Origin of the sequence: Streptomyces sp. NPDC093795, from assembly GCF_044764665.1 — a bacterium.
Classification (GTDB): domain Bacteria; phylum Actinomycetota; class Actinomycetes; order Streptomycetales; family Streptomycetaceae; genus Streptomyces.
This window is the reverse complement of record NZ_JBIWIO010000007.1, coordinates 1-57,671: the sequence shown is the minus strand read 5'-3', so window position 1 is coordinate 57,671 and position 57,671 is coordinate 1. Positions and strand designations below refer to the sequence as shown.

Annotated in this window: 46 protein-coding genes (1 of these 46 running past the window's edge); 29 read left to right on the top strand and 17 right to left on the bottom strand. The window is 73.7% G+C overall.

Features of this window, described 5'->3' with window-relative positions; all coding sequences use genetic code 11:
* The 6 genes from ACIRB7_RS19870 to ACIRB7_RS19845 all read left to right on the top strand — a co-directional run.
* A protein-coding gene (locus tag ACIRB7_RS19870) for a DEAD/DEAH box helicase (RefSeq protein WP_403600110.1) crosses the window boundary here: on the top strand, positions 1-698 show its 3' end. 2,485 nt of this gene lie to the left of the window's left edge; the window shows 698 of its 3,183 coding nt (coding positions 2,486-3,183); the start codon falls outside the window, past its left edge; its stop codon occupies positions 696-698.
* A 173-nt stretch (positions 699-871) separates the two neighbouring features.
* Positions 872-1,654: an SAM-dependent methyltransferase gene (locus ACIRB7_RS19865; protein ID WP_403600108.1), complete on the top strand. Its 783-nt coding sequence runs from the start codon at positions 872-874 to the stop codon at positions 1,652-1,654.
* 270 nt (positions 1,655-1,924) lie between these two features.
* Positions 1,925-2,074: an SCO1431 family membrane protein gene (locus ACIRB7_RS19860; RefSeq protein ID WP_351216065.1), complete on the top strand. Its 150-nt coding sequence runs from the start codon at positions 1,925-1,927 to the stop codon at positions 2,072-2,074.
* Positions 2,075-2,286: 212 nt separating this feature from the next.
* Entirely contained in the window at positions 2,287-3,468 is a 1,182-nt protein-coding gene (locus tag ACIRB7_RS19855) for an acyl-CoA dehydrogenase family protein (protein WP_403600106.1), read from the top strand.
* A gap of 600 nt (positions 3,469-4,068) precedes the next feature.
* Positions 4,069-5,205, top strand: a complete 1,137-nt coding sequence (locus tag ACIRB7_RS19850; protein ID WP_403600103.1) for a hypothetical protein — start codon at positions 4,069-4,071, stop codon at positions 5,203-5,205.
* 11 nt (positions 5,206-5,216) lie between these two features.
* The gene (locus ACIRB7_RS19845) at positions 5,217-6,308 is read left to right on the top strand and encodes a phosphotransferase family protein (RefSeq protein WP_403600100.1); all 1,092 of its coding nucleotides are present in this window, start codon (positions 5,217-5,219) and stop codon (positions 6,306-6,308) included.
* Positions 6,309-6,342: 34 nt separating this feature from the next.
* Here the strand turns inward: ACIRB7_RS19845 and ACIRB7_RS19840 are convergent, their stop codons facing one another.
* Positions 6,343-6,711, bottom strand: a complete 369-nt coding sequence (locus ACIRB7_RS19840; protein WP_403600097.1) for a hypothetical protein — start codon at positions 6,709-6,711, stop codon at positions 6,343-6,345.
* Between the two features lie 225 nt (positions 6,712-6,936).
* On the opposite strand from ACIRB7_RS19840, the gene ACIRB7_RS19835 reads away from it, so the two are divergent.
* From ACIRB7_RS19835 to fxsA, 4 genes are all read left to right on the top strand, one after another.
* A complete protein-coding gene (locus ACIRB7_RS19835) occupies positions 6,937-7,377 on the top strand; it encodes an Lrp/AsnC family transcriptional regulator (RefSeq protein ID WP_073818744.1) in 441 nt (146 codons plus the stop codon).
* 77 nt (positions 7,378-7,454) lie between these two features.
* Complete coding sequence (locus ACIRB7_RS19830; RefSeq protein ID WP_403600094.1) at positions 7,455-9,098, top strand: amidohydrolase; 1,644 nt, start codon at positions 7,455-7,457, stop codon at positions 9,096-9,098.
* Between the two features lie 514 nt (positions 9,099-9,612).
* Positions 9,613-10,389 (top strand): polyprenol monophosphomannose synthase, encoded by a 777-nt coding sequence (locus tag ACIRB7_RS19825; protein ID WP_403600091.1) that lies wholly within the window; start codon positions 9,613-9,615, stop codon positions 10,387-10,389.
* A gap of 140 nt (positions 10,390-10,529) precedes the next feature.
* On the top strand, positions 10,530-11,123 hold the full coding sequence (gene fxsA, locus ACIRB7_RS19820; RefSeq protein ID WP_403600089.1) for an FxsA family membrane protein: 594 nt from the start codon (positions 10,530-10,532) through the stop codon (positions 11,121-11,123).
* Between the two features lie 141 nt (positions 11,124-11,264).
* On the opposite strand, the gene ACIRB7_RS19815 is transcribed toward fxsA, so the two are convergent.
* The 4 genes from ACIRB7_RS19815 to ACIRB7_RS19800 all read right to left on the bottom strand — a co-directional run bounded on the left by ACIRB7_RS19815 (position 11,265) and on the right by ACIRB7_RS19800 (position 14,765).
* Positions 11,265-11,639: an RNA polymerase-binding protein RbpA gene (locus ACIRB7_RS19815; protein ID WP_015032218.1), complete on the bottom strand. Its 375-nt coding sequence runs from the start codon at positions 11,637-11,639 to the stop codon at positions 11,265-11,267.
* Positions 11,640-11,894: 255 nt separating this feature from the next.
* Complete coding sequence (locus tag ACIRB7_RS19810) at positions 11,895-13,265, bottom strand: MFS transporter (protein WP_403600086.1); 1,371 nt, start codon at positions 13,263-13,265, stop codon at positions 11,895-11,897.
* A 70-nt stretch (positions 13,266-13,335) separates the two neighbouring features.
* Complete coding sequence (locus ACIRB7_RS19805) at positions 13,336-14,100, bottom strand: glycerophosphodiester phosphodiesterase (protein ID WP_403600084.1); 765 nt, start codon at positions 14,098-14,100, stop codon at positions 13,336-13,338.
* Complete coding sequence (locus tag ACIRB7_RS19800) at positions 14,097-14,765, bottom strand: YitT family protein (RefSeq protein WP_403600082.1); 669 nt, start codon at positions 14,763-14,765, stop codon at positions 14,097-14,099. Before ACIRB7_RS19800 ends, ACIRB7_RS19805 begins: the two co-directional genes overlap by 4 nt.
* Before the next feature lie 104 nt (positions 14,766-14,869).
* Here ACIRB7_RS19800 and ACIRB7_RS19795 point away from each other — a divergent pair, with 104 nt between their 5' ends.
* A complete protein-coding gene (locus ACIRB7_RS19795; RefSeq protein ID WP_403600079.1) occupies positions 14,870-16,372 on the top strand; it encodes a PLP-dependent aminotransferase family protein in 1,503 nt (500 codons plus the stop codon).
* A gap of 103 nt (positions 16,373-16,475) precedes the next feature.
* On the opposite strand, the gene ACIRB7_RS19790 is transcribed toward ACIRB7_RS19795, so the two are convergent.
* On the bottom strand, positions 16,476-18,110 hold the full coding sequence (locus ACIRB7_RS19790) for a hypothetical protein (protein ID WP_403600077.1): 1,635 nt from the start codon (positions 18,108-18,110) through the stop codon (positions 16,476-16,478).
* Between the two features lie 37 nt (positions 18,111-18,147).
* A complete protein-coding gene (locus ACIRB7_RS19785; RefSeq protein ID WP_015032212.1) occupies positions 18,148-18,342 on the bottom strand; it encodes a hypothetical protein in 195 nt (64 codons plus the stop codon).
* Positions 18,343-18,651: 309 nt separating this feature from the next.
* Here ACIRB7_RS19785 and ACIRB7_RS19780 point away from each other — a divergent pair, with 309 nt between their 5' ends.
* From ACIRB7_RS19780 to ACIRB7_RS19755, 6 genes are all read left to right on the top strand, one after another.
* The gene (locus tag ACIRB7_RS19780) at positions 18,652-19,044 is read left to right on the top strand and encodes an ankyrin repeat domain-containing protein (protein ID WP_403600074.1); all 393 of its coding nucleotides are present in this window, start codon (positions 18,652-18,654) and stop codon (positions 19,042-19,044) included.
* A gap of 255 nt (positions 19,045-19,299) precedes the next feature.
* On the top strand, positions 19,300-20,715 hold the full coding sequence (locus tag ACIRB7_RS19775; protein ID WP_403600072.1) for a HEAT repeat domain-containing protein: 1,416 nt from the start codon (positions 19,300-19,302) through the stop codon (positions 20,713-20,715).
* Positions 20,716-20,939: 224 nt separating this feature from the next.
* Complete coding sequence (locus tag ACIRB7_RS19770) at positions 20,940-22,061, top strand: glycosyltransferase family 4 protein (RefSeq protein WP_403600069.1); 1,122 nt, start codon at positions 20,940-20,942, stop codon at positions 22,059-22,061.
* Positions 22,058-23,248, top strand: a complete 1,191-nt coding sequence (locus ACIRB7_RS19765; protein ID WP_403600066.1) for a glycosyltransferase — start codon at positions 22,058-22,060, stop codon at positions 23,246-23,248. The genes ACIRB7_RS19770 and ACIRB7_RS19765 overlap by 4 nt, the downstream gene beginning before the upstream one ends.
* A 167-nt stretch (positions 23,249-23,415) precedes the next feature.
* Positions 23,416-24,234, top strand: coding sequence for an SGNH/GDSL hydrolase family protein (locus tag ACIRB7_RS19760; RefSeq protein WP_403601019.1), 819 nt, complete (start codon positions 23,416-23,418; stop codon positions 24,232-24,234).
* Positions 24,231-27,905: a hydantoinase B/oxoprolinase family protein gene (locus tag ACIRB7_RS19755; protein ID WP_403600063.1), complete on the top strand. Its 3,675-nt coding sequence runs from the start codon at positions 24,231-24,233 to the stop codon at positions 27,903-27,905. Before ACIRB7_RS19760 ends, ACIRB7_RS19755 begins: the two co-directional genes overlap by 4 nt.
* Here ACIRB7_RS19755 and ACIRB7_RS19750 read toward each other — a convergent pair.
* The 3 genes from ACIRB7_RS19750 to ACIRB7_RS19740 are packed head-to-tail and all read right to left on the bottom strand — an operon-like array spanning position 27,889 to position 30,151.
* Positions 27,889-28,752: a biotin-dependent carboxyltransferase family protein gene (locus tag ACIRB7_RS19750; RefSeq protein WP_403600060.1), complete on the bottom strand. Its 864-nt coding sequence runs from the start codon at positions 28,750-28,752 to the stop codon at positions 27,889-27,891. The two genes, ACIRB7_RS19755 and ACIRB7_RS19750, sit on opposite strands and share 17 nt — an antisense overlap.
* A complete protein-coding gene (locus ACIRB7_RS19745; RefSeq protein WP_403600057.1) occupies positions 28,749-29,384 on the bottom strand; it encodes an allophanate hydrolase subunit 1 in 636 nt (211 codons plus the stop codon). Before ACIRB7_RS19745 ends, ACIRB7_RS19750 begins: the two co-directional genes overlap by 4 nt.
* Positions 29,381-30,151, bottom strand: a complete 771-nt coding sequence (locus ACIRB7_RS19740; protein ID WP_403600054.1) for a LamB/YcsF family protein — start codon at positions 30,149-30,151, stop codon at positions 29,381-29,383. The genes ACIRB7_RS19745 and ACIRB7_RS19740 overlap by 4 nt, the downstream gene beginning before the upstream one ends.
* Before the next feature lie 174 nt (positions 30,152-30,325).
* Here ACIRB7_RS19740 and ACIRB7_RS19735 point away from each other — a divergent pair, with 174 nt between their 5' ends.
* The 4 genes from ACIRB7_RS19735 to ACIRB7_RS19720 all read left to right on the top strand — a co-directional run bounded on the left by ACIRB7_RS19735 (position 30,326) and on the right by ACIRB7_RS19720 (position 39,198).
* Positions 30,326-31,051, top strand: a complete 726-nt coding sequence (locus ACIRB7_RS19735; RefSeq protein ID WP_403600051.1) for a GntR family transcriptional regulator — start codon at positions 30,326-30,328, stop codon at positions 31,049-31,051.
* An 88-nt stretch (positions 31,052-31,139) separates the two neighbouring features.
* A complete protein-coding gene (locus tag ACIRB7_RS19730; protein ID WP_403600048.1) occupies positions 31,140-32,684 on the top strand; it encodes a hypothetical protein in 1,545 nt (514 codons plus the stop codon).
* Positions 32,685-33,507: 823 nt separating this feature from the next.
* On the top strand, positions 33,508-34,428 hold the full coding sequence (locus ACIRB7_RS19725) for a hypothetical protein (protein WP_403600045.1): 921 nt from the start codon (positions 33,508-33,510) through the stop codon (positions 34,426-34,428).
* A gap of 51 nt (positions 34,429-34,479) precedes the next feature.
* Complete coding sequence (locus ACIRB7_RS19720; protein ID WP_403600042.1) at positions 34,480-39,198, top strand: hypothetical protein; 4,719 nt, start codon at positions 34,480-34,482, stop codon at positions 39,196-39,198.
* A gap of 101 nt (positions 39,199-39,299) precedes the next feature.
* Here ACIRB7_RS19720 and ACIRB7_RS19715 read toward each other — a convergent pair whose 3' ends face one another.
* A complete protein-coding gene (locus ACIRB7_RS19715; RefSeq protein WP_403600039.1) occupies positions 39,300-39,596 on the bottom strand; it encodes a hypothetical protein in 297 nt (98 codons plus the stop codon).
* A 537-nt stretch (positions 39,597-40,133) separates the two neighbouring features.
* Here ACIRB7_RS19715 and ACIRB7_RS19710 point away from each other — a divergent pair.
* From ACIRB7_RS19710 to ACIRB7_RS19695, 4 genes are read left to right on the top strand one after another with little or no spacing between them, the layout of a single operon-like run.
* A complete protein-coding gene (locus tag ACIRB7_RS19710; RefSeq protein WP_403601016.1) occupies positions 40,134-43,283 on the top strand; it encodes a nitrate- and nitrite sensing domain-containing protein in 3,150 nt (1,049 codons plus the stop codon).
* The gene (locus ACIRB7_RS19705) at positions 43,280-43,729 is read left to right on the top strand and encodes a roadblock/LC7 domain-containing protein (protein WP_403600036.1); all 450 of its coding nucleotides are present in this window, start codon (positions 43,280-43,282) and stop codon (positions 43,727-43,729) included. Before ACIRB7_RS19710 ends, ACIRB7_RS19705 begins: the two co-directional genes overlap by 4 nt.
* 10 nt (positions 43,730-43,739) lie before the next feature.
* On the top strand, positions 43,740-44,159 hold the full coding sequence (locus ACIRB7_RS19700) for a DUF742 domain-containing protein (protein WP_403600033.1): 420 nt from the start codon (positions 43,740-43,742) through the stop codon (positions 44,157-44,159).
* Positions 44,140-44,745 carry an ATP/GTP-binding protein gene (locus tag ACIRB7_RS19695; protein WP_351220645.1) on the top strand — a complete coding sequence of 202 codons (606 nt, stop codon included), beginning with the start codon at positions 44,140-44,142 and terminating at the stop codon, positions 44,743-44,745. Before ACIRB7_RS19700 ends, ACIRB7_RS19695 begins: the two co-directional genes overlap by 20 nt.
* Positions 44,746-44,810: 65 nt before the next feature.
* Here ACIRB7_RS19695 and ACIRB7_RS19690 read toward each other — a convergent pair whose 3' ends face one another.
* Positions 44,811-45,632 (bottom strand): M15 family metallopeptidase, encoded by an 822-nt coding sequence (locus tag ACIRB7_RS19690; protein WP_403600031.1) that lies wholly within the window; start codon positions 45,630-45,632, stop codon positions 44,811-44,813.
* A 61-nt stretch (positions 45,633-45,693) separates the two neighbouring features.
* On the opposite strand from ACIRB7_RS19690, the gene ACIRB7_RS19685 reads away from it, so the two are divergent.
* Positions 45,694-46,191 (top strand): NUDIX domain-containing protein, encoded by a 498-nt coding sequence (locus ACIRB7_RS19685; RefSeq protein WP_403601013.1) that lies wholly within the window; start codon positions 45,694-45,696, stop codon positions 46,189-46,191.
* Positions 46,192-46,336: 145 nt separating this feature from the next.
* Here the strand turns inward: ACIRB7_RS19685 and ACIRB7_RS19680 are convergent, their stop codons facing one another.
* On the bottom strand, positions 46,337-48,823 hold the full coding sequence (locus ACIRB7_RS19680; RefSeq protein WP_403600029.1) for a glycoside hydrolase family 31 protein: 2,487 nt from the start codon (positions 48,821-48,823) through the stop codon (positions 46,337-46,339).
* 215 nt (positions 48,824-49,038) lie between these two features.
* Here ACIRB7_RS19680 and ACIRB7_RS19675 point away from each other — a divergent pair, with 215 nt between their 5' ends.
* Positions 49,039-51,009, top strand: a complete 1,971-nt coding sequence (locus tag ACIRB7_RS19675) for an acetoacetate--CoA ligase (protein ID WP_403600026.1) — start codon at positions 49,039-49,041, stop codon at positions 51,007-51,009.
* A gap of 275 nt (positions 51,010-51,284) precedes the next feature.
* Here the strand turns inward: ACIRB7_RS19675 and ACIRB7_RS19670 are convergent, their stop codons facing one another.
* On the bottom strand, positions 51,285-52,604 hold the full coding sequence (locus tag ACIRB7_RS19670; RefSeq protein ID WP_403600024.1) for an aminotransferase class I/II-fold pyridoxal phosphate-dependent enzyme: 1,320 nt from the start codon (positions 52,602-52,604) through the stop codon (positions 51,285-51,287).
* A gap of 45 nt (positions 52,605-52,649) precedes the next feature.
* Here ACIRB7_RS19670 and ACIRB7_RS19665 point away from each other — a divergent pair, with 45 nt between their 5' ends.
* Together ACIRB7_RS19665 and ACIRB7_RS19660 are read left to right on the top strand one after the other, a co-directional pair.
* The gene (locus ACIRB7_RS19665; RefSeq protein ID WP_403600021.1) at positions 52,650-53,957 is read left to right on the top strand and encodes an MFS transporter; all 1,308 of its coding nucleotides are present in this window, start codon (positions 52,650-52,652) and stop codon (positions 53,955-53,957) included.
* A 23-nt stretch (positions 53,958-53,980) separates the two neighbouring features.
* Positions 53,981-54,883, top strand: a complete 903-nt coding sequence (locus ACIRB7_RS19660) for a hypothetical protein (RefSeq protein WP_403600019.1) — start codon at positions 53,981-53,983, stop codon at positions 54,881-54,883.
* Positions 54,884-54,957: 74 nt separating this feature from the next.
* Here ACIRB7_RS19660 and ptsP read toward each other — a convergent pair whose 3' ends face one another.
* The 3 genes from ptsP to ACIRB7_RS19645 all read right to left on the bottom strand — a co-directional run.
* Positions 54,958-56,628, bottom strand: coding sequence for a phosphoenolpyruvate--protein phosphotransferase (gene ptsP / locus ACIRB7_RS19655; protein ID WP_403600016.1), 1,671 nt, complete (start codon positions 56,626-56,628; stop codon positions 54,958-54,960).
* 80 nt (positions 56,629-56,708) lie between these two features.
* The gene (locus ACIRB7_RS19650; RefSeq protein ID WP_403600013.1) at positions 56,709-57,158 is read right to left on the bottom strand and encodes a PTS glucose transporter subunit IIA; all 450 of its coding nucleotides are present in this window, start codon (positions 57,156-57,158) and stop codon (positions 56,709-56,711) included.
* Between the two features lie 252 nt (positions 57,159-57,410).
* Positions 57,411-57,671 (bottom strand): hypothetical protein (locus ACIRB7_RS19645; protein ID WP_403600010.1); only part of this gene is annotated, 261 nt, incomplete at its 5' end.

Genomic DNA, 57,671 nt, shown 5'->3' with positions numbered 1-57,671 from the left:
AAGACGAGCAGCGGCCACAGGCCGGAGATCTCGCCCGCGCGGTCCTGCTCCTCGCGGCGACCCGTCCGCGCCTCTTCCGCGGCCGCCCCACTTATGTCCTCGGTATCCCCATGGACTCCATGATCGGCATCCTGGAGGAGGCCCAGCGCTATCTGGCCTGGCTCGGCGCCCAGGGCCCCCTCGGCACTGTCCACCCCTGGGTGGCCGTCGTCGCCGCCGACCTTTCGCTTCGCATCCGTTGGCGCACGCTGGGGGCCGGCCGAGGGGCCGGACGCCTCCTCTGGATGTGCGAGCGCATGGCCACGGCCCCGCTCGCGCCCGGCCTCGTCCCGCGCATGTGGAACGCGGCCCGGGCCCGCGGCATCGACGCGCCCGACTGGAACGGCACGACTCCGCCGAGCGACTGCGCACTCTCCCCGGACCGCTACCACGCCCTCCTCGCGGAGCGCGCCACCGGCACGCGCCTCACCCTCCAGGACGACACGGTCCGGGTATGGGCCCCGCCCGGATCGGTGATCCGTCTGTGGAACGGTGCGACCACCACTCTGCACCTCGCCGACGGTGAGGAGACCACGCTGCTCGTTCCACCGGCCGACCCGGCCGACTCGTCGGCAGGGTGCTGCGGCGCGGCCGTCTTCACCCGCGGTGACCGGCTGGCGGCAGGATGGCTCGGAGCGTACGCGGCGATACGCGCCTGACCGGGACAGCCGCGTGAGGGTGGGGCGGGCGCGATGTACTCGCCGACCCTGCACGTCCAGCCGGACGGCTCGGTCCGGACGCCAGAACCGCACTGACCAGGGGGCATTGTCGCCGGCGTCCAAGGGTGCGTACGCGTAAGGGAGTTGCCCAGGCGCTGCGATACGTTGAGGACGTGACCGACATCGAATCGCGCATTGACACGTCCCGGCCGCACACCGCCCGGATATGGAACTACTGGACCGGCGGCAAGGACAACTACCCGGTCGACCGGGAGGCCGGCGACCAGATCAGGAAGCTGCATCCCGGCATCGGGGATTACGCGAAGGCGGACCGGCTGTTCCTGGGAAGGGCGGTGCGGTACCTGGCCGAGAAGGAGGGCATCCGGCAGTTCCTGGACATCGGGACGGGCCTGCCGAGTGCCGACAACACGCACGAGGTCGCCCAGCGCGTCGCCCCCGACACGCGTGTCGTGTACGTGGACAACGATCCGCTCGTACTGGCGCACGCCCGTGCCCTGCTGGTGGGGACGCCCGAGGGCCGCACCGACTACCTGGACGCCGACCTGCGGGACGTCGACACGATCCTCGCCGCCGCGGCCAAGACGCTGGACCTCTCGCAGCCGGTCGCGCTGATGCTGCTCGGCGTCGTCATCTTCGTCGAGGACGACGAGGAGTCGTACGCGATCGTCCGCCGGCTCATGGACGCGCTCGCACCCGGCAGCCACCTCGCCCTCTCCCACACGGTCACCCACCCCGACATGCCGGACGTCGACTCGGCGGTGGCGTTCTGGAACGAGCACGGCACGCCGAAGCTCACGCAGCGGACCCCTGCCGCCGTCGCGCGCTACTTCGACGGCCTGGAGCTGCTCGCGCCCGGGGTGGTGTCCTGCTCCGCGTGGCGGCCGGAGACGCCGACACCGGACGTCGCGATGTACGCGGGCGTCGGTCGCAAGTGACGGTGGGCGTGTGCCGTAAGTGATGGCGGGCGCGGGCCGTCCCTGCGTCCGCACGCCTGGGAAAGCGGCTCCGCGCCCAGCGCTGCCGCGCGAGCGGCAAAGTGGTCTCCGGCACAGGAGGGGTCTGTTCCTCTCCTTCCCGGAGTGGCCCTCGCCCGTGCGGCACAAGGCTCTCGTGGCACTCGGCATTGTCCGACGCGGTGGCGCGAGCCCCGGGGACGTGACCGACGTCCTACCCCGGGGCCGCCCCCGTACCGCAAGGTGGTCGCCATGACCTCCACGACCCACTCCCGCCTCTTGTTCCGCGCCCGGACGGGCGGCCCGAAGGACGATCAGGGCCCCAAGGTCCTCGAGCACGTCCTCGGCTGGACCCTCGTCGTCCTCCTCGCCATGCTCGTCACCCGGGCCGGACTCATGTGAGCCGGGGCTGCGGCCGAGGCCGTGGCTGGGGCGTGTCCGTGCCCGTAACCGTGCCCGTGCCCGTAACCCTGCCCGTGGCCCCGCCCCCGGGTCCTCCCCAGGCGTCCGTGTGAGCGGTCGGCGGCCCACGTGATCCCCGGGCCTCGAACGGGCATACTCCCGGCGATCCCGCGCGCGGCACGCCCGCGCCCGGCAGGGAGGAGTGCCCGGCCATGGCAGCCGAGAGGAACGCGGACGGTGTGGAACGCCGACTGCCCACCGACGAGGCCCGCGAGCTGCTCGCCCTGACGCGTGACATCGCCCGCCGCGAGATCGCGCCGCGCGCCGCCGAGGAGGAGGCCGCAGGACGCTTCCCGCGCGAGCTGTTCACGCTGCTGTCCCGCTCCGGACTGCTCGGGCTGCCCTACGACCCCGAGTACGGCGGGGGCGGCCAGCCGTACGAGGTCTACCTCCAGGTACTCGAAGAGCTCGCCGCCGCCCGGCTCACCGTCGGGCTCGGGGTCAGCGTCCACACCCTCTCCTGCCACGCGCTCGCCCGCTTCGGCACCGAGGAGCAGCGGGCCGCCCATCTGCCCGCCATGCTGGGCGGCGGCCTCCTCGGCGCCTACTGCCTCTCCGAGCCCTCCGCCGGATCCGACGCGGCCGCGCTGCGCACCCGGGCCGTCCGCGAGGGCGACGGCGGCGACTGGGTGATCGACGGCACGAAGGCCTGGATCACCCACGGCGGTATCGCCGACTTCTACACGGTCATGGCCCGTACCGGCGGCGCCGGGGCGCGGGGGATCACCGCCTTCCTGGTGCCGGGGGACGCGCCGGGACTGAGCGCTGCCCCGCCCGAGCGGAAGATGGGCATGACCGGCTCGCCCACCGCGCAGCTCCACCTCGACGGTGTACGGGTGTCCGACGCGCGGCGCCTCGGCGCGGAGGGGCAGGGTTTCGCCCTCGCCCTCGACGCGCTGGACTCGGGGCGGCTCGGCATCGCCGCCTGCGCGGTCGGGCTCGGCCAGGCGGCCCTGGACGAGGCCGTGGCGTACGCCAGGGAGCGCCGCCAGTTCGGTCGGCCGATCGCCGACTTCCAGGGGCTCCGCTTCCTCCTCGCGGACATGGCGACCCGGGTCGAGGCGGGCAGGGCGCTGTACCTGGAGGCGGCGCGGCTCCGCGACGAGGGGCGGCCCTTCGGCCGGTGCGCGGCGATGGCCAAGCTGTTCTGCACGGACGCCGCCATGCAGGTCACGACGGACGCGGTGCAGGTGCTTGGCGGGTACGGCTACACGGCGGACTTCCCCGTGGAGCGGTATCTGCGGGAGGCGAAGATGCTCCAGATCGTCGAGGGGACCAATCAGATCCAGCGGGTGGTCATCGCCCGTCACCTGGTCGGACCAGAATCCCGCTGACGCGCACGGTGCGGTCGGCCCAGACGGGGCCGGCGGCGAGCCGGGCCCACTCCTGGTCGCGGTGGCCCGGGAGGGTACGGCCCTGGCTCGCCCAGAGGGAGAGCACGGCCCGGTAGATGGGCGGATCGGCGGGCAGGCGGGGCGGAGCCGCCGCCTGTGCCGGTACGGGGACGGGCGGCGGCCCCGATGCCGGCGGCGGGACGGTCGGTGTCCGTGCGGGCGCGGGTGAAGGCGCCGGATGAGGAACCGATTCTTCAAGGCGCGGCGCGGCCTGTCGGTGGCGACCGACACCGCTGGGAGTGGTGTACAGCGTGGTCATGCCCGGACCAACGCGCCCCGGCGGCCGTGGTCACCCCTGTACGGATTCGAGCGGAAGTTCGCCCGGTGCCCGGTGCCCGGTGCCCGGTGCCCGGTGCCCGGTGCCCGGTGCCCGGTGCCCATGCCCGGAGCATCCGGTAGCCAATATCCAATATCCAATATCCGATAGCCAGTAGTCGCGTCCGGGTCCGTCCCCCCTGCACGACCCTGGCCCCCCGCCCCAAACCTGACGTACCGTCAGTTCCCCCGCCGCAAAGCCATCAGTCGCCCAGGAGGTCCGCCATGTCCGTGCACCGGCACGTCGACGACCGGCCCGTACCGCTCGACGAATACCCCGTGCACCAGGCCCCGCTCTCGATGAAGCACCACATCAGCGGTGACCGCAACGCCTACGACCGGTGCATCTTCCACGTCTTCGACCACACCGGCCGTGCCCTGCTCATCGCCGGTCTCGGCGTCTACCCCAACACCGGGGTCATCGACGCCTACGCCACCCTCCGCGTCGGCGACCGGCTGCACGCCGTCCGCGCCTCCGACGCCCTCGGCGACGACCGAACGAACCTCTCCGTCGGTCCGTTCACCCTCACCGTCGACGAACCCCTCAAGCGGCTCTCCCTGCGCTGCGCGGCCGATCCCGACGACGCCGACGGCCTCTCGTACGACCTCGCCTGGACCGGTGATTTCCCCGCCGTCTGGGAGCCCCACCACACCCAGCGCCACGGCGGCCGGCTCACCCTCGAAGGCCGCCGCTTCGTCCAGGCCGGGCGCTGCGCGGGCGCCATCAGGGCCGGTGGCGAGGAGTTCACGGTCACCCCGGGGGAGTGGACCGGCACCCGCGACCGCAGCTGGGGAGTCCGCCCGATCCCCGGCGAAGAGCCCGGCCGCGCCGCCGAGTTCCGCCCCGAGGGCTTCCACTGGCTCTGGATCCCGATGCGCTTCGAGGACCGCTTCCTCATGGTCGTCACCCAGGAGGACGCCGACGGCTACCGCACCCTCAACGAGGCCCTGCTCGTACGGAACGGCCACCGCGACACCCAACTCGGCTGGCCCCGCACCGAGATCACCTACCGCCCCGGCACCCGCCACCCGGAACGGGCCACCGTCCACCTCACCGACCCGACCGGCAAACCCCTGGAGATCGGCGTCGAGATCCTCGCCTCCTCCCCGCTCGCCGTCGGCGCGGGCTACCCGCCCGCCACCGACTGGCAGCACGGCACCTGGCAGGGCCGCGGCTGGATCGACCGGCGGGTGTACGACCTCTCGGACCCGGCGGCGCATCCCATGGCCGCGTACGGCGTCACCGACCACGCCGCCCGCTTCACCCTCGACGGCCACACCGGCCACGGCGTCTTCGAGCACGGCTCCTTCGGCCGCCACGACCCCAGCGGCTTCACCGACCACACCTCGACCGCCCCGTAGGGAGCTGCCCGATGGCCACCGCGCCCCGCCCCCGCACCACCACCCGGGACCCCGAGGAACTCGGTCGGCGGCTCACCGCCTGGCTGGACCGGCGTCTGCCCGGGGCCCGCGTCACCGGTCTCGCCGCCCCCGACTCCAACGGCATGTCCAGTGAGACCCTGCTCTTCGACCTCGACCACCCCGAGGCCCCGGTACGCGGCTGCGCCCTGCGGCTGGCCGCCGACCCCGCCGCGTACACCGTGTTCCCCGTCTACGACATGGCCCGGCAGCACCGGGTCATGCGCCTGGTCGGCGAGCACACCGACGTCCCCGTACCGCGCGTGCTCTGGCTGGAGGAGGACCCGGGGCCGCTCGGCGCCCCCTTCTTCGTGATGGCCCGCGCCGAGGGCCGTGTCCCGCCGGACGTCATGCCCTACACGTACGAGGGGAACTGGCTGCACTCCGCCACCGACGCCGAACGCGCCCGGCTCGAAGCCGAGTCCGTCTCCGTACTGGCCAGGCTCCACGACCAGTTCCCGGTGAAGGAGGCCGAGTTCCTGCTGCCGGACGGCGCCGGAACCCCTTTGCGCCGCCATGTCGACGCCCAACGCGCCTACTACGCCTGGGTGGTGGACGGCCTCGCGCCCTCACCGCTCATCGAGTCGGCCTTCGACTGGCTGGAGGCGCACTGGCCGGCCGACGAGGGCCCCGCCGTCCTGGGCTGGGGCGACGCGCGGATCGGGAACATCGTCTACGACGGATTCACCCCCGCCGCCGTCCTCGACTGGGAGATGGCGGCCTGCGTCCCGCGCGAGGTGGACCTCGGCTGGACGGTCTACCTCCACCGCTTCTTCCAGGACCTGACCGTCGGCTTCGGCAAACCCGGCCTGCCCGGCTTCCTGCGGCGCGACGCGGTCGAGCGGCGTTACGCCGAGCTCACCGGCCACACCCCGCGCCACATGGAGTTCCACACCCTCTACGCGGCGCTGCGGCACGCGATCGTCATGCTCAGGATCGCGTACCGGCAGGCCCACTTCGGCGAGGTCGAGGTACCCGCGGACCCCGACGGCCTGATCCTGCACCACGCCACCCTGGCGGCGATGGTGCGGGGAAGCTACTGGTGAGCGGAGGGGCGCGGAGGCCCCGTCCGGACGGGATCTAGGCCGCGCGCCGCATCTGCGGCACCCGCATCGGACGCGAGCCCGGACCGCCGACGTGCGAGAAGGGCTGCGTACGCCAGTCGAGGCCCTGGGGGAGCGTCAGGAGCAGCGCGGTGTCCTGCTCCTGGACCTCCAGGGTGTCGTCGGCCGGACGGGCCTCGGTCGCGGACAGGCCCGTGCCCGGGCAGACCGTCAGGACGAACGGGTTCCACGCCGTGGGGCACAGCGCGTGCTCCGGCAGCGCGTCCTCGTCCGCGAGCAGCGCGATGGGCTGCACGCACTCCGGGCAGATGACCCGGAACATCTCAAAGGTGTCGTACGCGTCGAGCTCGTCGGACGTGTCGACCGAATCAACAGGCTCCTGCATGGAGAATCTCCCCCTCGGGTGGGTCGGCCGGATCTGTGCGGCCTCGACCACAGCAAGCACTTCCCATACGGCCGTCCGCATAATCGTGTGGCAGTACCCGAGGGCGGACGCAAACCTGTGGCGTTCGTCACATGCATGTCGCAGGTGCCCCGTGGCCGCCCATACCGCCCGATAGCGGCCGCCCCCGGCGGTGCCCCTTCCTGCCGGGCGCAATAGGGTCACCGCATGGAGGAGCTGGATCGTCAGATCGTCGAGTTGCTCGTCAAGGACGGGCGCATGAGCTACACCGATCTGGGCAAGGCCACGGGCCTGTCCACGTCGGCGGTGCATCAGCGCGTCCGCCGTCTGGAGCAGCGCGGAGTCATCCGCGGCTACGCGGCCGTGGTCGACCCGGAGGCCGTGGGCCTTCCGCTGACCGCCTTCATCTCGGTCAAACCCTTCGACCCCAGCTCCCCCGACGACACCCCCGACCGGCTCGCCGACATCCCGGAGATCGAGGCCTGCCACAGCGTCGCCGGCGACGAGAACTACATCCTCAAGGTCCGCGTCGCCACCCCGCTGGAGCTCGAGCACCTGCTCAGCCGCATCCGCTCCCAGGCCGGCGTCTCCAGCCGTACGACCGTGGTCCTCTCCACGCCGTACGAGGCCAGGCCGCCGCGTATCTGACATGCCCTGGGGGTCCCCCGGGTGTTCCGGGGGACCTGGCGGACAAACCGGGTCCGGCCAGGTCATAGCCTGGTCGCATGAGTGAGTCCATGCCTGCTGCGTCTCCCGCCGAACACCGCACCGTGCTGCTGCGCGGTGGCGAAGTCCACAGCCCCGCCGACCCCTTCGCCACCGCCATGGTGGTGGAGCGCGGGCACATCGCCTGGGTCGGCTCGGAGGGCGCGGCCGACGCCTTCGCCTCCGGCGTGGACGACGTGGTCGACCTGGAGGGCGCGCTCGTCACCCCGGCGTTCGTCGACGCCCATGTGCACACCACGGCCACCGGGTTCGCCCTCACCGGCCTCGACCTCTCCACCGCCACCTCGCTCGCGGAGGCGGCGGCGGAGATCCGCGCCCACGCCGCCGCCCGCCCCGAGGACCGCATCCTCATCGGTCACGGCTGGGACGCCTCCCGCTGGCCCGAGCGCCGGCCGCTCACCCGCGCCGAACTCGACGAGCTCACCGGCGGCCGCCCGCTCTACCTCACGCGTATCGACGTCCACTCGGCCGTCGTCACCACCGCGCTCCTCGACCTCGTCCCCGGCGTCCGTGACCTGGACGGCTTCCACGACGGGCAACGGCCGCTCACCGGTGACGCCCATCACGCCGTGCGCGCCGCCGCCTTCGCCGCCGTCTCCGCGCGCCAGCGCACCGAGGCCCAGCGCGCCGCACGCGCGCGTGCCGCCTCCCTCGGCATCGGCACCGTGCACGAGTGCGGCGGCCCGCGGATCTCCTCCGAGGAGGACTTCACCGGCCTCCTGGACCTGGCCCGCGACGAGGCCGGGCCCCGCGTCGTCGGCTACTGGGCCGACCTGGACGTCGAGCGGGCCCGCGCACTCGGTGCCCTCGGTGCGGCCGGTGACCTCTTCGCCGACGGCTCCCTCGGCTCCCACACGGCCTGCCTCCACGAGCCGTACGCGGACCACGCCGACGCCGGCCACACGGGCGCCGCCCACCTGGACGCGGCCACCGTCGCCCTCCATGTCGTGGCCTGCACCGAGGCGGGCCTCCAGGCGGGCTTCCATGCCATCGGGGACGCCGCCGTGACCGCCGTCGTCGAGGGCGTCAGGGCGGCCGCGGAGAAGCTCGGCCTGGCCAGGATCCGGGCCGCCCGGCACCGCGTCGAGCACGTCGAGATGCTCACCCCCGAGACCATCGCCGCCTTCGCCGAGCTCGGCCTCACCGCCTCGGTCCAGCCCGCCTTCGACGCGTTCTGGGGCGGCGAGGAGGGCATGTACGCCGACCGGCTCGGCGTCGAGCGGGCCCGCACCCTCAACCCGTACGCGGCGCTCCTGCGCGCCGGTGTGCCGCTGGTCTTCGGCTCCGACAGCCCGGTCACCCCGCTCGACCCCTGGGGCGCCGTCCGGGCCGCCGCCTTCCACCGCACCCCGGAGCACCGGATCTCGGTCCGGGCCGCCTTCACCGCGCACACCAGGGGCGGCTGGAGGGCCGTGGGCAGGGACGACGCCGGGACGCTCGTCCCCGGCGCCCCCGCCGACTACGCCCTCTGGCGCACCGAGGAACTCGTCGTCCAGGCCCCCGACGACCGGGTGGCCCGCTGGTCCACCGACCCGCGATCCGGGACGCCCGGTCTGCCCGATCTGTCCCCCGGTGTCGATCTTCCCGTCTGTCTCCGTACGGTCGTGCACGGCCGGACGGTGTTCGTACGGCCGAACGAGTGATGTAGGGATATGTCCTACCTGTGACCCTCGTCCGTACGGCTGTCCCCGACCTGGGGATCTTCCCCTCCGGCCTGGCCTTTTGGTACGTCTCCGCAGGTCAAGCCGGTATTGACAGCCGACCGCCAGGGGCGGGTAGGTTCTCCGCGTCCACCACAGGACGTCCGACCGGACCGCCGCCCCCTCGCCATCGCCGAACGCCGCCCGCGCCTCGGCCGCGAGGGAAGGTTTCTCCGGCGGAAGGTGCGACCCGGGTGGGGCCCGGACGTTCAGTAGACAACGGCTCTCGGTCGACCCGCAGCCAGCGGATCCCAGGTCGGACCGAAGGACGTCGGGCCCCGCACCGCACCGCGGCCGTGCGGATCGCGAGGGCCCGCCCCCCAGGTCACCTGCCCCGCCGTCGCCCCAGCCGCCCCCCCCGTACCCCCTGTATCCCCCGTCCAGTCACCCGCCGCGCCGGAGCACTCCGAGGACCTCGCTATGGTGGGGGCCAGCGTTTGTATCCGAAGGGGCAGTAGTGAACGACGGTGGCCAGAGGCGTTACGGCCCGCTCGGCAAGGCCTTGGTGATCATTCCGACCTACAACGAGGCGGAGAACATCAAGCCGATCGTCGCGCGGGTGCGGGAAGCCGTACCCGAGGCGCACGTTCTCGTCGCCGACGACAACAGCCCTGACGGCACGGGCAAGTTCGCGGACGAGATCGCGTCCGACGACGACCATGTGCACGTCCTGCACCGCAAGGGCAAGGAGGGGCTCGGCGCCGCCTACCTCGCCGGCTTCCGGTGGGGCATCGAGCACGGGTACGGCGTCCTCGTCGAGATGGACGCCGACGGCTCCCACCAGCCCGAGGAGCTCCCGCGGCTGCTCACCGCCCTCAAGGGCGCGGACCTGGTCCTCGGCTCCCGCTGGGTGCCGGGCGGCCGCATCGTGAACTGGCCGAAGTCCCGCGAGTTCATCTCCCGCGGCGGCAGCCTCTACTCGCGCGTGATGCTGGACGTACCGATCCGCGACGTCACCGGCGGCTACCGGGCCTTCCGCAAGGAGACCCTGGAGGGCCTGGGCCTTGAGGACGTGGCCTCCGCGGGCTACTGCTTCCAGGTCGACCTGGCCCGCCGCGCGGTCGCCGCAGGCTTCCATGTCGTCGAGGTGCCCATCACCTTCGTGGAGCGCGAGATCGGCGACTCGAAGATGAGCCGGAACATCGTCGTCGAGGCGCTGTGGCGGGTCACCGGCTGGGGTCTGTCGGCGCGGGCCGAGAAGGTCGGCAAGCTGCTCGGCCGCAAGCCTTCCTGAGCCTTCCGCACTCTTCCGGCACCCCGTTCCGCGCCCCTCCCGCACCCTCCTCTCCGCTCCCTTCCCGCCCCTCTCCGCTCCCGGACGTCCTGATCCGTTCTTTACGACGTTCCGGCGCGGCCCCAGGCACACTGGGGACCATGACGACCGGCGCAACGCCTCCTCTCGCCCCGAAGCGCTCACGCGCGCGTACGTTCCTCCCGCTCGGCGTCGCCGCCTGGCTGGTCCTGGAGATCTGGCTGCTCTCGTTGGTGGCCGGCGCGGCGGGCGGTCTGACCGTCTTCGCCCTGCTCGTGGGCGGCGCCGTGCTCGGCGCGGCCGTCATGAAGCGGGCGGGGCGGCGCGCCTTCCGTAACCTCACCTCCACCTTCCAGCAGGCCCAGGCGGCGGCTCAGACCGGGGCCATGCCCCAGGCGCCCGACCGGACCGGCTCGGAGGACCGCAACGGCTTCCTGATGCTCGGCGGCCTCCTTCTCATGCTCCCCGGCCTGGTCTCGGACGCGGCGGGCCTGCTCCTCCTCATCCCGCCGGTCCGCTCCTTCCTCGGGCGGTACGCGGACAGGGCCGCCGAGCGCCGGATCAGCGCCGCGCCTCCCGGCAGCCTCCAGGACGCCTTCCAGCAGGCCCGTATCCGCCGCCCGGACGGCAAGGTCGTGCAGGGTGAGGTCATCCGCGAGGACGCCGCCAGGGGCCCGTACGGGGCCGACGAGCCGCGCCCGCCCCTGACGCGCTGATGCCCTGATCACACTTCCGTGCCCTGCCTCCTACGGGGGCAGGGCACGGAAGATGCAGGGGCAGGGCACGGAAAACGCCGCGGGGCCCGGTACACAGTGCGTGTACCGGGCCCCGCGGCGTTCGTTCGTCCGATGGGTCCGCTAGGCGGACTTGCGGCTGTCGCGCGGATGCACGGCAATGTTCATGGCGCCGGAGCGAAGGACGGCCAGCCTTTCGGCGAGGACCTCCTCCAACTCCTCGCGGGTGCGTCGCTCCATGAGCATGTCCCAGTGCGTACGCGCAGGCTTGCCCTTCTTCTCCTCAGGTCCGTCCCCGTCCACCAGGAGTGCCTGGATTCCGCAGACCTTGCATTCCCACTCCGGCGGAATTTCCGCTTCCACCGAGAAGGGCATCTCAAAACGATGGCCCTTCTCGCATGCGTACTCCACGGCCTGGCGCGGGGCCAGATCGATGCCGCGGTCGGTCTCGTAGCTCGTCACCACGAGGCGCGTGCCGCGAAGAGCTCGCTCACTCATGAATCGTGCCTCCCGGGCTTGTCGCCCACAGGACAGGTGTCGCTGTCGTCGTTATCCGGTCAACGTCCGGTCGGCGGTAAAGATTCCCGTGCCGGGTCATGCGTCGCCCGTCGTGCCGCCCCTTGTTGTACCCACCAGTGCCCGTTTTGTCACATCTGGCGGCAGAAGTGACCCGGCGTCTTCACCAAAGCAGCACGCAGTAACGGTCCGCCTGGCAGGCCAAACGCGTACACTACCGCTCTTTCATCGCCACGTCTAAATCCGGTCCGGAACGGCGTTGCCCGCGGCTTCCACCGCGCGCCGCACCGGAACCCGGGCGAGCAGGGCGAACCCGACCACGAAGAAGATCACCAGGGAGATGATGGCATCCCGGTAGCTTCCGGTCAGCTGATACGCGAGACCGAACACGAGCGGACCCAGCCAGCTGAGCCCCCGATCGCTCATCTCGTACGCCGAGAAGTACTCCGCCTCCTTGCCGCGTGGCACCAGATGCGAGAACAGAGAGCGCGACAGAGCCTGGCTTCCGCCGAGCACCAGGCCGATCGCGGCCGCCAGACTGTAGAAGAACACCGGCGCGTCGGCCGGCAGGAAATAGGCCGCCGCCAGGATCAGCGTCCAGACCGCGAGCGAGCCCAGAATCGTCCGCTTGGCGCCGTACGACCGGGCGAGTCGCCCCATCCCGAGCGCGCCCGCCACCGCGAGCACCTGCACGAGCAGGACCGCGGTGATCAGCGTCGTCTGGTCGAGCCCCAGCTCCTCGGAGCCGTACAGGGAGGCCTGCGAGATCACCGTCTGCACGCCGTCGTTGTAGACCAGGTAGGCGAGCAGGAAGGAGAGCGTCAGCGGATGCCGGCGCATGTCCTTGAGGGTCGCCCGCAGCTGCCGCCAGCCACTGCCGACCGCGCCCTCGCCCGCCCCTCCCCGCCCCTCAGGGCGGATCCGTCGGTCGCGCAGCCGCCGCAGCGGTACGAGGGCGAAGGCGCCCCACCAGACACCCGCCGAGGCCAGACAGATCCGGACCGCCTCGCCCTCGGTCAGGCCGAAGGAGTCGTGGCCCGAGTAGAGGATCAGGTTCAGGACGAGGACCAGCGCGCCGGACGCGTAGCCGAAGGCCCAGCCGCGCGAGGAGACCGCGTCCCGCTCGTCCGGCTCCGCGATCTGCGGCAGATAGGCGTTGTACAGCATCATCGACACCGCGAGTGAGGCATTCGCCACGATCAGCAGGAACGCCCCGAGCAGATACCGCTCACCCGCCAGGAAGAACATCCCCGCGGTGGCCGTCGCCCCCAGGTACGCCGCCGCGGCGAGCAGCGGCTTCTTCCGGCCCGTACGGTCGGCCGCCGCGCCCACCAGCGGCATCGCCAGGACCGCGACCACGATCGACGCGGACACGGCGTACGCGAAGAGCGAGCCGGCCCGCACCGGTATCCCCAGCGGGTGCACGAAGCCCTCGGCGTCGGCCGCCGCCCGCGCCACCGAGGTCAGGTACGGGCCGAGGAACACGGTGAGGACGCTCGTCGAGTACACCGAGCACGCGAAGTCGTAGAAGTACCAGCCCCGCTGTTCCCGCCGGCGCTCGGCGGCACCGGTGGCGTACTCCTCCGGTTCGGTGGTTCCAGCGGTCAAGGCCGCGCCCCCTCGTTCGTCCCCGTGATCCGCCCGGCTGATCCGGGCGCGGTGCCACCGGGACGCGCGCTCAGACCCACACACCCCGCTCGGTCAGCACCGAGCGCAGCGTCTCCAGTTGATCGGTCATGATGCCATCGACCCCGAGGTCGAGGAGAGCGTTCATCCGGGCCGGATCGTTCACGGTCCACACATGGACCTGGAGCCCGCGCGCGTGCGCCTCCCGAACGAAGCGGCGGTCCACGACGGGGACGCCGCCCTGGCGCTCCGGGACCTGCGCGGCGATCGCCCCGGCGCGTACCGCCGCCGGGATACCGAGCGAGCGCAGTCGCAACCCGATCACCCCGCGCACCCCGTACGAGGTGGCCAGCCGGGGACCGGCCAGGTGCTGCGCCCTCGCCACCCGGGCCTCGGTGAAGGAGCCCACGCAGACCCGGTCCCAGACGCGCTTCCTGCGGATCAGGTTCACCAGCGGGTACAGCGCCGACTCGGCCTTGAGGTCCACGTTCCAGCGGGCTTCGGGGAACTCGTCCAGGAGGTCGGCGAAGAGCGGCAGCGGCTCCTTGCCCGCGACCCGGGCCTCGCGCACCGCCGCCCACGGCAGGTCACGGATCCGGCCCGTGGCGTCCGTGACCCGGTCGAGGGTCGCGTCGTGGAAGGCGACGAGCGCCCCGTCCGCCGTCGTGTGCACATCGGTCTCGAAGTAGCGGTAGCCCGCCGCGGCGGCCCGGCGGAAGGCGGCCGCGGTGTTCTCCAGGCCGTTCGCCGTGCCGCCGCGATGGGCGAACGGGAGGGGCGAGGGATGGTCGAGATAGGGGTGGCGTACGCGAGTCACCGCCGCAGTATGGCCTGTGCGGGTGTCGCGGGGGCGACCGCGGTGCTGCCGGAGTCCGGCTCGGGCACGGCGAACCAGCGAAGGAAGAACTGGGCGAGCGGCCCGATGGCCACGGCGTACAGGACCGTGCCGACGCCGACCGAACCGCCGAGCAGGAACCCGGTGGCGACGACCCCCACCTCGATCGCCGTCCGCACGAGCCGGATGGAGCGGCCGGTGAGCCGGTGCAGACCGGTCATCAGGCCGTCGCGGGGGCCGGGACCGAAGCGCGCCGCGATGTACAGGCCCGTCGCGACCCCATTGAGGACGATCCCGGCGGCGAGCAGCGGGATCCGCGCGGCCAGGCCGTGGACGTCGGGGAGGAGCGCCAGGGCGCCGTCCATCGCCAGACCGATCACGAGCACGTTGGAGACGGTGCCGAGGCCGGGCCGCTGCCGGATCGGGATCCACAGCAGCAGCACCGCGGCCCCGAGGACGGTCGTCACCACGCCCATGGTCAGGCCCGTCTTCTCGGCGAGACCCTGGTGGAGAACGTTCCAGGGCTCGAGCCCGAGGCCGGTGCGGACCAGGAGCGCCGAACTGGCCCCGTACAGCGTCAGTCCCACGTAGAGCTGGACGAGCCGGCGGGTCAGGTACCGGCCGTGGAGGCCGGAGGCGATGGACAAGGTTTTCCCCCCAGGGTGTGGTGATAGTGGACTGGCTCATGACACTCTGTGGCAGGGGAAAGGATGCCAACCATGGCCAATTCGAGGAAGGTGGACTGATTTCGATGGCCCAGTGGACTTCGGCGGTAGGACCTGCTCAGCTCGCGCGGCAGCTCCAGGCGCAGCAGCCGCGGCCCGCCGGAACCGGCGCCCGCAAGCCGCCCGCCTACCGCGCGCTGGCCGACGGCATCCGCCTGCTCGTCCTGGAGGGCCGCGTCCCGGTCGCCGCCCGGCTGCCCGCCGAGCGGGAGCTCGCCCTCGCCCTCACCGTCAGCCGTACGACCGTGGCCGCGGCCTACGAGGCGCTGCGCGCCGAGGGCTTCCTGGAGTCGCGGCGGGGCGCCGGCAGCTGGACCGCCGTACCGGCCGGGAACCCGCTGCCGGCGCGCGGCCTCGAACCGCTGCCCCCCGAGGCCCTCGGCTCGATGATCGACCTCGGCTGCGCGGCGCTGCCCGCGCCCGAGCCCTGGCTCACCCGGGGCGTCCAGGGCGCCCTGGAGGAACTTCCCCCCTACGCCCACACGCACGGGGACTACCCGGCCGGACTGCCCACGCTGCGGCAGATGCTCGCCGACCGCTACACCGCGCGGGGCATCCCCACGATGCCCGAACAGATCATGGTCACCACCGGCGCCATGGGCGCCATGGACGCCATCTGCCACCTCTTCGCGGGCCGGGGCGAGCGCATCGCCGTCGAGTCCCCCTCGTACGCCAACATCCTCCAGCTGATGCGGGAGGCCGGTGCCCGGCTCGTGCCCGTCGCCATGTCCGAGGGCCTCGGAAGCTGGGACCTGAGCCGCTGGCGCCAGGTGCTGCGGGACGCGGCGCCCCGCCTCGCGTACGTGGTGGCCGACTTCCACAACCCCACCGGAGCGCTGGCCGACGAGGACCAGCGCCGGCAGCTCGTGGACGCGGCCCGCTCGGCCGGCACGGTCCTCGTCGTCGACGAGACCATGACGGAACTGCGCCTGGACGACGACCTGGAGATGCCCCGGCCGGTCTGCGCCTTCGACCCGGCCGGCTCCACCGTCCTGACGGTCGGCTCGGCCAGCAAGGCCTTCTGGGCGGGCATGCGCATCGGCTGGGTCCGGGCGGCTCCTGACGTCATCCGTTCCCTGGTGGCCGCGCGCGCGTACGCCGACCTCGGCACCCCCGTCCTCGAACAGCTCGGCGTGAACTGGCTCATGGGTACGGGCGGCTGGGAGGAGGCCGTGAAGCTGCGGCGCGACCAGGCCCGGGAGAACAGGGACGCGCTCGTCGCCGCCGTCCGCAGGGAGCTCCCGGAGTGGGAGTTCGCGGTGCCGAAGGGCGGCCTGACCCTCTGGGTCCGTACCGGCGGCCTCTCCGGCTCCCGGCTCGCCGAGGCGGGCGAGCGGGTCGGCGTCCGCGTCCCCTCCGGCCCGCGTTTCGGCGTCGACGGGGCCTTCGAGGGCTTCGTCCGGCTGCCCTTCACGGTCGGGGGCGCGGTCGCCGACGAGGCGGCCGCCCGGCTGGCCGCGGCGGCCCGCCTGGTCGAGTCGGGCGCGGGCGGAGGAGGGGCGGAGCCGCCGCGGTCGTTCGTGGCGTAGCCGCGCCACCGATGGAGAGGCCGCACGTGCGGAGAGGCCGGTACGGGCCTGGGGTCCGTACCGGCCTCCACGCGTGCGCGTGCGTGCTGCTCTGCTTCTCCGCTCAGCCCTCGGCCGGAACGGGCGCGTGCAGCGGTGCCGGTCCGGGGTCCGGTTCGGCGCGGGGCGCCGGGGCCGGTTCGGGGGCCGAGCCGATGACGGTCGCGACCGCCGCGGCCGTCGCGACCGTCGCCGGGCGGCGCTCGGGGAGGAGGTCCAGGACCGCCTTCCGGTGCGTCTCGCTCGTCGCGTCGTCGTACGGGTCGGGCGTCGCCGGCACCTGGAGGCGCAGGACCGGGCCGTTGCCCAGGCGCGCGTAGCCGCGGCCCGCCGGGACCTGGGGCGTCGGGGTGGTGTGCGGCCCGGCACCGAGGACGGCGGCGATCTGCTCCGGCTCGGCGGGCCCGAGCACGATCCGGGCGCGGGTGTGGGCCCGTACCGCCTCGCTCAGCGTCTCCGCGCTGTCGAACTGTTCCGCGACCACCACCGTGACCTGGGCGGCCCGCCCGTGCCGCAACGGCACCTGGAGCAGCTCCTGCGGGTCGGTGCGGCCGTCGGCGGCGGCGAGGTGGCCCAGGATGCTCGGCCGGTCGAGCAGGATCCACAGCGGCCGACGGGTGTCCTCGGGGGCCGGGTGGCCCGCCTGTCGGGCCCGGTTGGCGGCGATCAGACGCCGTTCCGTCTCGTGCGCCGCCCACTCGAGGCCGGCCAGGGAGCCGGAGAGCCCGCACTCGACGGCGAGGACTCCGTCGCGGCCGGTCAGGCAGGCGTACTCGCCGGTGCCACCGCCCTCGATGATCATCACGTCGCCGTGGGGGAGGGCCTGGAGGGCGATGGAGCGCAGCAGGGACGTGGTCCCGCTGCCCGGCTGACCGACGACGAGCAGATGCGGCTCGGTGGAGCGGGGTCCGGTGCGCCAGACCACGGCCGGCGCGTCCTCCGTACCGTCCGCGGCGACCACGGGGACGGTCCGCTGCACGGCGTCCGCGTCGGTGAAACCCAGGACGGTCTCGCCCGGCACGGTGACGAAGCGCTGGGCGGCGATGGTGGTGGGCAGGGCGGGCAGCACGCTCATGACGAGCCGGTTGCCCTCCTCGTCCCAGTCGAAGCGGTACTCGCGGCCGCGTCCCGACTTGGCGTGCAGAAGGTGCTCGATACGCGCGCGTGCGTCGGGCTCGCCGTCGGTGAAGTACGGGGGGTACGCGATCCTCAGCCGGGTCGGCCGCCCGTCCCCGTCGAAGGCGTACTCCGTGAAGGCGCCGCTCCAGTCGCCTCCGTGGGTGAAGAGCGGGGCGGGGTCGTCGGGGACCGAGAAGTAGGGCACGAGGGCCTCGTACAGGCCCTTCAGCCGGGCGATCTCCGCGTCGTCGGGCCCGGTCCTGACGACCCGACGCTCGCGTCCCTTCCACGCGGCCGCGCCCATGAGCGTGACGAGCGCGAGGAGCGGCCCGTACGGCATGAGGGCGATGACCAGGACGCAGGCCGCGACCAGGAACAGCGTGGGACCACGCCGCTCCTTGGGGGTCGCGGCCCACTTGGCGCGCGCGGTCGCGGCCAGCTTCCGCAGACCACGGGAGACCGTGATCAGCGGATGGAGCACGTCGGTGGCGCTGTCGGCGGCCGTGCGCGCGATCTCTCGACTGCGAGCGATCTGCACGCTGCCGCTGCTCAGAATGCGGGGGAGTGGTCGCCGGGCCACGAAGAACTCCTGAGGTGGTGGAAGGGACGGATGGGCGTCAGAACTTGATCCCGCCCAGGAGACCGGCGAGGCTCTGCCCGCCCGCCGTGATGCTCGGGGCGATGGCGGTGCCCGCGAGGTAGAAACCGAACAGAGCGCTGACGAGGGCGTGCGAGGCCTTCATCCCGTCCTTCTTGAAGAACAGGAAGCAGATGATGCCGAGCAGGACCACGCCTGAGATGGACAGGATCATTTGGTGTTCTCCTGGTTGAGGGGACAGTCACCATGAGTCCTTCCAAGTTCACAGCAAGTATCTATGTGACTAAAGGTTCATTCGGGTGAAAAGCGGGCGATTTCACTTGACCGGCGGACATCGAACGGGCTGTCGAGTGGCGAAATGTCGGGCGTGCGCTAGAGAGGCGCCCGGGGGGCGGACTGCCGTGATCTTTGCCTCGGTCGAGCGAGGTCATGTCCCCGAACGGGCAGTACCCTGTCGATTCACTCGTACGGCCGCGCTTGCCGTGCACAGGCCCACAACGCAGGAGAGAGGCGGTCCCACCCGATGAGCGAGACTCCGGACCCCGAGGTCATCGAGCTGGCGTCCAAGGTCTTCGACCTCGCCCGCACCGGGGACGCCGACGCCCTTGCCGCCTACGTCGACGCGGGCGTCCCCGCGAACCTCACCAACGACAAGGGCGACTCGCTGGTCATGCTCGCCGCCTATCACGGCCACGCCGCCGCCGTCTCCGCCCTCCTCGCGCGCGGTGCCGACGCCGACCGCGCCAACGACCGCGGCCAGACCCCGCTCGCCGGCGCCGTCTTCAAGGGCGAGGAAGCCGTGATCCGCGCGCTCCTCGACGGTGGCGCAAATCCGGAAGCCGGGACTCCGTCCGCCGTCGACACCGCCCGCATGTTCGGCAAGACCGAACTCGTCGAACTCTTCGGAATCCGGTGAACGGGCGCTGAACCCCAGGTGAGAGCGGCGTCGTAAATGTGGTCGCGGTGGCGAAATGGGTGGGTCATCATGACGTCGGGCCCGGCAAAACGGGCCACCGACGAGAGGCAGAGGAAGATGGTCACTGGCAAGCGCAGGACGACGGGCGGCCCGACATGTTGCCGCACGGCCTAGGCGTACAGGTATGTACCGCCTGACCCGGGTCATCCCGGTTTCCCCCGGTCGTGTCGACAGCTTGATGTGAGGCGTCTCCCCATGTTCGATCCAGTCATAGCGCCGAGCGGCACCCTGCTCGGCCTGCTGCAGCGGGGCCGCGGCGACGGCACCCTGCACGCGCTCGCCGCCCCCCGCGCCGAGGCCCTCTCGGCGCTCAACCACTGCGTTCTCGACGACCCCCGCCACGACTGGCAGGTCGAGAACCGCTCCCTCTACTACGCCCGGCTCTACCTGGACCTCCACGGCGGTCTCGACGAGATCGAGGCGCACCTGCTCTGCGCCGAGGACCACCTCGACACCGAGGACTCCAGGACCGGGCTCGCCCTCGCCGTCCTCGGGCACCTCGCGTCCTACGGACGCCAGGACGCCCTGCTCCTGCTCCGCCGTTACGCGGCGACCGGCACGAACTGGGCCTGGGCCCTCGACGAGCTGGCACTCCGCGACGACGACGCCGGCCTGCGCGCGCTCGCCGTCCCCGTCCTGGCGCGCTTCCCGGCCGACGCGGAGGGCGACGCCGAGCTGGCCCGCGTCGTGCGGGACGCCTTCGAGCCCCGCCCGTGGCGCCTGTGGGCCGAGGACCAGCGCGACGCCGTCGGCGCCCGGGTCAGGGCCGCCCAGGAACAGGGCTCCTTCGACCGCTGGCAGCGCCAGATGCGCCCCGCCGGGCCCCGCCCCGGCTGGAGCGTGCGGGCGGTCCTCGACTGGGCGCAGGAAGGGTACGAGCGCGGAGCCGTCCTGTACGGACCCGCCGCCCGCTGCCTGACCGCCGTCGCGGGGCCCGAGGACCGGCCCGAGCTCCTCGCCGCCGCCCGGCACGGCGCCGTGGGTGCCAGGGGCGCCGCCCTGCACCACCTCGCCGAGTCGCGGGACCCCGCCGTTCTCGACCTCGTCGAGGCCGCCGCCGACGGCGACTCCCACGAGGTCGCCGAGGCAGCCGTCGCCGCCTACCGGCGCATGTGCGGAGAGGACGCGGTCGCCCGCGCCCGCGCGTGGGTCCGCAGGACCGACGCCCTCGGCGCCGCCGCCGCCGACGTGCTCGCCTGCCGCGGCACCGCCCAGGACTCCCCCTCCGTCCTCGGCGCGCTCCGTGACACCATCCGCTCCGAAGGCCCCGACTCACCCGCCCTCGCCGGGCTCGTCGACGGCGCCGGACGCCTCGGCATCGCCTGCGCCGCCCCCGTGCTGCGCCACGTCTACCGCGAGACGGCCTCCTCCCAGCTGCGCGGGCGCGTGGCCGTCGCCCTCGCCGCCACCGACCCCACCTTCGCGACCGGCTTCGCCGTCGAATGCCTCTGGGACTGCGAGGAGACCACCCGCGAGGTCGCGGCCCAGCACGCCGAGACCGCGGACGTACGCGTCGCCGAACGACTGCGCCGCCTCGCCGCCGACCCGGCCGAGGAGGTCGAGGTCCAGACCGCCGTCCGCAACCGGATAGGCCCGGACCTCCAGGTCTGACCCCCGTCCCCCCGCCACCCGGCTCCGGGGCGGCGCGGCCCCCGGCGGACAACCCGCCGAGCGAGGCCCCGCCCCGGAGACGTGGGGTGGCGGGGGAAGGCCGTCACGCCCCCGCGTGACCCCATGGGCCCCAGGCACGCCCCGCGCGAAACGCTCATGGGACGTTCCCTCCCCGTCCAGATCGAAGTTGGCGGCCACACGCCGGGCGCGACGACAACACCCGTATGCGTGTCGTCATCGTCACCGAATCCTTCCCTCCCGACGTCAACGGAGTGGCGCACTGCGCCCTGCAGACCGCGCGCCATCTCGTCCGGCGGGGTCACACCCCGCTCGTCATCGCCCCCGCCGTCGCCGACCCGGCCGCGGACGCCGACGCGCCCTGTGCCGTCGTCCGGGTGCCTTCCCTCCCCCTCCCCGGCTATCCGCAGGTACGGGTCGCCCTGCCGAGCCGCCGCGTCGCCGCGGCCATCGCCGCCCACCGCGCCGACCTCGTCCACCTCGCCGGCCCGTTCGTCCTCGGGGTCCGGGGAATGACGGCGGCCGCCCGGCTCGGCATCCCCGCCGTCGCCGTCTACCAGACCGACCTCGCCGGCTACGCCCGTACCTACGTGGGGACCGGCGAGGGCGCCGCCTGGCGCCGCCTCCGTGCCGTCCACGGAGCGGCGGACCGCACCCTCGCCCCCTCGACCGCGGCCGTCCGCGACCTGGAGGCCCACGGCATAGGCCGCATCCGGCTCTGGGGGCGCGGCGTGGACACCGTCCGCTTCCGCCCCGCGCTGCGGGACGACGCCCTGCGCAGGGAACTCGCACCCGACGGAGAACTCCTCGTCGGTTACGTCGGCCGCCTCGCCCCCGAGAAGCGCGTGGATCTCCTCTCCGCGGTGGGAGAACTCCCCGGCGTACGGGTGGTGGTCGTCGGGGACGGACCGAGCGGGCCCGCGCTGCGCACCACGCTGCCGGGCGCCTGGTTCCTGGGCCGCCGCACCGGCGCCGACCTCGCCCGGATCTTCGCCTCGCTCGACGTGTTCGCCCACACCGGCCCGTTCGAGACCTTCTGCCAGACCGTCCAGGAGGCCATGGCGAGCGGCGTCCCGGTGATCGCCCCGGCCGCCGGCGGGCCCCTGGACCTGGTCGGCCACGGGCGCGACGGGCTCCTCGTACCACCGGGGGACCCGGACGCGCTGCGCGACGCCGTCGCCACGCTCGCCGCCGCACCGGAGCTGCGCGCCGCGTACGGCCGGGCGGGGCGGGCCGCGGTCGAGGGCCGTACCTGGGAGGCCCTCGGGGACGAGCTCATCGGCCACTACCTGGAGGTCCTGCGCGAGCGGACGGCGGTGGCGGCGTGAGCGGCGACGGCGTGACCGGAGGCGGCAGCCGCGGGCTCCGGATCGTGCGGCTCGCCAACTTCGTGACCCCCACATCGGGCGGCCTCCGCACCGCCCTCGACCAGCTCGGCCGCGGCTACCTCGCCGCCGGGCACGCACCGGTCCTCGTTGTCCCCGGTGACGTCGAGAGCGACCACGACACCCCACAGGGCCGGGTCATCACCCTCCCCGGCCCCGAGCTGCCCGGCACCGGCGGCTACCGGGTCCTCGCCGACCGGCGCCGGGTGAGCGGTCTCCTCGACGCACTCGCCCCCGACCGGATCGAGGTGTCGGACCGTACGACCCTCCGGTGGACGGGGGAGTGGGCGCGGCGCGCCCGCGTGCCCTCGGTGATGGTCTCCCACGAGACCGCGGACGGGGTGCTGCGCACCTGGGGCATGCCGCCCGCCCTCGCGGCCCGTGCTGCGGACCGGCTCAACCGCCGCACCGCCTGGGCGTTCGCGCGGATCGTCTGCACCACGGAGTGTGCGGAGCGGGAGTTCCTGCGGATCGGGGCCCGCAACGTCGTACGGGCACCGCTCGGCGTGGACCTCGACCGCTGCCGGCCCGACCGCCGGAGCACCGTGCTGCGGGACAGGTACGCCGAGCGGGAGCGGGTGCTGCTCCTGCTCTGCTCGCGCCTCTCCGTCGAGAAGCGGCCCGGCACGGCCCTGGACGCCCTCGTCGAGCTGCGGGAGGCGGGCATCGACGCCGCCCTGGTGGTCGCCGGTGACGGGCCGCTGCGGGGCGCCCTGGAGCGGCGGGCGCGGGAGCGGCGGCTTCCGGTGCGGTTCGTCGGGCACGTCGCCGACCGGGAGGCCCTGGCGGACCTCCAGGCGGCGGCCGACGTGTGCCTCGCGCCGGGGCCCGCGGAGACGTTCGGTCTCTCCGCCCTCGAAGCCCTGGCCTGCGGGACCCCGGTCGTCGTCAGCGCCTCCTCCGCCCTGCCCGAGGTCGTCGGCACCGCGGGGGCCGCCGCCGTGGACACGCCGGGAGCCTTCGCCTCCGCCGTCCGGGGCATCCTCGCCGAACCGGAGACCGCCCGCCGCGGCGCCGCACGCGCGCGTGCGGAGGGTTTCACCTGGGACCGGTCCGTCACGGCCTTCCTCCGGGCCCACGACGCCCTCCTGGCACCGGAGCCGAGCCTCCCCGAGGAGGTCCGCCGGTGACACAGGACCAGGCGACCGCCCCTGCCCCGGCCCCTGGCCCTGTCGCGGGGGCCGCCACGGTCGCCGTCGCAGTCCCCGCCACGGTCGTCCCCGCCCCGGCCCCCGCCCTCGCCCGCGTCCATCCGCCCCGCCCCGCTCCCGACGCCGCCGTCCCCGTCCGGTTCGTCGTGCTCGGGGACTCGCTCAGTGAGGGCGTCGGGGACCGGGTCGGCGGGGCCTGGCGGGGCTGGGCGTCGCTGCTCGCCGACGGACTTCCGGCCGACGGGCAGGACACCGCGTTCCTGAACCTCGCCGTCAGCGGGGCCCTCAGCGGGGACGTCGCCGCCCGGCAGGCTCCCCGCGCCCTCGCCTTCCGACCGCACCTCGCCTCCGTCGTCGTCGGGGTCAACGACACCCTGCGCCGCACCTTCGACATCGGGCTCCTCGCCCGCCACCTGGACCGCGTCTGCGCCGACCTCGACGCCGCCGGAGCCGTACTCCTGACCGCCTGTCTGCCCGACCCCGGCCGCGTGCTCGGCCTTCCACCCCCACTGGCACGCCCGCTCGGCCGCCGCCAGCGGTCCGTCAACGCCGTCGTGCACGCCCTCTCCACCCGGTACGGGGCCGTCCATCTGCACCTCGCCGACGACACCTGGACCGAGGACCGCACCCTGTGGAGCGCGGACCGCCTGCACCCCGGCGAGCGCGGCCACCGGGCCGTCGCCGAGGGCTTCCACCGGCTGCTCGCCGCCCGGGGACTCGCCCACGGCGCGCCGCCCGCGCGGGAGCCCGCCCAGCCGCCTCCGACCCGCGCCGAGGCCGCGCTCTGGCTCGCCACCGCCGGCACCGGCTGGCTCCTCCGCCGCAGCCACGACCTGCTCCCGCAGCTCCTGCTCCTCGCCGGTGCCGAGCTGCGCCACTGGGCCGACGGCACCGGCCCCGCCCCCCTCGACGCGCGCGCGGACGCCGCCCTCGCCGTCGCGCTCGCGGCGACAATGGGGAGATGAACGGGCGCTGGGAGTTCTGGATCGACCGGGGCGGCACCTTCACCGACGTCGTGGGCAGACGCCCCGACGGCAGGCTCGTCACGCGCAAGCTGCTCTCCCACGACCCCGCCCGGCAGCAGGACGCCGCCGTCGCCGGAATCCGCCTCCTGCTCGGCCTCCGGCCCGACGAGCCCGTCCCCGCCGACCGGATCGCCGTCGTCAAGATGGGCACGACCGTCGCCACCAACGCCCTCCTGGAGCGGCGTGGCGAACCGACGGTCCTCCTCGTCACGGAGGGCTTCCGCGACGCGCTCCGCATCGCCTACCAGAACCGGCCCCGGCTCTTCGACCGCCACATCGTGCTCCCCGAAGCGGTCTACGCGCGCGTGATCGAGGTTCCGGAGCGGGTCGACGCCCACGGCCATCTCGTCCGGCCTCTGGACGAGCCCGCCGTCGCCGACGCGCTCGCCGCCGCCCACCGCGACGGGTTCCGCTCCGCCGCCGTCGTCCTCCTGCACGGCTACCGCCACCCGGCCCACGAGGCCCGGATCGCGACGATCGCCTCCGCCGCCGGCTTCACCCAGATCAGCTGCTCGCACGAGGTCAGCCCGCTGATCAAACTGATCCCCCGCGGCGACACCACCGTCGTCGACGCCTACCTCTCGCCGATCCTGCGCCGGTACGTCGACGAGGTCGCCCGTGAACTCGCCGGCATCCGCCTCATGTTCATGCAGTCCAACGGCGGACTGCGCGAGGCGGCCCACTTCCGGGGCAAGGACGCCGTCCTGTCAGGACCGGCCGGCGGCGTCGTCGGCATGGCGCGCACCTCGGCGCAGGCGGGACACCACCGGGTCATCGGCTTCGACATGGGCGGCACCTCCACCGATGTGTCGCACTACGCCGGAGCCTTCGAGCGTGAACTCGGTACACAGGTCGCCGGGGTACGGATGCGGGCACCGATGATGAGCATCCACACCGTCGCGGCGGGCGGCGGGTCCGTCCTCCACTACGACGGACGCCGCTACCGCGTGGGCCCGGACTCGGCGGGCGCCGTCCCCGGCCCCGCCTGCTACCGCCGCGGCGGCCCCCTCACCGTCACCGACGCCAACGTCATGCTGGGCCGCGTCCAGCCCGCCCATTTCCCCGCCGTCTTCGGCGAGTCCGGCGACCGGCCCCTGGACGCCGACGTCGTACGGGAACGGTTCACGGCCCTCGCCGAGGAGGTCGGCGGCGGCCGCACCCCCGAGGAGGTCGCCGCGGGCTTCCTGGAGATCGCCGTCCTCAACATGGCCAACGCCGTCAAGAAGATCTCCGTGCAACGCGGCCACGACGTCACCCGGTACGCCCTCACCAGCTTCGGCGGCGCCGGCGGCCAGCACGCCTGCGCCGTCGCCGACGCCCTGGGCGTCGACACCGTGCTCGTACCGCCGCTGGCCGGAGTGCTCTCCGCGTACGGCATCGGCCTCGCCGACGCCACCGCCATGCGCGAGCGGTCCGTCGAGGCCGAACTCGACGCGCCCGGCACCCCCGCGCGCGTGACGTCCCTCTGCGCCGAACTCGCCGATCGGACCCGCGCGGAGCTGCGCGCCGACGGTCTGCCGGACGCGGCGATCACGACGTACGCGCGCGTACTCCTGCGGTACGCGGGCACGGACGCGAGCCTCCAGGTCGACCTCGCGTCCCCCGAGGAGCTGAAAGCGGCGTTCACGGCTGTCCACCGCGCGCGGTACGCCTTCGTCCTCGAACGGCCCCTCGTCGTCGAGGCCGTCTCCGTGGAGGCCGTCGGCCGCGCCGGGCCGCACGGCCCCGTCCAGGCCGACCCGGCGGCTCCGGTGGATCCGGTGGACTCGGTGGCGCCGGACGGACGGCCCGGCCCCCTCGCGCCCCACGCCACCGTCCGGATGCACAGCGCCGGCACTGCGCACGACACGCCCCTCCACCGCCGGGAGGACCTGCGGCCCGGCGACAGCGTGGACGGGCCCGCGCTCCTCGCCGAGGCCGACGCCACCACCGTCGTCGACAGCGGCTGGCAGGCCACCGCGACCGACAGCGGACACCTCGTCCTGCGCCGCGTCACCCCTCGCCCCGCGCGCGTGGCAGCCGGCACGGACGTCGACCCCGTCCTCCTGGAGGTCTTCAACAACCTCTTCATGGCCATCGCCGAGCAGATGGGCGTCCGCCTGGAGAACACCGCCCAGTCCGTCAACATCAAGGAACGCCTCGACTTCTCCTGCGCGCTCTTCGACGCCGAGGGCAACCTCATCGCCAACGCGCCCCACATCCCCGTCCACCTCGGCTCCATGGGCGAATCCATCAAGGAGGTCCTGCGGCGCCGCGAGGACGACCTGCGCCCCGGCGATGTGTACGCGATCAACGACCCGTACCACGGCGGCACCCATCTCCCCGATGTCACCGTCGTGACCCCGGTGTTCGGCGACGAGGGACACGAACTCCGCTTCCTCGTCGCCTCGCGCGGCCACCACGCCGAGATCGGCGGGATCACCCCCGGCTCCATGCCCGCCTTCAGCCGGACCGTCGACGAGGAGGGCGTCCTCTTCGACAACTGGCTTCTCGTACGGGACGGGCGGCTGCGCGAGGCCGAGACACGGGCCCTGCTCACCGGCGCCCGCCACCCCTCCCGCGACCCGGACACCAACCTCGCGGACCTGCGCGCCCAGATCGCGGCCAACGAGAAGGGCATCGAGGAACTGCGTCGGGCCGTCGACGCGTTCGGGCTCGACGTCGTCCAGGCCTACATGCGGCACGTCCGCGCCAACGCCGAGGAGTCCGTGCGCCGCATCGTCGCGCGCCTGGACGACGGCGCGTACCGCTACGAGACCGACGGCGGCGCGGTCATCCAGGTCGCGGTCCGCGTCGACCGTGAACGGCGGTCCGCCGTCCTCGACTTCGCCGGGACCTCCCCACAGCTCCCGGGGAACGCCAACGCGCCCACGGCTGTCGTCATGGCCGCCGTCCTGTACGTCTTCCGCACCCTCGTCGACGAGGACATCCCGCTCAACAGCGGCTGCCTGGAACCCCTGGAGATCCGCGTCCCGCCCGGCTCCATGCTCGCGCCCGCCCACCCGGCCGCCACGGTCGCCGGGAACGTCGAGACCTCCCAGGCCGTCACCGGCGCGCTCTACGCGGCCCTCGGGGTCCAGGCGGAGGGCTCCGGCACCATGAACAACGTCACCTTCGGCAACGCGCGCGTGCAGTACTACGAGACCGTCGCCAGCGGCTCGGGCGCGGGCGACGGCTTCGACGGCGCCGACGCCGTCCAGACCCACATGACCAACTCCCGGCTCACCGACCCCGAGATCCTGGAGTGGCGCCACCCGGTCAGGGTCGACGCCTTCGCGGTACGGGAGGACGGCGGCGGGCGTGGCCGGTGGCACGGCGGACGCGGGGTGGAGCGCCGCATCCGATTCCTCGAACCCATGACGGTGGCCCTCCTCACCGGACACCGCAGAGTCCCCCCGTACGGCATGGCCGGCGGCGAGCCGGGAGCCCTCGGCGAGAACCTCGTGGAACGCGCCGACGGCACCGTCGAGCGCCTCGGCGGCGCCGCCACCACGGAGGTCGGCCCCGGTGACGTCCTGATCCTGCGCACCCCGGGTGGTGGAGGCTACGGCACACCGCCCGACGGCCCACAGCCCGACGAGCCCCCCGAAGCCCTCAGCGCGTCGGCGTGAACCGCACCGGCGTCCCCGGTACCGCCTGCGCCGCCGCGCCCAGGTCGGCCTCACGGACCACCCCGACCACCGGGTAGCCCCCCGTCGTCGGATGGTCCGCGAGGAACACCACGGGCCGCCCGTCCGGCGGCACCTGGACCGCGCCCAGGACCATGCCCTCGCTCGCCAGCTCTCCCGGCAGCGCCCGCTCCAGTGCCGGGCCTTCGAGTCGTAGTCCGATGCGGTTGCTCGCCGGTGACACCCGGTACGCGCGCGTGGCGAGGGTGCGGAGCGCGGCGGCGGTGAACCAGTCGTCGCGCGGGCCGAGCCGGACCCGGAGCACGAGTTCGTCCGGCGGGCCGGGCCACGGGGGAGCGTCGACCGCCCCCCGTACGCCCGTCTCCGGGCCCAGAGGCAGGACCGCCTCCTCCACCAGCGGTGCCGGACCGAGACCGGACAGCAGGTCGGTGGAGCGACTGCCGAGCACCGGTTCGACACCGATCCCACCGCCGAACGCCACGTACGCGCGTACCCCGCGTACGGCCGCGCCGATGTCGAGGACGGACCCGGCCGCCACCCGGACCGCGGTTCCCCAGGCGGCCGGACGTCCGTCCACCCGGACCGGGCAGGGCGCGCCGCCCACCGCGACGGTCACCGCGCAGCGGGGCCGCAGGGCGCAGCCGTTGACGGTGGTCTCCAGGACGGCGGCCGTCTCCGGATTGCCGACGAGCCGGTTCACGAGCCCCACGGCCGCCGGGTCGAGGGCGCCCGAGCGGGGCACACCGAGATGGGCGTAGCCGGTACGGCCCAGGTCCTGCACGGTGGTCAGCGCCCCGGCCCTGACGACGGCGAAGGCCCGGTCGGTCATCGCCCGCCCTCCGCGGTGAACCGGACGCGGGCGCCGGGGGCGAGCAGCGCGGCCGGTTCACGGCCGGTGTCCCAGAGCACCGCGTCCGTCGTGCCGATCAACTGCCAGCCGCCGGGGGAGGACCGCGGGTACACACCCGTGTACGGCCCCGCGAGGGCGACCGAACCGGCCGGGACGGCGGTGCGCGGAGTGGCCCGCCGCGGCACCCCGTACCGCTCGTCGAGCCCCGTCAGATAGCCGAAGCCCGGCGCGAAGCCGCAGAACGCCACCCGGAACTCGGCCGCCGTGTGGATCCGTACGGCAGCCTCGACGGACACCCCCCACAGCGCGGCGACCTCCGCGAGATCGGGCCCGTCGTAGCGGACGGGTATCTCGATCGCCGCGCCCACGCGCGCGGGGGACGGCCCCACCTCCCAGCCGGTCAGCTCGGCCGCCAGCCGGTCCGGGTCGGCCACCCCGTCCAGCAGGACGGTCCGGGCCGCCGGCACGATCTCCCGTACGGCGGGCAGGGTGCCGGCCGCCCGCCGCCGCAGCAGCTCCGCGTGGAACGCCTCCACCTCCGCGCCCCCGGCCAGCTCGACCAGGAGCGCCCGCTCACCCACGCGCAACGCGCGCGTGCCGAAGGCGGTCACGCGAAGGCCTCCACCCGCACCCCTGACGCTTCGAGCCGCTCCCGGACCCGCCGGGCGAGATCCACCGCACCCGGGGTGTCGCCGTGCAGGCACAGCGACCGGGGCCGTACCGCGACGGAACTCCCGCAGTGCGCGGTGACCACCCCGAACCGGGCCATGGCCACCGACCGCTCCACCACCGCGGCCGGGTCGCTGACGACCGCCCCCGCCTGCCCGCGCGGCACGAGGGAACCGTCCGCGAGGTAGGCCCGGTCACCGAAGGCCTCGGGGACGACCGGCAACCCCGCCTTCGTGGCCGCCTCGTGGAGCCGCGACCCGGGCAGGCCGAGGACCGGCAGCGTGCGGTCCGCGAGCAGGACGCCCTCGACGACCGCCGCGGCCTGCTCCTCGTCCCGGACCACCCGGTTGTAGAGCGCCCCGTGCGGCTTCACGTACGCCACGCGCGCGCCTGCCGCCCGCGCGAAGACCTCGAGGGCGCCGATCTGGTACGCCACCTCGGCGGCCAGCTCCGGCGCGGGGACGTCCATCGAACGCCGTCCGAATCCGGCGAGGTCGCGGTACGAGACCTGGGCGCCGATCCGGACTCCGCGTGCGGCCGCGAGCTCGCACACCCGCCGCATGGTGGCCGCGTCCCCGGCATGGAAGCCGCAGGCCACGTTGGCGCTGGTCACGACGGACAGCAGCTGCTCGTCGTCGGTGAGCGTCCAGCGGCCGAAGCCCTCGCCGAGATCGGCGTTGAGATCGACCGGGGCGGGGGGCGTGCGCATCTGTACCTCGCAGGAGGGGGGACCGTACGGTGCCGTCAAGGTAGAGGATTGTTGAACGATCCGACAAGATGACGGTGGTCGCGACCGTGGCCGTACGGTTGACTCGTCCGCGCGCGACGGCCGGGCACGACCGCCGGGCGCGACGGCCGCGTAGGACGTACGAGAAGGAGCGGCGTGGCAGCGAGTGGCTCCGGGGACCTGGCCGACGACCGGGCCCTGCTCGGGCGCACCAGCACGGCGGAGCGGGTCGCGGACATCCTGCGCACCCGCGTCGCGGAGGGCTACTTCCCGCCCGGCACCCGGCTCTCCGAGGACGGCATCGGCGGCGCGCTGGGCGTCTCCCGGAACACCCTGCGCGAGGCCTTCCGGCTCCTCACCCGCGAGCGGCTGCTCGTCCACGAGCTGAACCGGGGGGTCTTCGTCCGTGTGCTGGCCGTCGACGACGTGGACGACATCTACCGCACCCGGCGGCTCGTCGAGTGCGCCGTCGTACGGGGCCTGGGGCAGCCGCCGTACGCCCTGGACGCTCTCGCCGCCGCCGTCCTGGAGGGCGAGACCGCCAGCCGCGCGGGCGACTGGCAGGGTGTCTCGACGGCCAACATCCACTTCCACCGTGAGCTCGTCGCCCTCGCGGGCAGCGCACGCACCGACGAGCTGATGCGCGGCGTCCTCGCCGAACTCCGCCTCGCGTTCCACGTCGTCGACGACCCGCGCGCCCTGCACGAGCCGTACCTCGCCCGGAACCGGGAGATCCTGGACGCCCTGCGGGCCGGTGAGCGGACCACGGCCGAAGGTCTCCTCGCCCGCTACCTCGACGACTCCCGCACCCGGGTCGCGGCCGCGTACGCGCAGGCCGTGGACACCCCGGCGGGCCGACCCCCGGCGGGGCCGGTGGGCTGACCGCGACGAGGCCCGTGGACGCCCCCGGGGCCCGGTCGCATCTGCGCCGTTTCGACCGTTGTCAGTTCGAGGACCTAATCTGTCCACCGTGACTTCGCCTGCCTCGACGGACCTCGCTCCGCCCCAGCTCAGCGCGGGGCCGCGGCCCGCACAGGGTCCGGCCGCCGACGAAGGGCTCGCGCGGCGCCTCCGCGCGCTCGCGTGCACCGCCCCGCTGCACGACCTCGACGCGCGCAAGGCGAACCTGGCCGGCGAGTACACGGTCTACGCGATGGCCGAGGTGGCCCTGTCCGCGATCGACCTCATCACGCTGAACATGGACTTCGACACCGGCGCCGACCACGAGCAGATCGTCGCCCGCCTGCTGCCCCGCGTCGCCGCCCAGGCACCCCACCGCCCCGCCGCCGAACACGAGCGCGTGGCCCGCTGGGTCCTGGAGAACCTGATCAACGTCGGCAGCGTCGACCGCGGCTTCCGCGCCGTCTACGGCACCTTCGGGGCCGACGGCGTCTACGTCCGCAGGGACTACGACTTCAAACTCATCGAGGAGGTCCCGGGCTTCGGCGGCGGCGTCTACCTCCGGACCACCGACGAAGCGGTCAACGTCCTCGTCGGAGCCCTCGACACCGACGTCACCAGCGCCCAGATCGCCGCCGAGGTGAAGCTGGAGGTCCTCATCAACCGGGGCCGCCTCGCCGACGCCCAGCTCGCCGCCGAGCAGGCCCGCTACCGGACCGTGCAGTACGCCGAGAGCCTCCGCAGGACCCTGGAGGCGACCCGGCGCAACGTGCGCGCGGTGGACTGGCTCAACGCCGTGCCGGACATGATCGCCGAGGCGCTCGACCACGTCGCCGACCGCTACCGCCACGAGAACGCGATCCTCACCAACATCCGCAAGGCCCGCGACGAGGCCGAGGCCGCCTCCGACGCCAAGACCGCCGAGCACAAGCGGCGCGCCGCCGAGCTCGTCGACATAGTGAAGGACTGCATCCGGCGCCACACCCAGCTCCAGTCGCGCCTCCTGGACGCCGGGCCCCTCTTCCGCGCCGAGCAGGACCGGCAGGCCTTCGCCGCCCCCACCACGTACACCGGGCTCGACCTGTACGGGCAGCTCGTCGCCCCGACGCTGCCGCTCCCCGTCGAACAGGCCGCCAGGGTCACCGACGCCTTCTTCGCCCGTGGCACCGGACTGCGCACCCCCGCCTCCGTACGTCTCGGTGATCTCGTCGACCTGCTGCTGACCCCGCCCGTCGAGCGCGAGCACCTCGGCGCGGAGATGCCCGAGCCCGACCTCATCGCCACCCCCGACGACTCCCGCTTCAGCGAGGAACAGCTCGCGAGCGCCCTGCGCCTGCTCGACCTGGAGCACGACGCGCCGCGCCGCCTCTCCGGGCTGCTCGCCGAGGCCCGCGAACTCGACGCGGACCTGCCGTACCTCGTCGCCCTCCTCGCCGTCCACGCGGCGAGCCCGCCGGTGGGCACGGCCTACCGGCAGGGGGAGGAGCGACTCCTCTTCGCCGTCGACGACGGCACCCCGCTCGACGACCCCGAGTTCGGGGGCGCCGACCTCATCGTCGGTACGGCCCTGCTCGACGCGGCGGGCATGGCCGCCGGCCGCACGGAGGCCACGTGACCCTCGTCCCGCCCGCCACCGCCGTCGTCGTACCGTCGACCCGGCCGGACGCGCTCACGCCGGACCCCGCCGCCCGTCAGGACCCGGCGGACACGGGCGTACGCGACGACAGCACGCCCACCCCGGCGGCGAAGCCGCAGCACGCGGCCCCGGAGCAGGCCGAGCCGGCGCACGCGGACCCGGTTCCCGTAGAGCCACCGCGTGAGGAGCCGGTTCCCGCAGAGCCGGAGCGCGCCGAACCCACCGGCCTCACCCCCGGCCCTCGCGTGCTGCCCGTCCACGTCGACCCGCCCGCCGGCGTACGCGCCGACGCCGAGGACCGCCCCTCGCCGACGCCCGGCACCCGGCCCCGGTTCGGGGTCGTCGCGGTGCCCGAGCCGACCCGGACGGCCTCCGCCCGGGGCCGGGGCGTCCCATCCGTGCGCGCCGTGCGCCTCACGGACGAACCGCCCACCCCCGCCGACCGCCCCGCCACCACCACCCCGGCGTCCGTCACCCCCGTCCCGCTGCCGGTACCTCGCCCCGCCACTCCCGCCGTACCGGCACCAAGCCCGACCCCGACCCCGGCACCGGGACCGGGACCGGGACCAAGCCCGACCCCGGCACCGGCACCCAGCCCGGCCCCGACTCCGACCCCGGCCCCGGCTCCGGCACCGACCCCAAGCCCGACCCCGGCCCCAATCCCGACCCCTACCCCGGCCCCAATCCCGACCCCGGCACCGGCCCCGACTCCGGCCCCGGCCCCGACCCCAATCCCGACCCCCACCCCAGTCTCGCCCCCGCCCCCCACCCCGACCGAGAGCCCGACCGAGGAGCCCCAGCCGTGAGCGAAACCCACGCCGAGTACGCCGACGCGTGGGGCGAGCAGGAGCCCCCGCAGCCCCCGGCCGCCGCCACGACCGTCGTCGCAGCCGCCGCGTCGCCCGTCACCCCCGCCGACGCGGCCGACGCCGCCCGCCTGGTCTCCTTCGGGCTCCAGCCCAAGCTGCTCCCGGCCCGCGACGCCGAGTACGGGGAGCTCCTCCGGCGCTACCGCGAGAACCCCGCCTTCGCGCGCCTCGCCGACGCCGTCGCCACCGGCCTGGGTCTCGTCGTCCTCGAGGTCTCCCCACGCGCGGGCATGGCCGTCACCGCGGGCGAGGACTCCGTCTTCGCCGTCCGCATGGGCGACTACGCACGCCGCGCCTCCACGGACGCCGCCGACCGGTTCCTGCACGGTCTGGCCCATCTCGCCGTCGCCGCGATGGCCTTCCCCCGCCCTGAGGACCTCGCGGACGACGCGTACATCGGACGCCTCACGGTCAACGGCGTGGACGCGTTCGTACGCCAGGCGTGCCTGCGTCTCGAACAGCGGGCGGAGGAGCAGGGCGAGAACACCGACCCGGCCTCGGACGCCCCCGGCCTCGAGGCGGCCTGGCGGATCTACGCCCGTCGCAGCGCCACCGGCGCCACCAAGGACGCCCGCCGCCTCGCCGGGTCCACCACCGGCATCGTCGGCAAGGCGGCCGCCTTCCTCACCGACTCCGGCTTCCTCCAGCGCACCGGTGACGAGGGCGGCGGCTCCTACCGCACCACCGCCCGCTACCAGCTCCAGGTCCGCGACATGGCCGGTTCCGCAGCCATGGCCGAGCTCCTCGAACTGGGTGTCGTACCCGTCAGCGACGGCTCCGCGACCCTGCTTCCCCCGCCCGAGGGCGACGACCTGGAGCTCGCGGCCGACGCGGGCCTGCCCTTCCACGCGTAAGACCCCGCACCACCGACCTGCCAGAGCACGAGAGCACGAGAGTTCCTCGCCATGTACGAGCTGTCCCGGGTCCGCCTGTACTCCATCGGTCCCGCCGGTGCGCGCTACGCCGACACCGTCCTGGACCTGCGGGGGGTCGGCGCGCCCGTGCCCCACCCCGCCCCCACACAGGCGGAGTTCTTCGCGGAGGAACCGGTCGGTCCGCCGCGCCGCCCCGCCCCCGCGGGCGTGCTCTTCCTGGAGAACGGCGGCGGCAAGTCCGTCCTCCTCAAGCTGATCTTCTCGGTCATGCTCCCCGGCCACCGCAACACCCTGGGCGGCGCCAGCTCCGGCGTCCTGCGCAAGTTCCTCCTCGCCGACGACTGCGGACACGTCGCACTGGAGTGGCAGCACACCCTCACCGGCGAACTGGTCGTCGTGGGCAAGGCGAGCGAGTGGCGGGGCCGTCAGGTCTCCTCCGACCCGCGGAAGTTCGCGGAGGCCTGGTACTCCTTCCGTCCCGGCCCCGGACTCAGCCTGGACAACCTCCCCGTCGCCGAGGCGACCTCCGTCCGCCCGCCCGTCGACGGCGCCTCGGGCGCGACCGGCCGGCGCCGCACCATGAAGGGCTTCCGCGACGCGATCACGGAGGCCGGCAAGGCCTACCCGCATCTGGAGGTCTACTGGGAGGAGATCCACGACCGCTGGAACGAGCACCTCGGCGAACTCGGCCTCGACCCGGAACTCTTCCGCTACCAGCGCGAGATGAACGCCGACGAGGGCGAGGCTGCCGGTCTCTTCGCGGTCAAGAAGGACTCCGACTTCACCGACCTGCTGCTGCGCGCCGTCACCGACACCCGGGACACCGACGGACTCGCGGACCTCGTCGGCGGCTTCGGCAACAAGCTCGGCCGCCGCGCCGAACTGACCGCCGAGCGCGAGTTCACAGCCGGCTCGGTGGACCTCCTCGGCCGGATCGTCGAGGCCGCCGAAACCCGGTCCCACGCGCGCGAGGTCCACACGGCCGCCGAGCGCCGCACCCGCACCCTGGCCCGGCGGCTCTCCGCCCGCGCCGCCGAGGAACGCGGCAGGGGCGCCGAACTCGCCCAGCAGGTCACCTCCGCGGCCCACGCCGTCGCCGAGGCCGAGTCCGGCCGGGGCCGCAGCTCCCTCATCGCCGCCGAACTCGCCTACCGGCACGCCTCCCTGGCCCTGACCGCCGCCGAGAAGGGCGCCGCCTCCCAGCGACGCGAACTCACCGACGCCCGCACCATGCACTCCGCCTGGCAGGCGGCCGAGGTCGTCCTCCGCCACCGCGCCGCGAGCGACCGCTCCGCGCGCGTGGCCGCCGCCATCCGGGAGGCCGAGCGGGACGCCGCCCCGGCCCTCGCGGCCCGCGCCGAAGCGGCCGGCGACCTCGTACGGGCGCTCGCCGCCGCCGCCGAGGAGGGCGAGCGCCACGCGGCGGAGGAGGAGGAACGCTCCACCGCCCTCCAGGAGGAGGGCGAGACCGCCCACCGCGACGCCACGGCCGCCGCCACCGAGGCCCAGCGCGCCCGCAGCGAGGCGGGCCACCTCCGTCAGCGGCTCGCCGAGGTCGAGCAGGAGACCGCGGAGGCGGTACGGGCCGGCTGGCTCGACGACTCCGCGCCCGACGCCGACCCCGCGCGCGCGGCCCTCGCCGCGAGCGATGCCGAGAAGACGACGGTCGCCGCCTGGGACACGGCCCGCGAGGCCGCGCGCACCGCGGCGGACCGCGCGCGTGAGGCGGCGGGCGCCGAGTCCCGCGCCGAACTCGCCGCCGCCCGCGCCGCCGACGCGGCCGAGGCCGCCGGGAACGCCTACGACGCGGAGCGCCGTGCCGCCGAGCTCCTCGCCGCCGAGGAGCGCCTCGCCGAACTCCTGAGCCTCCCCGCCACCGGCGCCCCCCACCCGGCCGCCGGCTCCCCGCTCCCGGGCCAGCGCGCGGCCACCGCGGTCACCGCACCCACCGGTGAAGGCGAGGACCGGGACCCCGCCGACGGCGCTGTCACCTCGGGGGAGTCCGCGCACCAAGGGCCGCTCACCGTCACCGAGTTCGACCGGTACGCCGACGACCTGCGCGGCATGCTCGACCAGGCCGTCACCTCCGCCGAGCGCCAGCTCTTCGATCTGCGCACCGCCGCCGCCGACGACTCCCGCATCCTCGGCGCCCTCGGCGACGGCGGCCTGCTGCCGCCGGGACCCGACGTCCTCGCCACCGTCGAGTACCTCGGCGAACACGGCATCCCCGCCCTCCCCGGCTGGCGCTACCTCGCCCAGTCCGTGGACCCCGCCGACCACGCGCGCGTCCTCGCCGCCCGCCCCGAGCTCGTGGACGGTGTCGTGATCACCGACCCCGTCTCGTACGGACGCGCCCGCGAGGTCCTCGGCTCGGCCGCCCTGCTGCCCCGCTCCGCCGTGGCCGTCGGCACCGCCGCCGCCCTGCTCGCCCCCGTGCCCGGGCAGGACCCGACGGACGACACGGGGGTCTTCCTCGTACCGCCGAACCCGGCCATGCACGACGAGCACGCGGCCGACGAGGAGCGCCACGCCCTGCGCGCCCGCGCGGCCGCCCGCGACGAGGAGATCCGTACCCTCGCCGCCCGCCTCGCGGGTGACCGCTCCCTCGCGGCCCGGATCGGGTCCTGGCGCGCCGACTGCCCGCCCGGGATGCTCGCCGAACTCGCGGCCGTCGCCACGACCGCCCGTGAGACCGCCGAGGCCGCCGCCGCGACCCTCGACGAGGCCCGGACCGCGCGCGCGGAGGCCGAGGAAACGGCCGCCGACGCGGCCCAGGCCAGGGACGAGCGCCAGGAGGCCGCCCAGCGCGCCCGCCGCGTCGCCGACGCCCTCGCGGGCCTGGCGTTCCGGCTGCGCGAGCGCTCCGCCTGGCAGGCCAAGCTCCGGGAACTCGCCGACGACGCCGCCGAGGCCGAGGCCCGCGCCCAGACCTGTCTGGAACGCGCCCGTGCCGCCGACGAGGACCGCCGCGCGACCCAGCGCTCCGCCGACGACGCCCACCGCACCGCCCGTGCCCTGCGCGCCGAGCGCGCCGAGATCGCCGGCGCCCCCGACACCCTCCCCGAGGGCGACGCGCCCACGTCCCGGGCCGCCCTCCCCACCCTGCGCGAGGCCTACCGGGCCGCGTCCCAGCTGTACGAGAAGGTCGGCGTCGGCGCCGACCTGCGCGCCGAGCAGGCCCGCGCCGAGAGCGACGAGTCCGCCGCCGTCGCCGAACTCGACCGCCTCACCAACAAGGTCAGAAGCCGCGCCGAGCAGCTCCTCGAGTCCACCGACGGCGCCGACGGCCCGTCCCGGCAGGCCGCGGCGGCTCGCGCGGAAGCCCTCGTGCAGATGCTGGAGACCCGCGCGTCGGAGGCGAGCGAGAAGCTCGGCCGTCTGCGCGGCGAGGCCGAGCGGCTCGCCCCCGAGGACGGCGAGGCGCACACCGAGCTGCCCGAGGAGCTGGTGCCCGCCGACGCGGAGCGGGCCCAGACCCTGCTCCGTACCGCCACCACCGAACTCGCCTCACGTACCGACGCCCTGGAGGCGGCGCGCGCCGCCCACACCGGCCTGCTCCGCGACCACCGGGCCGCCGAGGACGCGGCGGGCGGCTTCGAGGAGACCGCCGCCCTGCTGCGGGACCTGCTGCGCGACCACACGGACGAGGAGCGGGACGAGGCCGAGGCGTACCCCGGCAGCCTGGAGGAGGCCCGTACGACGGCCGCCGAGGCGCGCCGCTCGCTGCGCGGCTGCACCGCCGAGCTGTCCGCGGCCGACGCGGCCGTCCGCGAGGCCAGCGACATCCTCGTACGGCACGCCAACTCCACCCGCTACGAGCAGGTCCGCACCCCGGCCCGCCAGCAGATCCGCGAACTGCCGGCGTCCGCGCTGCCCGAGCACGCGGCCAAGTGGTCCGAGGCCTTCGCGCCCCGGCTGCGGGTCCTCACCGACGAGCTGGAGCAGCTGGAGCGCAACCGCGACTCGATCGTCGACCGGCTGCGTGGCCTCGTGGAGTCCTCGCTCGCGACGCTCCGTTCGGCGCAGCGGCTCTCCCGGCTCCCCGAGGGGCTCGGCGAGTGGTCGGGCCAGGAGTTCCTGCGGATCCGCTTCGAGGAGCCCGACCAGGCCACCCTCGCGGAGCGGCTCGGCGAGGTCGTCGACGAGGCCACCCGCGCCGCCGTCAAGAAGAACTCCGACCTGCGCCGCGACGGCATGTCCCTGCTGCTGCGGGGCGTGCAGGCGGCCCTCGAACCCAAGGGCGTCTCCGTCGAGATCCTCAAGCCGGACGCGGTGCTCCGCGCCGAGCGGGTGCCCGTCGGACAGATGGGCGACGTGTTCTCCGGCGGGCAGCTGCTCACCGCCGCCATCGCCCTGTACTGCACGATGGCGGCGCTCCGCTCCAACGACCGGGGCCGCGACAAGCACCGCCACGCGGGCACGTTGTTCCTGGACAACCCGATCGGCCGCGCCAACGCCACGTACCTCCTGGAGCTCCAGCGGGCCGTTTCGGACGCGCTCGGCGTCCAGCTGCTGTACACGACGGGTCTCTTCGACACGACCGCCCTCGCCGAGTTCCCGCTGGTGATCCGGCTGCGCAACGACGCCGATCTGCGGGCCGGGCTCAAGTACATCAGCGTGGAGGAGCACCTGCGTCCGGGGTTGCCGCAGACCGCCGCGGAGGGCGAGACGATCCACGGCGAGATCACGGCGACCCGGATGTTCCGCCGCCACGCGACCGACGACCCGGCTCCGCTGCCGGCGCCGTAGCGGGACGGAGAGAGGCCCGACCCCCTGTCGAGGGGGCCGGGCCGCTCACCTGCTCGCTACCGTCTTCCCCGTACGGTCGACGTCTCCGTACCGTCCGCGGCTCAGGCCGCCTCGGACAGCGGCGACGCCGTCTCCGCCCGGCTCCCTCCGTGCTTCTCACGGAGCGGCGGGCGTGCCGTGCTGCTCGGCTCCGACACCACGCCGTTGCGCTGGCGCCACACCTGACGGGTGATCCAGACGTCGAGGACACTCCAGGTGGCCACGACGGTGAAGACCACGGCGCTGACGGTCACGGGGAACGCCAGCCAGGAGCCCGCCACGGAGCAGAAGAAGGCCACTACCGCCTGGATGATCGTCACGGAGGTGATCATCACGGCCCGCACGGCGGCGGTACGCACCGGATCGGGCATCCGTTGTCGGCCATGCTCCTCGTCCACCCACAACTGCCGCGCCGACCGCGCCTCGTGTTCCATTGTCCTGTCACTCCCCACCACTGAACGACTTCAGGGTCGGCTGCCCGGCTTGAGCGCCTTTACACGGACAGAACCCTCCCCGTACCTATTGACGCACGCGAGAGGGAAAAGGTTTCGCCCGCCCCCGGGTGAACCTGACACAGGCAGGCCCGGAACGAACAGTTCCAGCCATCTCCGCAGGCCGGGGAAATGGCGAGTCATCAGGTGTCCTGCACCACAGTGGCCGACCTCAACTCCCTGAATATCGGGACATCTCATGATCAACACTCACTCGACAGGCTGAAAATAGCCCGGACATGCCTTCGGGATAGCCCTGATGCAGTAGTAGGCTCGCGCCGCCGTTTGTTGAAATTCAAGCGTTGAAACTCGACTGTGGAACTCAAGGTTGACGCCGCGTGTTGACGCCGGCCGTCACGGACGTGAAGGACCCCCGTGCGAACGGGGGTCGAGCTGGGGGAGGCCATGCGCTTTCGCGGGAAGTCCATCCGCCGGAAGATCGTGGCGTTGCTCCTCGTACCGCTCGTCTCCCTCACCGGTCTGTGGGTTTTCGCCACGGCCCTCACGGGCCGCGAGGCCGACCAGCTCCTCGACGTCGGCTACATCGTCGACAAGGTCGGCTACCCCCTGGAGGACACCGCCCGGGTCATCCAGCTCGAACGCCGCCAGTCCCTCGTCTACCTCGCCGACCCCCGGGGCTCCGACGCCCTCGGCTCCCTGCGCGAGACCCGCCGGGCCACCGACCGCCAGATCGCCCGCATCCGCGCCAACGCCGCCGACCCCGGCGTACGCGAGGAGATGCGGCCCGTCACCGCCCAACGGCTCGCCTCCCTCCTCGAAGCGCTCGACGGCCTCGCCTCGCTGCGCCGTTCCGTGGAGAAACGTGACATCGGCCGCATGCAGGCCCTCGACTTCTACAACCGGCTCGTCGACCCCTGCTACAGCTTCCTCGTCACCCTCCACGCCCTCGAGAACGTGGAGATGGACAAGCAGGGCCGCGCCCTCGTCGGCATCACGCGTGCGCGTGAACTGCTCTCCCGCGAGGACGCCCTCGTCCTCTCCGCGCTCGTCGCGGACCGCGTCACCGCCCAGGAGATCCGCGCGATCTCCGACCTCATCGCCAACCGCGAGCAGTTCTACGAGGTCAACCTCGAACTCCTGCCCACCGCCGAGCGCGAGCGCTTCGAGAGGTACTGGCGCAGTCCCGACACCCGGCCGCTGCGCACCGCCGAGAACGCGATCATCGAGCAGGGCCCCACCGACAGCCCGCGCGCCCTCACCGCCGCCTACTGGCAGGACCACGCGGGCCCCGTCCTCGACGACCTCGCCCGCGAGAACACCGCAGCGGGCGACCGCTACCAGGACCGGGTCCAGCCCGCCGCGTACAGCGTCCTCCTCAAGGCCGGCGTCGCCGGCGTCCTCGGCTTCCTCGCCCTGCTCGCCTCCGTCGTCATCTCCGTCCGGATCGGCCGCGTGCTCGTCCGCGACCTGCGCCGTCTCCAGAAGGAGGCCCAGGAGGTCTCCGGCGTACGCCTCCCCAGCGTGATGCGGAGGCTCGCCGCCGGCGAACAGGTCGACGTCGGCACCGAGGTGCCCCACCTGGCCTACGGGGAGGACGAGGTCGGCCAGGTCGGCCAGGCCCTCAACACCCTTCAGCGCGCCGCCGTCGAGGCCGCGGTCAAGCAGGCGGAGCTGCGGCGCGGTGTGTCCGAGGTGTTCGTCAACCTCGCCCGCCGCAACCAGGTCCTGCTCCACCGTCAGCTCACCCTCCTCGACACCATGGAACGACGCACCGAGGACACCGACGAGCTGGCCGACCTCTTCCGGCTCGACCACCTCACCACCCGTATGCGACGCCACGCCGAGGGCCTCGTCATCCTCTCCGGCGCCGCGCCCTCCCGGCAGTGGCGCAAGCCCGTCCAGCTCATGGACGTGGTCCGCGCCGCCGTCGCCGAGGTCGAGGACTACGAGCGGATCGAGGTACGCCGACTGCCCCGGCTCGGCGTGGGCGGCCCCGCCGTCGCGGACCTCACCCACCTCATCGCCGAACTCCTGGAGAACGCCACGGTGTTCTCGCCGCCGCACACCGCCGTCCAGGTGCGCGGCGAGCGCGTCGCCAACGGCTTCACCCTGGAGATCCACGACCGCGGCCTCGGCATGAACCCGGACGCCCTGCTCGACGCCAACCTGCGCCTCGCCGAGACCCCCGAGTTCGAACTCTCGGACACCGACCGCCTCGGCCTCTTCGTGGTCAGCCGGCTCGCCCAGCGCCAGAACGTCCGCGTCTCGCTCCAGACCTCCCCGTACGGAGGGACCACCGCGGTCGTCTTCATCCCGGCCGCGCTGCTCACCGACGCGCCCGAGACCCAGGGCGCGGGCTTCCGTCTGGACCGCAAGACGCTGGAGCGCGCCGCCCCGGCCGGCGACGGGACAGCCGACGGCGGCACGCCGCCCGCCCGGCGCCCGGCTCTCGCCAGGGTCCCTGACGTCACCGAGGGGCCCGCGCCGCTCGACGGCCCCGTCGAACTCGAAGGTCCCGTCGACAGCGTCGACTTCGACGTGCTCCTCGACCGGTCCGCGGACCTCCTCGACACCGAGAGCGAGCGCGGCGGGCTGTTCCTGCCCCGGGGACGGCGCCGCGGCCCGCTCGCACCCGCGGGCGAGCAGCACCAGCAGGCCGGTGACCGGACGCACGGCCACGGCGAGGGCGAGACGCAGGCCGACGGGGGAGCCCGCGGCCCCGTACCGCTGCCGCGCCGCCGCGTCACCCCGACGCTCGTCGTGGACCACGGCCGCCGCGTGGACGACCCGGACCGCGCGCACGCCCTCCCGGCCCGCGCCGAGGACCCGACCCGCGGAGACGCTTTCCCGGCCCGCGCCGATGACCCGACCCGCGCGCACGCCCTCCCGACGCGCGCAGACGCCGCTCCCGACGGCGCGTCCGGCAGGGCTCACGCGCTTCCTGACCACGGCCACGAGGGCCCCGAGCGCGCGCAGACCTTCCCCGCCCGGGCGCACCCCGCTCCCGGCCGCACGACGGGGCACCCCGGCGCGCCGGGCAACCTCGCGCACGGCACCGGACAGGACGACCCGCCGACGCCCAGGTCCGGCGGACGGCCGACCGGCCCCACCCTCGTCCCCGTACCGGCGGCGGGCCCCGTGCCGCCGCGGCGCCCCGCAGCGGCGGACCGTCCCGCGACGGCGGACCGCCCCGCCCCGGCGGAAGGTCCCATCCCGCCGGAGAGCCCCGGCCCGCCACAGCGTCCCCTGCCGCCGCAGAGCCAGAGCCAGAGCCAGAGCCAGAGCCCCGCCCCGCCGCAGAGCCAGAGCCCCGAGCCGTTCGGCGGACTGCCCCGCCGGGTCCGCCAGGCGAGCCTCGCGCCGCAGCTGCGCGCGACCGACGGTCCGGCCGACCGCGGTACGGGCGCACGTGCGGACGCCCGTACGAGCGGCGGCGCGACGCCCGCGGACCCCGACTCCTTCGAGCGCGACGCCGAGGAGGTACGCGCGCGCATGGCCGCCATGCAGCGCGGCTGGCAGCGTGGACGGCGCCACAACGCCGACCCGGACGACCCGACAGCACAAGGAACGACACCCGAGGGGGACGGTCGATGACCGCACCGAACGCCGCAGCACCCAGCACCACCTCCGGCCACGCCCACGGAAACGGCGAGCTGAACTGGCTCCTCGACGAGCTCGTCCAGCGCGTCAGGTCCATCCGGAAGGCCCTGGTGCTCTCCAGCGACGGCCTCCCCACCGGTGCCTCCCAGGACCTCACCCGGGAGGACGGCGAGCACCTGGCCGCCGTGGCCTCCGGTTTCCACAGCCTCGCCAAGGGCGTCGGCCGCCACTTCGAGGCGGGCCAGGTCCGCCAGACGGTCGTGGAACTGGAGGACGCCTTCCTGTTCGTCACGGCCGCCGGTGACGGCAGCTGTCTGGCGGTGCTCGCCGATGCCGACTCCGACGTGGGTCAGGTCGCCTACGAGATGACGCTGATGGTGAAGCGGGTCGGGGTCCACCTCGCCACGGCCCCCCGGACCGGTCTGCCCGCGGGAGGGTGAGTGGGACGGCATGAGTGACGCAGCCGAGCGCAACCAGCTGAACGAGAGCCCGGCCCCGCACCACTGGTTCGACGACGAGGCCGGGCCGGTGGTCCGTCCGTACGCGATGACCCGCGGCCGGACCAGCGCCGCCACCCGTCACCGGCTCGACCTGATCGCGCTGGTCGTCCCCGAGCCCGCCGCCGACGATCCCGGCCGGGACCAGACGCTCTCCCCCGAACACGTGGAGATCGTCGAACGCTGCTCCGAGCAGCCACAGTCGATCGCCGAGCTCGCCGCCGGACTCGACCTCCCCGTCGGGGTGGTCCGGGTTCTCGTCGGTGATCTCGTCGAGGACGAACTCGTCCACGTGACCCGCCCCGTTCCGCCGGCCGAGCTGCCGGACGTGAGCATTCTCCGCGAGGTGATCAATGGCCTTCGGGCGCTCTAGCCGCAAAAAGCCCTTCGTCGAGCCGATGACCCTGAAGATCCTGGTCGCCGGCGGATTCGGGGTCGGCAAGACGACCCTGGTGGGCGCGGTCAGCGAGATCCGGCCCCTGCGGACGGAGGAGATCCTCAGTGAGGCGGGGCGGCCCGTCGACGACCTGCACGGCGTGGAGACCAAGACGACCACCACGGTCGCCATGGACTTCGGCCGGATCACCCTCCGCGAGGACCTCGTCCTGTACTTGTTCGGCACCCCGGGCCAGGACCGTTTCTGGTTCCTGTGGGACGAGCTGGCGCAGGGCGCGCTCGGCGCGGTCGTCCTCGCGGACACCCGTCGCCTGGAGGACAGCTTCGCGGCCATCGACTACTTCGAGCGGCGCGGCATCCCCTTCACGGTGGCCGTCAACTGCTTCGAGGGCGCGCAGCGCTTCCCCGCCGAGAGCGTGCGCGGGGCGCTCGACCTGGACCCCGAGGTCGAGCTCGTGATGTGCGACGCCCGCGACCGCGAGTCCGTGAAGAACGTCCTCGTGGCCGTCGTCCAACACGCCCTGGTCCTCGCGGACCGGACCCACGCGGGCGCGACGACCTGACGGTTGAGGCCCCCGCACGCGGGGGCCTCAACACACCGCCACCCGCGCAGCCGGGATTCCCGCACTCAGTGCCCGGCCACCGACCTCCGCGCCACCGGGAAGTCGAAGAACGTGCTCGGGAACGGCTCCGGCTTGAACGTGAAGTGCCACCACTCCTCCGGCAGGTTCACGAACCCCTGCTCGACGAGCGCCGATTTCAGCAGCTGACGGTTGGCCCGCTGCGCGCCCTGGATCCGCGGGTCGTCGGTGTGCGAGAGCGTGTCGAAGCAGTCGTACCCCGTCCCCATGTCCACGGAGTTGTCGGGGAACCGCTCCGACCGCGGCGCGAAGCACTCCACCAGCTGCTCGCCCGGCACGTACGCGCGCGTGGGCACCGCCGGCAGCCGCACGATCGTCAGATCCACCGTCGAACCGCGACTGTGGCCCGACTTCTCCGCGATGTAACCGTCCGCGAACAGTCTCGACTTGTCGACGAGCGGATAGAACTCCTCCTTCATCCGCTCGTCTCCCAGATCCTTCGCCCACCGTACGAAGTGGTCGACGGCCCGCTGCGGCCGGTAGCAGTCGTACACCTTCAGCGTGTATCCCCGCGCGAGGAGACGCGCCTGCGCGCGGTGCAGCGCCTCGGCGGCCGGCCGGGTCAGGATGCACAGCGGCTGCCGGTAGCCGTCCACCGGCTCACCCACGAAGTTGTGCGGAGTCGTGTAGCGCATCTCCTGAAGGATCGTCCGGTCCACCGAACTCAGGGCCACGAACTCCGGTGGGGCCTTCGGCTCCGGCGCGGCCGACGCCGGGGGAGCGGGGGCGGCGACGGCGCCGGTGACGGCGAGCAGCCCGGCCGCGGCCGTGACGGCGAGGATACGGAAAGCGGAAGCAAGTCCTGTCATGCACACCGTCTATCAGTTCCGGCAGCGCCGAGAAAGGGTGATCGCATACCGTCGGGCCGTGATGGACTCCCACTGCTCCTGCTGCGGCGCCGCCCACCCGGCCGACGCCGGCTGGCCGCGCACCTGCCCGGCCTGCGGACACACCGCCTACCGCAACCCCCTGCCCGTGGCCGTCGCCCTGCTCCCCGTCACGGACGGAAAGGGAACGGGCCTCGTCGTCATCACCCGCGCCATCGAGCCCGCGCGGGGCGAGGTCGCCCTGCCCGGTGGTTTCATCGACCACGGTGAGGACTGGCGCGCCGCCGTCGCCCGCGAACTGCGCGAGGAGACCGGCATCGAGGCCTCCGCCGAGGAGGTCCGCCTCGCCGACGCGATGAGCTCCCCGGCCGGCCACCTCCTCCTCTTCGGCCTCCTCCCGCCCCGCCGCGCCGCCGAACTCCCGCCCTCGGCCCCGACGGACGAGACGAGCGGCCACCACGCGCTCCACGCGCCCGTGGAACTGGCCTTCCCCCTCCACACGGAGGCGGTACGGAAGTGGTTCGCGGGGGCGTACGACTGACGGGGCGGAGGGCTGGAGGCCGGGGGCCTGTACGCGGGCGAGGGCCCAAGCCCTGCTACGAGCCCGGTTACGGCTTTCGCCCGTCACCGGACTACGAGTGTCCGGATACGGGTCCCACCCGTCACCGCGATACGGGCCCCACCCGTCACACCCCCCGCACCCGCACCGGCAGCCCCGGCGCCTCCACCCCGGCGTCCGTCATCCGCTCCACCACCACCCGGCCGTCCACGAGCCGCGACTGGTACCGCTCGATCTCGGCCGGCTCCCAGCCGTCCCCCGTGTCCCGCACGACGAGCCCCCCGCCCGTCCGCCCCGCGGCGGGCGCCCACACCTCCAGGGCCAGGCCGCCGCCCTCACCCCGCACCGGGAGCACCGCCCCCGCCCGCACCAGGACCGGGATCCGGGAGAGCGGCGCGTCGAGCAGCACCTGCCCGGGCCCCTCGTACGCCTGCCCCGTCGCCGTGTCGTACCAGCGCCCGCGCGGCAGCCGCACCGCCCGCCGGTCGGCGCCCCGTGTCAGGACCGGCGCCACGAGGAGCGCGTCGCCGAGCAGGAACGCGTCCTCGCAGTCGCGCAGCGCCCGGTCCTCCGGCGTTCCCCACCACAGCGGGCGTACGTACGGGGCGCCCGTCATCCGGGCGAGCCGGGCCAGGGTCATGAAGTACGGCCGCAGCCGCTCCCGTTCGGCCAGCGCCACGCGCGCGTGCTCCAGGACCTCCGGTCCGAACTCCCACGGTTCGCGCCGCCCCGCGCCGATCGCCGCGTGCGTACGGAACAGCGGCAGCCACGCCCCCAGCTGGTACCAGCGCAGGAACAGCTCCGGTGTCGGGCTGCCGTCGAACCCACCCACGTCCGGCCCCGAGTACGGCACCCCGCACAGCCCGAGACCCAGGACCAGGGCGAGCGAGGCCCGCAGCCCCGGCCACCCCGTCGCCACGTCACCCGACCAGGTGCCCCCGTACCGCTGCATGCCCGCCCAGCCCGACCGCGAGAAGAGGAAGGGCCGCTCGTCGGGCCGCAGCCGGCACAGCCCCTCGTACCCGGCCCGCGCCATCGCGAGGCCGTACACGTTGTGCGCCTCGCGGTGGTCGCCGCCCCGGCCGTCGAGGGCGTGCCGCGCGGAACGCGGCAGCGTCATGTCACCGAAGGGGGCGAAGGACACCGGCTCGTTCATGTCGTGCCAGACCCCGGCGAAGCCCTGCCGGAGCCGCTCCTCGTAGAGGCCGCCCCACCACTCCCGTACCGCGGGATCGGTGAAGTCCGGGTAGGCGCACTCGCCCGGCCACACCACTCCGCGGACCTCACCGCCCCGCGCGTCCCGGACGAAGGCCCCCGCCGCCCGCCCACTGTCGTAGACCGCGTTCCCCGGCTCGGCCTTCACCGCCGGGTCCACGATCGACACGAGCCGCACGCCCTGCTCCCGCAGCTCCGCCGCGAGCCCCGGCAGATCGGGGAACCGCTCCCGGTCGACCGTGAACACCTGATGCTCGTCGTAGTGGTCGATGTCCAGGTGTACGGCTGACAGCGGCAGCCCGCGCTCCCGGTACCCGGCGACGACCCTGCGCACCTCCTGCGCGCTCCCGAACCCCCAGCGCGCGTGCTGCGGTCCGAGCGCCCAGTCGGGCGGCAGCGCGGGAGCACCCGTGAGCGCGGCCCAGCCGTGGAGTACGCGCGCGGGGGTGCCGACCACGACCCAGCAGCGCAGCGGCCCGCCGCCCATCCGGACCTCGCTGGTCCCCGGCCGGTCGTGCCCCGACCCCGCCCCTTCCTCGCCCTCGGCAAGGGTGACCCGGCCGTCCCAGGAGTTGTCGTGGAACGCCAGGTGGGTCCCGGCGTCCGAGACGACGAACTGCACGGGCATGGTGAGGTAGAGCGGATCGTCCCCGGGGCCGAAACTCCCCTTGGGGTCGGTGTTCCACAGCCGGTACGAGCCGTCCCGCAGCCGCGGCCCCGCCGACCGCCCGCCGAGCCCGAAGAACCGCGCGTCCGCCGGCACCTCGCTCCGCTGCACCCAACGCGCACGCCCGACCGCGACCGCCCCGTCCGGCGCACCGCCCGCCGCGACCGACCCGCCCGCCGCGCCATCCACCGCGACCGCCCCGTCCCGCGCACCCCCGACCGTCTCCGTCACGGCCATGGCGCCCGGTCCCGTGGCCGCCTCCCCGCTCCCCACCGGCTCCCACCAGCGCGGCGGCAGGTCCCGGCGCAGCATCACCCCGCCAGGTGTCCGGATCTCCACGGCCCCGTGCCGGGAGACCGCGACCGTCACCCGCTCCGACACGATCCGCCAGCCGCCGTCGGTGTCCGGCTCGAGGCAGGCCCGCGGATCCGGGTCGGGCGCCTCACCGGCCAGGGCGTACGAGGGAAGCGGCCCGGCCCCGTCCCACCCCCAGAACACGGTGCCGCCCGGCGACACGCAGACCCGCAGCGAGGACCGGGCGAAACGGATGGTCCCCCCTCCCGGAGCGGCTTCCGCCTCCGTCGCGAGACCCGGCACCCGAGCCCGTTCCGGCCCCCTCGGCGGCAGCCCCCACGCGTCCGTACGGCGCTGCCGCCACGCCGCCCGCACCGTCCGCAACCCCCGCACCGAACCGAACACCTTGATCGAACGCACCAGTTCACGACCGTCCATGGTGATCACCCTGCCACCCACCAGGGGCGATACGAGCTCCGTTCAACTTCCGTTCACCCGTGGTGGGAGCACATATTCAACTGCCCGACCATGGGCGGGCAGCCCTGGTGCGAAAGACGATCACATGGCATCGTCCTGTCAGCCGCGTCGCGCGCACACCCCAGCACGTGCGCGGGACACACGCCGACCCCGCGTACAGCCAGGGAGCCGCCCCAATGACATCAGCGCAGACCGAGCCGCTCTGGCAGCCGGACGACGAACGCATCGCCACGGCCGCCGTCACCCGCTTCCAGACCTGGGCGGCCGAGCACCACGGCGCCCCGGCGGAGGGCGGGTACCCGGCGCTCCACCGCTGGTCGGTCGACGAGCTCGAAGCCTTCTGGAAGGCGGTCGTCGAGTGGTTCGACATCCGCTTCTCCACCCCGTACGAGCGAATCCTCGGCGACCGGTCGATGCCCGGCGCCGACTGGTTCCCCGGCGCCACCCTCAACTACGCCGAGCACGCGCTGCGCGCCGCCGACGAGCGCCCCCATGACACGGCTCTGCTCCATGTGGACGAGACACATGAGCCCCTGCCGACCACCTGGGCCGAGCTCCGCCGCCAGGTGGGCTCCCTCGCCGCGGAACTGCGCGCCCTCGGAGTACGACCCGGCGACCGGATCAGCGGCTACCTGCCCAACGTCCCGCAGTCCGTCGTGGCCCTCCTCGCCACCGCGGCGGTCGGCGGCGTATGGACCTCCTGCGCCCCGGACTTCGGCGCCCGCAGCGTCCTGGACCGCTTCCAGCAGGTCGAACCGGTCGTCCTCTTCACCGTCGACGGCTACCGCTACGGCGGAAAGGAGCACGACCGCCGCGACACCGTCGCCGAGCTCCGCGCCGAGCTGCCCACCCTCCGCGCGGTCGTCCACATCCCGCTCCTCGGCACCCCGGCCCCCGAAGGCACGCTCGCCTGGTCCGACCTCGTCGCCGCCGACGTCGAGCCGGTCTACGAGCAGGTCCCCTTCTCGCACCCGCTGTGGGTCCTGTACTCCTCCGGCACGACCGGCCTCCCGAAGGCCATCGTCCAGTCCCAGGGCGGCATCCTCGTCGAGCACGTCAAGCAGCTGGGCCTGCACTGCGACCTCGGGCCCGAGGACGTGTTCTTCTGGTACACCTCCACCGGCTGGATGATGTGGAACTTCCTCGTCTCCGGCCTGCTCACCGGAACGACCGTCGTCCTGTACGACGGAAGCCCCGGCTACCCGGACACGGCCGCCCAGTGGCGCGTCGCCGAACGCACCCGCGCCACCCTGTACGGCACCTCCGCCGCCTACGTCATGGCCTGCGCCAAGGCGGACGTCCACCCCGGCCGCGACTTCGACCTCTCCGCCGTGAAGTGCGTCGCCACCACCGGCTCCCCGCTGCCGCCCGACGGCTTCCGCTGGCTCCACGACGAGGTCCGCGAGAACCTCTGGATCGCCTCCGTCAGCGGCGGCACCGACGTCTGCTCCTGCTTCGCGGGCGCCGTCCCGACCCTCCCGGTCCACATCGGTGAGCTCCAGGCGGCGGGCCTCGGCACCGACCTCCAGGCCTGGGACCCCTCCGGCAAGCCGGTCATCGGCGAGGTCGGCGAACTGGTCGTCACCAACCCCATGCCGTCCATGCCGATCCACTTCTGGAACGACCCCGACGGCAGCCGCTACCGCGACAGCTACTTCGAGATGTTCCCGGGCGCCTGGCGCCACGGCGACTGGATCACGATCACCGACCACGGCTCGGTCGTCATCCACGGCCGCTCCGACTCCACCCTGAACCGCCAGGGCGTACGGATGGGGAGCGCCGATATCTATGAGGCCGTGGAACGCCTCCCGGAGATCCGCGAATCCCTCGTGATCGGCCTGGAGGAGCCGGACGGCGGCTACTGGATGCCGCTCTTCGTCCACCTCGTGGAGGGCGCCACCCTGGACGAGGAGCTGATCGCCCGCATCAAGAGGACGATCCGCAGCGAACTCTCCCCGCGCCACGTCCCCGACGAGATCATCGAGGTCCCGGGCGTCCCCCACACCCTCACCGGCAAGCGCATCGAGGTCCCCGTCAAGCGCCTCCTCCAGGGCACGCCCCTGGCCAAGGCCGTCAACGCGGGCTCGGTCGACGACCTGGGCCTCCTCCACTTCTACGAAACGCTGGCGGCCTCCCGACGGGGCTGACGGGTCGCTACGCCCTCGTTGCCCCCGGCAGCGCGCCGGGGGCACCGACGACCGCCGACGTCGTACGGTCGAAGACCCACCAGGTCCGTTCCCCATACGCGGTACGGGCGACGGCAATGCCCTCACGGCCGGCGGCGTCCGTCGCGGACGGCACCACGGGTCACCCCGGGAAGCCGCGCTGGACTTCCGGGGCGTGGCCCCTCCCCGACCCACCCCGGCGGCACAACGAACGCTCCGGGTGACCGACCCCCGGAGCGCTCCGCCGCCTCCCCGCGTCACCCGCCGTACGTCGCCTGCGCGTCGCCGAGCACCTCCGCGAAGTCCGCCGCGAGGCGCGTCGCGTCGTCGGGCGCGAGCGTCGCCGTCGTGATCCGTACCGCGGGCGGCGCCGCGATCCGGAACCGCGCCCCCGCGGCGACCCACCACCCCTGTGTCCGCAGCCCGTTCACCACCGCCGACTCGTCCCGTACCGGCACCCACACGTTCATCCCGCTCGCCCCGACCGCCCGGATCCCGTACGTCCCGAGCGCACCGATCAGAGCCGCGCGCCGCTCCCCGTACGCCGTCTCGCCCGCCGCCACGAGCGCGCGTACCGCACCGTCGCCGAAAAGACCGGCCACCGTGTCCTGGAGTACGTGGCTGACCCAGCCGGAGGTCATCAGCATCCGCCCGTCGTGACGCGCCAGCGTCACCGCGTCGCCCGCGAGCCCGGCCCAGCGCAGATCGATCCCGAGGTGTTTCGACACCGTCCGTACCTGTGCCCACCGGTCCAGCCCCGCCGCCGCGAGCGTGTACGCCGCCGCCCCGCCGACCTCCGCGTTGTGGTCGTCCTCGACCACGAGCACCTCGGGGAACCCCCTCAGCACCGCGACGAGTTCGTCCCGCCGCGACCGGGTGAAGAACGCCCCGGTCGGACACTGCCCCCGCGGGCTGCACACCACCGCGCGCACCCCGCCCCGAAGCGCAGTCCGCAGCGACTCCGGTACGAGCCCCTCGCCGTCCACGGCCACGGGGACGATCCGCAGCCCCAACGCCGGTACGAGGTCGAGCAGATGGTGGAAACCGGGGTCCTCCACGGCCACCGCGTCACCGGGCCGCAGCTCCGTGGAGAGAAGCCGCGCGATGCAGTCGAGCGCCCCGTGCGCGAAGGTCACGTGCCGGGCGGGAACCCCGTCCCGCTCGAACCACGCCCGGGTCGCCTCTTCGAGTGCCGCGAGCCGAGGCGCGGCGCGATGGGACCCGTACACCGGGGTCACCGTCGACGGCGGACGCAGTACGGGGAGGAAGGCCGGGTCCGGATGGCCGCCCGCCAGGTCCACCAAGCCGTCCGGCACGCGCGGCGGACGCCGGGAGGCGACCGAGGGAACGTCCGCCACCACGGTCCCGCCCCGGCCCCGCGTGACGACCAGCCCCCGCTGCCGCAGCTCCTTGTAGGCCGTTGCGACGGTCCCCGGACTCACCTCCAGCGTGTCCGCGAGCCTCCGCACGGGCGGCAGTGCGTCGCCCGGAGCGAGCCTGCCCTCGGTCACGCCCTGCTCGACGGACGCGGCAATCCCCTTGGCCGTCGTCCCCTCGATCGCATATTGTGCTGTCACGTAGTCAATTATGTATCAATACAAAGAAGTTGGCAAGGGGGACCTTTGAGCCGCTCCACCCGTACCACCCGTTCCAGCCACCTCAGCCGATCAGCCCTCAAGGACCGCATCCCCGGAGGCCCCGACGGCCGCCGCATGCTCCTCATCGGCTTCATCGACAAGTGCGGCACCGGTCTCTGGTCCACGGCCATGGCCCTCTACTTCACCTACGTCACCGGCCTCGGCCTCGGCCAGGTCGGCCTCCTCATCGCCGTCGCGGGCGCGGCCGGCATCGCGGGCGCCCCCCTCGGCGGCCTCCTCGCCGACCGCTTCCCCCTCGTCCGCGTCATCATCTGCACCCAACTGCTGCGCGCCACGGCCCTCCTCGCCCTCCTCACCACCGACGACTACGTGCTGCTCGTCCTCTTCTCGGCGGCCGGCGCCCTGCCCGACCGCGCCACCAACGTCCTCACCAAGCTCTACGCCGCCCGAGTCGCAGGACCCGACCGCGTCCGCTACCAGGCGATCAACCGCACCACCTCCAACATCGGCTGGACCATCGGCGGGCTCGGCGCGGCGGCCGCCCTCGCCGTCGGCACCACCACCGCCTTCCACCTCCTGCTCGTCGGAGACGTCCTCTCCTACCTCCTGATGGCGGCCCTCACCCTCCGCTGCGCCGAACCCCCCGCCCCCGCCGCCTCCCGCGTCACCGCCGCGTCCACCGACGCGAGGCCCGCCACCGCCAAGCCCACCAACCCCTGGCGCGACCGGGGCTTCCTCGCCTTCACCGCGGGCGAGTCGGTCTTCTTCCTCCACGACTCGATCCTCCAGGTCGCCCTGCCGCTCTGGATCGTCCACGCCACCGACGCCCCCGTCGGCCTCGCCCCCCTCCTGATGGTCGCCAACAGCGCCCTCGTCGTGACCTTCCAGGTCCCGCTCTCCCGCTACGGCTCCTCCACGGAAGCCGCCCGGCGCCTCCTCGCCCCCGTCGCGGGCCTCTTCGCCGTCGGCACGCTCGCCCTGACCGTCTCGGCCCTGGGCGGCCGGACCCTCTCCATCACGGCTCTGATCACCGCGGCCGTGGCCCTCACCTTCGCCGAGATGATCCACACCATCGCGTCCTGGGAGCTCTCGGTCGCCCTGGCCCCCGACGACGCCCAGGGCGCCTACCTCGGGGTCCACGGCCTCGCCCAGTCCACCCAGCGCTGCGCGGGCCCACTCCTCATGACGGCCCTCGTCTCCGCCGGCCCCCTGGCCTGGCCAGTCCTCGGCGCCGCCCTCGTCACCGCCAGCGCCGCCCAGAGCCGTCTCGTCCGCCGACGCCTCCCCGAACCGTCACTGTCAGTGGCGAAGGTTACGGTGAGTGAGCACTGATCGGACCGTCACCAGGGGGAGACATGACACGGACCGGCACCACCCAGGCACACCTCAGGCGCGCCCTGCGCCGCGAAGTCCCCAGCACCGTCGGCCTCCTCGCCGACGAGCACGACTTCACGGCCATGCGCCGCTACCGCACCTTCGCGTTCGACGACCACACCACCTACCTCCGGCAGGTCGAGGCCCTCCTCAAGACCCTCGCCACCCAGGGCGGCCACACCACCGTCGCCCTCTTCGACCCCGAGGAGTACGCGGCCTACTGCGCCGAGACCACCATCGACCCCGACCACCCCACCAGCCGCAGCCGCTTCACCGCCCACCTCGCCGCCACCGGAGCCCACGTCACCTACACCGGGCAGCCCCTCAGCACCCTCCTGCCCGAGCTCATCGACACCACCGTCCGCCACGCCACCTGGGAGTACGCCACGACCGTCCTCGCCACCGCGGGCGACTGCGCCACCTGCGGCAAGGACATCGGCAAAGCCGCCTTCGAGCGGGCCGCCCGACTCCTCGCGCGCCTCCTCGACGCCGCGGGGCCCGGCACCCACCACCTCGTGTGCAGCGTCCCGGCGGCCGACGACCAACTCATCGCCGTCCTCCACGCCCACGGCACCCCGCAGCCCACCACCACCGTCGACGACGCCGCAGCCGCCGAGTTCACCGCGGTCCTCGCCGCCGGCATCACCCTCGGGACACCGGGCGGACTCGTCCTGCGCACCAGCAACCCGGGGGACCGCGACCGACTCCACGGCTGGCGCCTCGCCGGCGGCACCCTCACCCCGCTCACCGAGGCCGAGGTCTTCGCCGCCTACTGCACCGACGCCCGCACCGGAGAACCGCTCTCACCCGAACCGGGCGTCGACCACCGCGCCGGCTTCCCCCTCGCCCCCGACCCCGACGACGACTGGACCACCCACCACTGACCCCGCACACGCCGAAGGGGCTCCCCGCCACCCAGTGACGGAAAGCCCCTTCGTACGTCGGCGAACGCCCGGGATCACTCCCCGGACAGCACCGCCTGAGCGGCCACACGCGCCTCGTGCGCCGTGTCCGCCGCACGCGCCGCGGCCGCGGCCCGCTCACACTGCGCCAGCGTGTACTTGGCCAGCGTCGCCCGCACATACGGAATGGACGCCGCACCCATGGAAAGGGAGGTGACCCCCAGACCCGTCAGGACACAGGCGAGCAGCGGGTCCGCGGCAGCCTCGCCACAGACACCACAGCTCTTGCCCTCGGCCTTGGCCGCCTCGGCGGACAGCGCCACCAGGTCGAGCAGCGCCGGCTGCCACGGGTCCTGGAGCCGGGACACCGCACCGACCTGACGGTCGGCCGCGAAGGTGTACTGCGCCAGGTCGTTGGTGCCCAGCGACAGGAACTCGACCTCCTGAAGGATCGAGCGCGCCCGCAGCGCGGCGGACGGAATCTCGACCATCGCACCGAACTTCGCCCGCAGCCCCGCCTCACGGCACGCGTCGGCGAACGCCCTCGCGTCCGTACGGTCGGCCACCATCGGAGCCATGACCTCGAGGTACACCGGCAGACCCTCGGCCGCCTTCGCCAGCGCGGTCAGCTGCGTCCGCAGCACATCCGGGTGCTCGAGCAGCGACCGGAGACCCCGCACACCGAGCGCGGGGTTCGGCTCGTCCGCCGGCGTCAGGAAGTCCAGCGGCTTGTCGGCACCCGCGTCGAGAACCCGCACGACCACACGGCCCTCGGGGAAGGCCTCGAGCACCTTGCGGTAGGCCTCGATCTGCTTCTCCTCGGACGGAGCCTTCTCGCTGTCGTCCAGGAAGAGGAACTCGGTACGGAAGAGCCCGACGCCCTCAGCCCCGGCCTCGACCGCGGCCGGCACGTCCGCCGGACCCCCGACGTTGGCCAGCAGCGGCACCTTGTGCCCGTCCGAGGTCGCACCAGGACCACTGGACGTGGCGAGCGCCGCCTTGCGCTCGGCGGCGGCCTTCGTCAGCGCCGCCTTCTTCTCCTCGCTCGGATCCACGAAGAGCTCACCGGTCGAACCGTCGACCGCGATGAGCGTGCCCTCGGCCAGCTCGCCCGCACCCGGCAGCGCGACGATGGCCGGCACACCGAGCGCCCGCGCCAGAATCGCGCTGTGGCTGGTCGGCCCGCCCTCCTCCGTGACGAACCCGAGCACGAGCGTCGGGTCGAGCAGCGCCGTGTCGGCGGGCGCCAGGTCCCGCGCGATGAGCACGTACGGCTCGTCGCTGTCCGGCACGCCGGGCATCGGCACACCGAGCAACCGCGCGACGATCCGGTTCCGCACGTCGTCGAGGTCGGCGACCCGCCCGGCCATGTACTCACCGGCACCCGCGAGCAGCTCGCGGTAGTGCGAGAAGGCGTCGTAGATACCGCGCTCGGCCGTGCTGCCCACGGCGATCCTGCGGTCGACATCTGCGATGAGCTCCGGGTCCTGGGCGATCATCGCCTGGGCCTCCAGCACGTGCTGCGCCTCACCGCCGGCCAGATTGCCGCGCGCGATCAGATCCGCGGCGACAGCTTCGACGGCCTGACGGGCGCGCCCCTGTTCGCGCTCCGCCTCGTCCGCCGGAATCTGCTTGGCCGGCGGCTCGAGAACCGCCGTACCCATGTGCCGGACCTCGCCGATCGCCACACCGTGGCTGACGCCGACGCCTCGCAGCGTTGTCTCCATCTCACCCGTCTCCGATAGAGCGGCGGCACCCGCCGCCGCGTTGAATGTCGAACTCGCGGTCGTCACGAGGACGAACCGGCTCAGCGCCAGCCGAAGAGCTCGTCGCCGGCCTTCACGTCACCGTCTTCGACGACGTCGGAGAGCGAGTCCGCGGTGGCCTCGAGAGCCACGACGGGACAGATGGGGGACTTGCCCGCGGCCTCGACGTCCGTGGGGTTCCAGCGCACGACGGCCTGTCCGCGCGTCACGGTGTCACCCTTCTTGACGAGCAGCTCGAAGCCCTGCCCGTTGAGCTGAACGGTGTCGATACCGAGGTGGGTCAGAACGCCGTGGCCCTCGCTGTCGACGACGACGAAGGCGTGCGGGTGCATGGAGACGATGACCCCGTCGATGGGGGAGACGGCCTCCGAGGGCTCACGTACGGGATCGATGGCGGTACCGGGACCGACCATCGCACCGGAGAAGACCGGGTCGGGAACTGCGGCGAGACCGATGGCGCGTCCAGCAAGCGGCGACGTCACGGTTGTCATGGGAAGCCTCCCAGGGGCGGAGATTGTGTGGCGCCGTCACTACCTGTCCTGGACGGCGTACTGTTCTGAAGCGTATGTCATAGGAAGTCCCGGTTCCGCACGAGACGTACCAGTTGGGCGGAGCTAGGGACTACCGGAAACGATTTGCCTCAACTGACGGTGGGATGTACTGTCGTACTCCTGCCTGACCCCAACGCGGCCTTGAGTCGCGGGTCGGCAGCACCTATCAAGCCAGATCCTAACCCCAGTGGTCTACACCTCTGCATGCTCGCAGGGATGTGGTCGGGGGGCCCGGAAAAGCCTGGTAGTGTTTGACCCCGCCGGGAACGGAAAAGCGAAAGCGAATTCAAATCCCGGCAGCCCGCTCCAGCGGGTGGCAGAAACGGAAATCGAGTCTGCTAAGCTGGAAACACGAAATACCGAAGGGAAGCCCGGAGGAAAGCCCGAGAGGGTGAGTACAAAGGAAGCGTCCGTTCCTTGAGAACTCAACAGCGTGCCAAAAATCAACGCCAG

Excerpts from the sequence above, each read along its gene's own strand:
- ACIRB7_RS19860 (WP_351216065.1), top strand. The coding sequence starts at position 1,925 with ATGACCTCCACGACCCACTCCCGCCTCTTGTTCCGCGCCCGGACGGGC.
- ACIRB7_RS19855 (WP_403600106.1), top strand. The coding sequence starts at position 2,287 with ATGGCAGCCGAGAGGAACGCGGACGGTGTGGAACGCCGACTGCCCACC.
- ACIRB7_RS19850 (WP_403600103.1), top strand. The coding sequence starts at position 4,069 with ATGTCCGTGCACCGGCACGTCGACGACCGGCCCGTACCGCTCGACGAA.
- ACIRB7_RS19845 (WP_403600100.1), top strand. The coding sequence starts at position 5,217 with ATGGCCACCGCGCCCCGCCCCCGCACCACCACCCGGGACCCCGAGGAA.
- ACIRB7_RS19840 (WP_403600097.1), bottom strand. The coding sequence starts at position 6,711 with ATGCAGGAGCCTGTTGATTCGGTCGACACGTCCGACGAGCTCGACGCG.
- ACIRB7_RS19835 (WP_073818744.1), top strand. The coding sequence starts at position 6,937 with ATGGAGGAGCTGGATCGTCAGATCGTCGAGTTGCTCGTCAAGGACGGG.
- ACIRB7_RS19830 (WP_403600094.1), top strand. The coding sequence starts at position 7,455 with ATGAGTGAGTCCATGCCTGCTGCGTCTCCCGCCGAACACCGCACCGTG.
- fxsA (WP_403600089.1), top strand. The coding sequence starts at position 10,530 with ATGACGACCGGCGCAACGCCTCCTCTCGCCCCGAAGCGCTCACGCGCG.
- ACIRB7_RS19815 (WP_015032218.1), bottom strand. The coding sequence starts at position 11,639 with ATGAGTGAGCGAGCTCTTCGCGGCACGCGCCTCGTGGTGACGAGCTAC.
- ACIRB7_RS19795 (WP_403600079.1), top strand. The coding sequence starts at position 14,870 with ATGGCCCAGTGGACTTCGGCGGTAGGACCTGCTCAGCTCGCGCGGCAG.
- ACIRB7_RS19785 (WP_015032212.1), bottom strand. The coding sequence starts at position 18,342 with ATGATCCTGTCCATCTCAGGCGTGGTCCTGCTCGGCATCATCTGCTTC.
- ACIRB7_RS19780 (WP_403600074.1), top strand. The coding sequence starts at position 18,652 with ATGAGCGAGACTCCGGACCCCGAGGTCATCGAGCTGGCGTCCAAGGTC.
- ACIRB7_RS19775 (WP_403600072.1), top strand. The coding sequence starts at position 19,300 with ATGTTCGATCCAGTCATAGCGCCGAGCGGCACCCTGCTCGGCCTGCTG.
- ACIRB7_RS19770 (WP_403600069.1), top strand. The coding sequence starts at position 20,940 with ATGCGTGTCGTCATCGTCACCGAATCCTTCCCTCCCGACGTCAACGGA.
- ACIRB7_RS19755 (WP_403600063.1), top strand. The coding sequence starts at position 24,231 with ATGAACGGGCGCTGGGAGTTCTGGATCGACCGGGGCGGCACCTTCACC.
- ACIRB7_RS19750 (WP_403600060.1), bottom strand. The coding sequence starts at position 28,752 with ATGACCGACCGGGCCTTCGCCGTCGTCAGGGCCGGGGCGCTGACCACC.
- ACIRB7_RS19740 (WP_403600054.1), bottom strand. The coding sequence starts at position 30,151 with ATGCGCACGCCCCCCGCCCCGGTCGATCTCAACGCCGATCTCGGCGAG.
- ACIRB7_RS19720 (WP_403600042.1), top strand. The coding sequence starts at position 34,480 with ATGTACGAGCTGTCCCGGGTCCGCCTGTACTCCATCGGTCCCGCCGGT.
- ACIRB7_RS19710 (WP_403601016.1), top strand. The coding sequence starts at position 40,134 with ATGCGCTTTCGCGGGAAGTCCATCCGCCGGAAGATCGTGGCGTTGCTC.
- ACIRB7_RS19705 (WP_403600036.1), top strand. The coding sequence starts at position 43,280 with ATGACCGCACCGAACGCCGCAGCACCCAGCACCACCTCCGGCCACGCC.
- ACIRB7_RS19700 (WP_403600033.1), top strand. The coding sequence starts at position 43,740 with ATGAGTGACGCAGCCGAGCGCAACCAGCTGAACGAGAGCCCGGCCCCG.
- ACIRB7_RS19695 (WP_351220645.1), top strand. The coding sequence starts at position 44,140 with ATGGCCTTCGGGCGCTCTAGCCGCAAAAAGCCCTTCGTCGAGCCGATG.
- ACIRB7_RS19690 (WP_403600031.1), bottom strand. The coding sequence starts at position 45,632 with ATGACAGGACTTGCTTCCGCTTTCCGTATCCTCGCCGTCACGGCCGCG.
- ACIRB7_RS19685 (WP_403601013.1), top strand. The coding sequence starts at position 45,694 with ATGGACTCCCACTGCTCCTGCTGCGGCGCCGCCCACCCGGCCGACGCC.
- ACIRB7_RS19680 (WP_403600029.1), bottom strand. The coding sequence starts at position 48,823 with ATGGACGGTCGTGAACTGGTGCGTTCGATCAAGGTGTTCGGTTCGGTG.
- ACIRB7_RS19675 (WP_403600026.1), top strand. The coding sequence starts at position 49,039 with ATGACATCAGCGCAGACCGAGCCGCTCTGGCAGCCGGACGACGAACGC.
- ACIRB7_RS19660 (WP_403600019.1), top strand. The coding sequence starts at position 53,981 with ATGACACGGACCGGCACCACCCAGGCACACCTCAGGCGCGCCCTGCGC.
- ptsP (WP_403600016.1), bottom strand. The coding sequence starts at position 56,628 with ATGGAGACAACGCTGCGAGGCGTCGGCGTCAGCCACGGTGTGGCGATC.
- ACIRB7_RS19650 (WP_403600013.1), bottom strand. The coding sequence starts at position 57,158 with ATGACAACCGTGACGTCGCCGCTTGCTGGACGCGCCATCGGTCTCGCC.